At 60.4% G+C, this 56,788-nt stretch carries 51 protein-coding genes, 4 tRNA genes and 3 pseudogenes (2 of these 58 only partly in view); 41 read left to right on the top strand and 17 right to left on the bottom strand.

Translation table 11 applies throughout. The annotated features are described in order from the left end of the window. On the top strand, positions 1-500 hold the final stretch of the coding sequence (locus IAE38_RS11050; protein WP_201217580.1) for a PqiB family protein. 1,801 nt of this gene lie to the left of the window's left edge; 500 of the gene's 2,301 nt are visible here — the last part of the coding sequence; its start codon lies off the left edge, out of view; it ends in the stop codon at positions 498-500. A 108-nt stretch (positions 501-608) separates the two neighbouring features. On the opposite strand, the gene rpsT is transcribed toward IAE38_RS11050, so the two are convergent. Then, entirely contained in the window at positions 609-887 is a 279-nt protein-coding gene (rpsT, locus tag IAE38_RS11045) for a 30S ribosomal protein S20 (protein WP_028631791.1), read from the bottom strand. A gap of 250 nt (positions 888-1,137) precedes the next feature. Between rpsT and murJ the strand changes: the two genes are divergently transcribed. The 6 genes from murJ (at position 1,138) to ispH (ending at position 8,472) form a co-directional block, all read left to right on the top strand. Continuing rightward, positions 1,138-2,676 (top strand): murein biosynthesis integral membrane protein MurJ, encoded by a 1,539-nt coding sequence (gene murJ, locus IAE38_RS11040; RefSeq protein WP_028631790.1) that lies wholly within the window; start codon positions 1,138-1,140, stop codon positions 2,674-2,676. Between the two features lie 117 nt (positions 2,677-2,793). Next, positions 2,794-3,744 carry a bifunctional riboflavin kinase/FAD synthetase gene (gene ribF, locus IAE38_RS11035; RefSeq protein ID WP_028631789.1) on the top strand — a complete coding sequence of 317 codons (951 nt, stop codon included), beginning with the start codon at positions 2,794-2,796 and terminating at the stop codon, positions 3,742-3,744. After that, a complete protein-coding gene (gene ileS / locus IAE38_RS11030; protein WP_201163535.1) occupies positions 3,741-6,572 on the top strand; it encodes an isoleucine--tRNA ligase in 2,832 nt (943 codons plus the stop codon). The genes ribF and ileS overlap by 4 nt, the downstream gene beginning before the upstream one ends. After that, complete coding sequence (gene lspA, locus IAE38_RS11025) at positions 6,565-7,080, top strand: signal peptidase II (protein WP_060482371.1); 516 nt, start codon at positions 6,565-6,567, stop codon at positions 7,078-7,080. The genes ileS and lspA overlap by 8 nt, the downstream gene beginning before the upstream one ends. Continuing rightward, positions 7,073-7,510, top strand: coding sequence for an FKBP-type peptidyl-prolyl cis-trans isomerase (locus IAE38_RS11020; RefSeq protein WP_028631786.1), 438 nt, complete (start codon positions 7,073-7,075; stop codon positions 7,508-7,510). The genes lspA and IAE38_RS11020 overlap by 8 nt, the downstream gene beginning before the upstream one ends. Before the next feature lie 14 nt (positions 7,511-7,524). After that, a complete protein-coding gene (ispH, locus tag IAE38_RS11015; protein WP_201217579.1) occupies positions 7,525-8,472 on the top strand; it encodes a 4-hydroxy-3-methylbut-2-enyl diphosphate reductase in 948 nt (315 codons plus the stop codon). 25 nt (positions 8,473-8,497) lie between these two features. Here the strand turns inward: ispH and IAE38_RS11010 are convergent, their stop codons facing one another. Beyond that, entirely contained in the window at positions 8,498-8,989 is a 492-nt protein-coding gene (locus IAE38_RS11010) for a GspH/FimT family pseudopilin (protein WP_201217578.1), read from the bottom strand. Between the two features lie 109 nt (positions 8,990-9,098). On the opposite strand from IAE38_RS11010, the gene IAE38_RS11005 reads away from it, so the two are divergent. The 5 genes from IAE38_RS11005 to thiO are packed head-to-tail and all read left to right on the top strand — an operon-like array spanning position 9,099 to position 11,920. Beyond that, positions 9,099-9,281, top strand: coding sequence for a prepilin-type N-terminal cleavage/methylation domain-containing protein (locus IAE38_RS11005; RefSeq protein ID WP_201217577.1), 183 nt, complete (start codon positions 9,099-9,101; stop codon positions 9,279-9,281). Continuing rightward, positions 9,278-9,919 (top strand): PilW family protein, encoded by a 642-nt coding sequence (locus tag IAE38_RS11000; protein WP_201217576.1) that lies wholly within the window; start codon positions 9,278-9,280, stop codon positions 9,917-9,919. Before IAE38_RS11005 ends, IAE38_RS11000 begins: the two co-directional genes overlap by 4 nt. Beyond that, the gene (locus tag IAE38_RS10995) at positions 9,916-10,380 is read left to right on the top strand and encodes a pilus assembly PilX family protein (protein ID WP_201217575.1); all 465 of its coding nucleotides are present in this window, start codon (positions 9,916-9,918) and stop codon (positions 10,378-10,380) included. Before IAE38_RS11000 ends, IAE38_RS10995 begins: the two co-directional genes overlap by 4 nt. A 1-nt stretch (position 10,381) precedes the next feature. Then, positions 10,382-10,768, top strand: a complete 387-nt coding sequence (locus IAE38_RS10990) for a type IV pilin protein (RefSeq protein ID WP_201163540.1) — start codon at positions 10,382-10,384, stop codon at positions 10,766-10,768. Positions 10,769-10,822: 54 nt separating this feature from the next. After that, positions 10,823-11,920, top strand: a complete 1,098-nt coding sequence (gene thiO / locus IAE38_RS10985; protein ID WP_201217574.1) for a glycine oxidase ThiO — start codon at positions 10,823-10,825, stop codon at positions 11,918-11,920. Positions 11,921-11,936: 16 nt separating this feature from the next. Here the strand turns inward: thiO and IAE38_RS10980 are convergent, their stop codons facing one another. Further along, on the bottom strand, positions 11,937-12,167 hold the full coding sequence (locus tag IAE38_RS10980; protein WP_201163542.1) for a PP0621 family protein: 231 nt from the start codon (positions 12,165-12,167) through the stop codon (positions 11,937-11,939). A gap of 100 nt (positions 12,168-12,267) precedes the next feature. After that, positions 12,268-13,287: an outer membrane protein assembly factor BamD gene (locus tag IAE38_RS10975; protein WP_028631777.1), complete on the bottom strand. Its 1,020-nt coding sequence runs from the start codon at positions 13,285-13,287 to the stop codon at positions 12,268-12,270. 147 nt (positions 13,288-13,434) lie between these two features. Between IAE38_RS10975 and rluD the strand changes: the two genes are divergently transcribed. From rluD to IAE38_RS10935, 8 genes are all read left to right on the top strand, one after another. After that, on the top strand, positions 13,435-14,397 hold the full coding sequence (gene rluD / locus IAE38_RS10970; protein WP_028631776.1) for a 23S rRNA pseudouridine(1911/1915/1917) synthase RluD: 963 nt from the start codon (positions 13,435-13,437) through the stop codon (positions 14,395-14,397). After that, positions 14,394-15,134, top strand: a complete 741-nt coding sequence (gene pgeF, locus IAE38_RS10965; RefSeq protein ID WP_201163543.1) for a peptidoglycan editing factor PgeF — start codon at positions 14,394-14,396, stop codon at positions 15,132-15,134. Before rluD ends, pgeF begins: the two co-directional genes overlap by 4 nt. 166 nt (positions 15,135-15,300) lie before the next feature. Beyond that, a complete protein-coding gene (gene clpB, locus IAE38_RS10960) occupies positions 15,301-17,865 on the top strand; it encodes an ATP-dependent chaperone ClpB (RefSeq protein ID WP_028631774.1) in 2,565 nt (854 codons plus the stop codon). A 430-nt stretch (positions 17,866-18,295) separates the two neighbouring features. Beyond that, positions 18,296-18,371 (top strand) — tRNA-Asn (locus IAE38_RS10955). Positions 18,372-18,375: 4 nt separating this feature from the next. After that, positions 18,376-18,452: transfer RNA gene (locus tag IAE38_RS10950), tRNA-Pro, on the top strand. 6 nt (positions 18,453-18,458) lie between these two features. After that, a tRNA-Lys gene (locus IAE38_RS10945) sits at positions 18,459-18,534 on the top strand. Between the two features lie 123 nt (positions 18,535-18,657). Continuing rightward, complete coding sequence (locus tag IAE38_RS10940; RefSeq protein ID WP_201163544.1) at positions 18,658-19,704, top strand: NAD(P)/FAD-dependent oxidoreductase; 1,047 nt, start codon at positions 18,658-18,660, stop codon at positions 19,702-19,704. A 109-nt stretch (positions 19,705-19,813) separates the two neighbouring features. After that, complete coding sequence (locus tag IAE38_RS10935) at positions 19,814-21,025, top strand: MFS transporter (protein WP_201217572.1); 1,212 nt, start codon at positions 19,814-19,816, stop codon at positions 21,023-21,025. 30 nt (positions 21,026-21,055) lie between these two features. Here the strand turns inward: IAE38_RS10935 and IAE38_RS10930 are convergent, their stop codons facing one another. From IAE38_RS10930 to IAE38_RS10920, 3 genes are all read right to left on the bottom strand, one after another. Next, on the bottom strand, positions 21,056-22,351 hold the full coding sequence (locus IAE38_RS10930) for an NAD(P)/FAD-dependent oxidoreductase (RefSeq protein WP_028631772.1): 1,296 nt from the start codon (positions 22,349-22,351) through the stop codon (positions 21,056-21,058). Positions 22,352-22,435: 84 nt separating this feature from the next. Further along, positions 22,436-22,609: a DUF3094 family protein gene (locus IAE38_RS10925; RefSeq protein WP_033727895.1), complete on the bottom strand. Its 174-nt coding sequence runs from the start codon at positions 22,607-22,609 to the stop codon at positions 22,436-22,438. A 132-nt stretch (positions 22,610-22,741) separates the two neighbouring features. Continuing rightward, positions 22,742-23,371 (bottom strand): DUF1780 domain-containing protein, encoded by a 630-nt coding sequence (locus tag IAE38_RS10920; RefSeq protein WP_028631771.1) that lies wholly within the window; start codon positions 23,369-23,371, stop codon positions 22,742-22,744. A 142-nt stretch (positions 23,372-23,513) separates the two neighbouring features. Here IAE38_RS10920 and IAE38_RS10915 point away from each other — a divergent pair, with 142 nt between their 5' ends. Further along, entirely contained in the window at positions 23,514-24,197 is a 684-nt protein-coding gene (locus IAE38_RS10915; RefSeq protein ID WP_328822890.1) for an energy-coupling factor ABC transporter permease, read from the top strand. A 14-nt stretch (positions 24,198-24,211) separates the two neighbouring features. Here IAE38_RS10915 and yacG read toward each other — a convergent pair whose 3' ends face one another. From yacG to IAE38_RS10895, 4 genes are read right to left on the bottom strand one after another with little or no spacing between them, the layout of a single operon-like run. Then, on the bottom strand, positions 24,212-24,412 hold the full coding sequence (gene yacG, locus IAE38_RS10910; protein ID WP_028631769.1) for a DNA gyrase inhibitor YacG: 201 nt from the start codon (positions 24,410-24,412) through the stop codon (positions 24,212-24,214). Continuing rightward, entirely contained in the window at positions 24,409-25,032 is a 624-nt protein-coding gene (gene coaE / locus IAE38_RS10905) for a dephospho-CoA kinase (protein ID WP_028631768.1), read from the bottom strand. Before coaE ends, yacG begins: the two co-directional genes overlap by 4 nt. Further along, a complete protein-coding gene (locus IAE38_RS10900; protein WP_201217569.1) occupies positions 25,029-25,898 on the bottom strand; it encodes a prepilin peptidase in 870 nt (289 codons plus the stop codon). The genes coaE and IAE38_RS10900 overlap by 4 nt, the downstream gene beginning before the upstream one ends. A 2-nt stretch (positions 25,899-25,900) precedes the next feature. Then, positions 25,901-27,109 carry a type II secretion system F family protein gene (locus IAE38_RS10895; RefSeq protein WP_201217567.1) on the bottom strand — a complete coding sequence of 403 codons (1,209 nt, stop codon included), beginning with the start codon at positions 27,107-27,109 and terminating at the stop codon, positions 25,901-25,903. A gap of 211 nt (positions 27,110-27,320) precedes the next feature. Between IAE38_RS10895 and IAE38_RS10890 the strand changes: the two genes are divergently transcribed. The 6 genes and pseudogenes from IAE38_RS10890 (at position 27,321) to IAE38_RS10865 (ending at position 34,060) form a co-directional block, all read left to right on the top strand. Next, positions 27,321-27,731: a pilin gene (locus IAE38_RS10890; protein ID WP_201217566.1), complete on the top strand. Its 411-nt coding sequence runs from the start codon at positions 27,321-27,323 to the stop codon at positions 27,729-27,731. Between the two features lie 70 nt (positions 27,732-27,801). Further along, a tRNA-Thr gene (locus IAE38_RS10885) sits at positions 27,802-27,877 on the top strand. A 164-nt stretch (positions 27,878-28,041) separates the two neighbouring features. Then, positions 28,042-29,370, top strand: a pseudogene (locus IAE38_RS10880) (tyrosine-type recombinase/integrase). An 895-nt stretch (positions 29,371-30,265) separates the two neighbouring features. After that, positions 30,266-31,246 (top strand): integrase domain-containing protein, encoded by a 981-nt coding sequence (locus tag IAE38_RS10875; RefSeq protein WP_201217564.1) that lies wholly within the window; start codon positions 30,266-30,268, stop codon positions 31,244-31,246. Next, positions 31,243-31,527, top strand: coding sequence for a hypothetical protein (locus IAE38_RS10870; protein ID WP_201217562.1), 285 nt, complete (start codon positions 31,243-31,245; stop codon positions 31,525-31,527). Before IAE38_RS10875 ends, IAE38_RS10870 begins: the two co-directional genes overlap by 4 nt. A gap of 175 nt (positions 31,528-31,702) precedes the next feature. Further along, entirely contained in the window at positions 31,703-34,060 is a 2,358-nt protein-coding gene (locus IAE38_RS10865; protein ID WP_201217561.1) for an NACHT domain-containing protein, read from the top strand. A gap of 486 nt (positions 34,061-34,546) precedes the next feature. Here the strand turns inward: IAE38_RS10865 and tnpC are convergent. From tnpC to IAE38_RS10850, 3 genes and pseudogenes are all read right to left on the bottom strand, one after another. Next, positions 34,547-36,010 (bottom strand): annotated as a pseudogene (gene tnpC, locus IAE38_RS10860) (IS66 family transposase); the annotation flags it as partial. Positions 36,011-36,028: 18 nt separating this feature from the next. Next, complete coding sequence (tnpB, locus tag IAE38_RS10855) at positions 36,029-36,388, bottom strand: IS66 family insertion sequence element accessory protein TnpB (RefSeq protein ID WP_060483656.1); 360 nt, start codon at positions 36,386-36,388, stop codon at positions 36,029-36,031. 123 nt (positions 36,389-36,511) lie between these two features. Further along, positions 36,512-37,858 (bottom strand): phospholipase D family protein, encoded by a 1,347-nt coding sequence (locus tag IAE38_RS10850; RefSeq protein WP_201217559.1) that lies wholly within the window; start codon positions 37,856-37,858, stop codon positions 36,512-36,514. A gap of 623 nt (positions 37,859-38,481) precedes the next feature. Here IAE38_RS10850 and IAE38_RS10845 point away from each other — a divergent pair. From IAE38_RS10845 to IAE38_RS10825, 5 genes are all read left to right on the top strand, one after another. Then, positions 38,482-38,997, top strand: coding sequence for a sigma-70 family RNA polymerase sigma factor (locus tag IAE38_RS10845; protein ID WP_201217557.1), 516 nt, complete (start codon positions 38,482-38,484; stop codon positions 38,995-38,997). Then, the gene (locus IAE38_RS10840) at positions 38,994-39,959 is read left to right on the top strand and encodes a FecR domain-containing protein (RefSeq protein WP_201217555.1); all 966 of its coding nucleotides are present in this window, start codon (positions 38,994-38,996) and stop codon (positions 39,957-39,959) included. The genes IAE38_RS10845 and IAE38_RS10840 overlap by 4 nt, the downstream gene beginning before the upstream one ends. A gap of 78 nt (positions 39,960-40,037) precedes the next feature. Beyond that, positions 40,038-42,461, top strand: coding sequence for a TonB-dependent siderophore receptor (locus IAE38_RS10835; RefSeq protein ID WP_201217554.1), 2,424 nt, complete (start codon positions 40,038-40,040; stop codon positions 42,459-42,461). 234 nt (positions 42,462-42,695) lie between these two features. Beyond that, positions 42,696-44,420 (top strand): ubiquinone-dependent pyruvate dehydrogenase, encoded by a 1,725-nt coding sequence (poxB, locus tag IAE38_RS10830; protein ID WP_201212267.1) that lies wholly within the window; start codon positions 42,696-42,698, stop codon positions 44,418-44,420. A gap of 100 nt (positions 44,421-44,520) precedes the next feature. Continuing rightward, positions 44,521-44,982, top strand: a complete 462-nt coding sequence (locus IAE38_RS10825) for a GFA family protein (protein WP_201217552.1) — start codon at positions 44,521-44,523, stop codon at positions 44,980-44,982. 66 nt (positions 44,983-45,048) lie between these two features. On the opposite strand, the gene IAE38_RS10820 is transcribed toward IAE38_RS10825, so the two are convergent. Next, positions 45,049-45,279 (bottom strand): hypothetical protein, encoded by a 231-nt coding sequence (locus IAE38_RS10820; RefSeq protein ID WP_201163555.1) that lies wholly within the window; start codon positions 45,277-45,279, stop codon positions 45,049-45,051. Between the two features lie 397 nt (positions 45,280-45,676). Between IAE38_RS10820 and IAE38_RS10815 the strand changes: the two genes are divergently transcribed. From IAE38_RS10815 to IAE38_RS10800, 4 genes are all read left to right on the top strand, one after another. Next, positions 45,677-47,260 carry a hypothetical protein gene (locus tag IAE38_RS10815; RefSeq protein ID WP_201217550.1) on the top strand — a complete coding sequence of 528 codons (1,584 nt, stop codon included), beginning with the start codon at positions 45,677-45,679 and terminating at the stop codon, positions 47,258-47,260. 78 nt (positions 47,261-47,338) lie between these two features. Next, entirely contained in the window at positions 47,339-48,379 is a 1,041-nt protein-coding gene (locus tag IAE38_RS10810) for a DMT family transporter (protein WP_201217548.1), read from the top strand. A 428-nt stretch (positions 48,380-48,807) separates the two neighbouring features. Beyond that, a complete protein-coding gene (locus IAE38_RS10805; protein ID WP_201217547.1) occupies positions 48,808-49,332 on the top strand; it encodes an AAA family ATPase in 525 nt (174 codons plus the stop codon). Between the two features lie 180 nt (positions 49,333-49,512). After that, positions 49,513-50,043 (top strand): glyoxalase superfamily protein, encoded by a 531-nt coding sequence (locus IAE38_RS10800; RefSeq protein ID WP_201217545.1) that lies wholly within the window; start codon positions 49,513-49,515, stop codon positions 50,041-50,043. A gap of 41 nt (positions 50,044-50,084) precedes the next feature. Here IAE38_RS10800 and IAE38_RS10795 read toward each other — a convergent pair whose 3' ends face one another. Further along, on the bottom strand, positions 50,085-52,013 hold the full coding sequence (locus IAE38_RS10795; RefSeq protein ID WP_201217543.1) for an ATP-binding protein: 1,929 nt from the start codon (positions 52,011-52,013) through the stop codon (positions 50,085-50,087). A gap of 213 nt (positions 52,014-52,226) precedes the next feature. Between IAE38_RS10795 and IAE38_RS10790 the strand changes: the two genes are divergently transcribed. From IAE38_RS10790 to IAE38_RS10775, 5 genes and pseudogenes are all read left to right on the top strand, one after another. Further along, entirely contained in the window at positions 52,227-54,002 is a 1,776-nt protein-coding gene (locus tag IAE38_RS10790) for a bifunctional diguanylate cyclase/phosphodiesterase (RefSeq protein WP_201217542.1), read from the top strand. Further along, positions 53,896-54,855: pseudogene (locus IAE38_RS24300) on the top strand (PAS domain-containing protein); the annotation flags it as partial. The gene IAE38_RS10790 and the pseudogene IAE38_RS24300, both read left to right, overlap by 107 nt. Further along, on the top strand, positions 54,832-55,407 hold the full coding sequence (locus IAE38_RS24295; RefSeq protein ID WP_442968280.1) for a methyl-accepting chemotaxis protein: 576 nt from the start codon (positions 54,832-54,834) through the stop codon (positions 55,405-55,407). The pseudogene IAE38_RS24300 and the gene IAE38_RS24295, both read left to right, overlap by 24 nt. A 114-nt stretch (positions 55,408-55,521) precedes the next feature. After that, on the top strand, positions 55,522-56,004 hold the full coding sequence (locus IAE38_RS10780; RefSeq protein WP_060482397.1) for an ImmA/IrrE family metallo-endopeptidase: 483 nt from the start codon (positions 55,522-55,524) through the stop codon (positions 56,002-56,004). Beyond that, complete coding sequence (locus tag IAE38_RS10775; protein ID WP_201217538.1) at positions 56,001-56,417, top strand: hypothetical protein; 417 nt, start codon at positions 56,001-56,003, stop codon at positions 56,415-56,417. The genes IAE38_RS10780 and IAE38_RS10775 overlap by 4 nt, the downstream gene beginning before the upstream one ends. On the opposite strand, the gene IAE38_RS10770 is transcribed toward IAE38_RS10775, so the two are convergent. Next, positions 56,414-56,788, bottom strand: partial view of an amino acid ABC transporter permease gene (locus IAE38_RS10770; protein WP_201217536.1) — the end only. 435 nt of this gene lie beyond the right edge of the window; only the last 375 of its 810 coding nucleotides appear in the window; its start codon lies off the right edge, out of view; it ends in the stop codon at positions 56,414-56,416. The two genes, IAE38_RS10775 and IAE38_RS10770, sit on opposite strands and share 4 nt — an antisense overlap.

Raw genomic sequence — 56,788 nt, 5'->3', positions numbered from 1 at the left:
AGTACCTGGAAGTGCAGCCTGCCGCCAAGGACCGGGGGCCGCAGCGTGATTTCATCGCCCTGGCCGATGCGCCGGAGGTAGCGGACCCCGAAGTAGGCCTGCCGTTGACCCTCAGTGCGCCGCGCCGTGGCTCGATCAAGGCTGGTGTGCCGGTGACGTACCGCGAGGTCGCAGTGGGCAAGGTCACTGGCTTCGAGCTTGGTCAGAGCGCTGACCGCGTGCTGATCCACATCCTGATCGAGCCCCGTTATGCCAGCCTGGTGCGCAGCGGCAGCCGTTTCTGGAACAGCAGTGGCTTCGGTTTCGACTGGGGTCTGTTGAAAGGGGCGACCGTGCGTACCGAGTCGCTGGAAACCCTGATCGACGGCGGCATCGCCTTTGCCACGCCGGATGGAGAGCGCATGGGTAACCCTGCGCGGCCGCAGCAGACCTTCGCGTTGTTCGACAAGGCCGAGGATGACTGGCTGCAATGGGCACCGAAAATTCAGCTGGGCAAGTGACCCATCGAGGGGCCGTTGGCAGCGGCCCCTTGATGTAGAGGGCTCAAACTACAAACTGCAGGCAACAAAAAACCGACCCTAGGGTCGGTTTTTCGACTAGCACGTCGCTTAGGCAGCTGCAGTTTCTTTCAGCGCCTTGATGTGGCCATTCAGACGGCCTTTGTGACGAGCAGCTTTGTTCTTGTGGATGATACCCTTGTCGGCCATACGGTCGATTACAGGTACAGCCAGAACGTAAGCAGCTTGTGCTTTGTCGGCGTCTTTTGCGTCGATGGCCTTGACTACATTCTTGATGTAGGTGCGGACCATGGAACGCAGGCTGGCGTTGTGGCTGCGACGCTTCTCAGCCTGTTTTGCACGTTTCTTGGCGGAAGGTGTGTTGGCCACCGTCGAGCTCCTCGAAAGACTTTAGGTAAATAGCAAACAAAATAGGCCGCGAATCATGCCGATGAGTCGACCGGATGTCAAGGCCACTTGCAAGGTTCCGCCGAGCGGTGCACCAACAGGCGGGAAAGATTCCTTTCTGCTGCGCGACCTGTAAACTCGGGAATTTTTGGCTCCCCTGCGAAGGCGCGGGAGTATCGCACATTCGGACGCTGTCTGGCAGCGTCCTCTGCCATTGGCGTGAATCTTTTCGATGAACCTGCTCAAATCACTGGCTGCGGTCAGCTCAATCACCATGATTTCCCGGGTGCTGGGCTTTGTCCGCGACACCATCCTTGCGCGCATCTTTGGCGCCGGGGTGGCCACCGACGCCTTCTTCATTGCTTTCAAACTGCCCAACCTGCTGCGGCGCATTTTTGCCGAAGGCGCGTTTTCCCAGGCATTCGTGCCCATCCTGGCCGAATACAAGAGCCAGCAGGGCGAAGAGGCCACGCGCACGTTCGTGGCCTATATCAGCGGGCTGCTGACGCTGGTGCTGGCCGTGGTCACCGCCATCGGCATCCTGGCCGCACCCTGGGTGGTGTGGGCCACTGCCCCAGGGTTCGTCGACAGCGCCGAGAAATACCAGCTCACCACCGACCTGCTGCGGGTGACGTTTCCTTATATATTGCTGATCTCGTTGTCGTCCCTGGTGGGCGCCATCCTCAATACCTGGAACCGCTTCACGGTGCCGGCCTTCACGCCCACCCTGCTGAACGTGGCCATGATCGCCTTCGCCGTGTGGCTGACGCCGTACTTCAACCCGCCGATCATGGCCCTGGCCTGGGGTGTGCTGGCGGGCGGCCTGGCCCAGTTGCTGTATCAACTGCCGGCGCTGAAGAAGATCGGCATGCTGGTGCTGCCGCGGCTGAACCTGCGCGACGCCGGGGTGTGGCGAGTGCTCAAGCAGATGCTGCCCGCCATCCTCGGGGTGTCGGTGAGCCAGATCTCGCTGATCATCAACACGATATTCGCGTCGTTCCTGGTAGCCGGTTCGGTATCGTGGATGTACTACGCCGATCGCCTTATGGAACTGCCTTCGGGCGTGCTGGGCGTAGCGTTGGGGACCATTCTGCTGCCGACCCTGGCCAAGACGTACGCCAACCGGGACCGTGAGGAATACTCGCGGATTCTCGACTGGGGGCTGCGCCTGTGTTTCCTGCTGGTACTGCCCTGCACGCTGGGCCTGGCTTTGCTGGCGGAGCCACTGACGGTTGCGCTGTTCCAGTACGGCAAGTTCAGTGCGGTAGATGCGGCCATGACCCAGCGTGCCCTGGTCGCCTATTCGGTAGGGTTGCTGGCAATCATCCTGGTCAAGGTGCTGGCACCCGGCTTCTATGCCCAGCAGAATATCCGCACACCCGTGAAGATTGCCGTGTTCACCCTGGTGTGCACACAACTGTTCAACCTGGTACTGGTAGGCCCCCTGGCACACGCCGGGCTGGCCCTGGCGATCAGCCTGGGTGCCTGCCTGAATGCCGGCCTGCTGTTCTGGAAGCTGCGCAGCCATCAGCTGTTCCAGCCGCAACCCGGTTGGGTGTTGTTCCTGTGCAAGCTGGTGCTGGCGGTCAGCCTGATGTCGGCGGTGTTGCTGGCCGGCCTTCATTACCTGCCCGCCTGGGAGCAGGGCAACATGCTTGAGCGCCTGTTGCGGTTAGGGGCGCTGATCATGGCGGGGGTGGTGACCTATTTTGGCTGCCTGTACCTGTGCGGCTTCCGGCCCCGGCATTTCGCCCGCAAAGCCTTGCACTGAAGCACGGCCGGGCCAGGTGTCGGTTTTTCACATTCCATGCCGCCCTTGGGCGCTGTTGCCTGTTACCGGCGCCCGGGTGTGGTTATAATCGGCCACTTTATGAGCAAGAAGCGCGTTATGCAGCTGGTTCGAGGTCTTCACAACCTGCGCCCCGAACACCGGGGGTGTGTCGCCACCATTGGCAACTTCGACGGGGTTCACCGCGGCCACCAGGCCATCCTGGCGCGCCTGCGTGAGCGCGGCCAGGCACTGGGCCTGCCCACCTGCGTGGTCATCTTCGAACCGCAACCGCGCGAATATTTCGCCCCCGATACTGCACCGGCCCGCCTGGCCCGCCTGCGCGACAAGGTCGAGCTGCTGGCCGGCGAGGGCATCGACCGGGTGCTGTGCCTGGCGTTCAACCAGCGCCTGGGTGAACTCGGCGCCGATGACTTCGTCAAGGCCATCCTGGTCGATGGCCTGGGCGTGCGGCACCTGGAGGTGGGCGACGACTTCCGCTTTGGCTGCGACCGCGCAGGTGACTTCGCCTTTTTGGTCCAGGCCGGCCAGCAGTACGGTTTTACCGTCGAGGCCGCCAATACGGTGATCCAGGACGGCCTGCGGGTCAGCAGCACCGAAGTGCGCAAGGCCTTGGCCGATGGCAACTTCGAACTGGCCGAACACCTGCTGGGCCGCCCTTACAGCATCACTGGCCGCGTGTTGCACGGCCAGAAGCTGGCCCGCCAGCTCGGTACTCCCACTGCCAACATCCAGCTCAAGCGCCGCCGCGTGCCGCTGTCCGGGGTCTACCTGGCCAGCATCGAGATCGACGGCAAGGCTTGGCCGGGTGTCGGTAATATCGGCGTGCGCCCCACCGTTGCCGGTGATGGGCGCCCGCACCTGGAAATTCATCTTCTGGATTATGCCGGCGACCTGTATGGCCGGCGCCTGACGGTGGTGTTCCACCACAAGCTGCGTGAAGAGCAGCGATTCGCCTCCCTGGAGGCGCTGAAGTCGGCGATCGATGCGGATATCGCCGCCGCACGTGCACATTGGCACGCTCAACCGCTAACCAAGAGCCTGAAATGACCGACTACAAAGCCACGCTAAACCTTCCGGACACCGCCTTCCCCATGAAGGCCGGCCTGCCTCAGCGCGAACCGCAGATCCTGCAGCGCTGGGACAGCATTGGCCTGTACCAGAAGCTGCGCGAAATTGGCAAGGATCGTCCCAAGTTCGTGCTGCACGACGGCCCGCCCTATGCCAACGGCAAGATCCACATCGGTCACGCGCTGAACAAGATTCTCAAGGACATGATCGTCCGCTCCAAGACCCTGTCCGGCTTCGATGCGCCGTACGTGCCGGGCTGGGACTGCCACGGCCTGCCGATCGAGCACAAGGTCGAGGTTACCCACGGCAAGCACCTGTCTGCCGACCGCACCCGCGAGCTGTGCCGCGAGTACGCTGCCGAGCAGATCGAAGGGCAGAAAACCGAGTTCATCCGCCTGGGCGTGCTGGGTGACTGGGGCAACCCGTACAAAACCATGAACTTCGCCAACGAGGCCGGTGAAATCCGCGCCCTGGCCGAGATGGTCAAGCAAGGCTTCGTGTTCAAGGGCCTCAAGCCCGTGAACTGGTGCTTCGACTGCGGTTCAGCCCTGGCCGAGGCCGAGGTGGAATACGCCGACAAGAAGTCCCAGACCATCGATGTGGCATTCCCGGTCGCCGACGAAGCCAAGCTGGCAGCTGCCTTCGGCCTGCCGGCACTGGGCAAGCCCGCTGCCATCGTGATCTGGACCACCACCCCGTGGACCATCCCGGCCAACCAGGCGCTGAACATCCACCCGGACTTCACCTACGCCCTGGTCGACACCGGCGAGCGTCTGCTGGTGCTGGCTGAAGAACTGGTCGAGCCGTGCCTCGCCCGCTACGGTCTGGAAGGCGCAGTCATCGCCACTGCCAAGGGCCAGGCGCTGGAACTGATCAACTTCCGCCACCCGTTCTACGACCGCCTGTCGCCCATCTACCTGGCCGAGTACGTCGAGCTGGGTGCCGGTACCGGCGTGGTTCACTCCTCGCCAGCCTACGGTGAAGACGACTTCGTTACCTGCAAGCGCTATGGCATGGTCAACGACGACATCCTCACCCCCGTGCAGAGCAACGGCGTGTATGCCGAGTCGCTGCCGTTCTTCGGCGGCCAGTTCATCTGGAAGGCCAACCCGGCCATCGTCGAGAAACTGAGCGAAGTCGGTGCGCTGATGCACACCGAAACCATCAGCCACAGCTACATGCATTGCTGGCGCCACAAGTCGCCGCTGATCTACCGCGCCACAGCGCAGTGGTTCGTTGGCATGGACAAGCAGCCAAGCACCGGTGAGCCGCTGCGCGAGCGCGCCCTCAAGGCCATCGAAGACACCAAGTTCGTCCCTGCCTGGGGCCAGGCACGCCTGCACTCGATGATCGCCAACCGCCCTGACTGGTGCATCTCGCGTCAGCGCAACTGGGGCGTACCGATTCCATTCTTCCTCAACAAGCAGACCGGCGAGTTGCACCCGCGCACCGTCGAGCTGATGGAAGAGGTGGCCAAGCGTGTGGAGCAGGAAGGTATCGAGGCCTGGTTCAAGCTCGATGGCAGCGAACTGCTGGGCGCTGAAGCCGACCAGTACGAGAAGATCGCCGACACCTTGGATGTGTGGTTCGATTCCGGTACCACCCACTGGCACGTGCTGCGCGGCTCCCACAGCATCGGCCACGCCACCGGCCCGCGCGCCGACCTGTACCTGGAAGGTTCCGACCAGCACCGTGGCTGGTTCCACTCGTCGTTGCTGACCGGTTGCGCCATCGACGGCCACGCGCCGTACCGCGAGCTGCTGACCCACGGTTTCACCGTGGACGAGAACGGCCGCAAGATGTCCAAGTCGCTGGGTAACACCATCGAGCCAGAGAAGGTCAACAACACCCTGGGTGCCGACATCCTGCGCCTGTGGGTTGCTGCTACCGACTACTCCGGTGAAATGGCGGTTTCCGAGCAGATTCTGCAGCGCAGCGCCGATGCCTACCGCCGCATCCGCAACACCGCCCGCTTCCTGCTTTCCAACCTGTCTGGCTTCGACCCTGCGCGCGACCTGCTGGCGCCGCAAGACATGCTGGCACTGGACCGCTGGGCGGTTGACCGTACCTTGCTGCTGCAGCGTGAGCTGGAAGAGCACTACGGCGAGTACCGTTTCTGGAACGTCTACTCCAAGGTGCACAACTTCTGTGTGCAGGAGCTGGGCGGCTTCTACCTCGACATCATCAAGGACCGCCAGTACACCACCGGCGCCAACAGCGTGGCGCGTCGCTCCTGCCAGACCGCGCTGTACCACATCAGTGAAGCACTGGTGCGTTGGATTGCACCGATCCTGGCCTTTACCGCCGACGAAATCTGGCAATACCTGCCGGGCGAGCGTAACGAGTCGGTCATGCTCAACGGCTGGTACGAGGGCCTGAGCGAGCTGCCTGAAGGCACCGAGCTGGACCGCGCCTACTGGGACCGCGTGATGGCGGTCAAGGCGTCGGTCAACAAGGAGCTGGAAAACCAGCGCACCGCCAAGGTCATCGGTGGCAACCTGCAAGCCGAAGTCACCCTGTACGCCGACGAAGGCCTGAGCACCGACCTGGCCAAGCTGGGTGACGAGCTGCGCTTCGTGCTGATCACCTCAGCCGCCAGTGTGGTGCCGTTCGCTCAGGCGCCGGCCGAAGCCGTGGCCACCGAAGTGGAAGGCCTGAAGCTGAAAGTGGTGAAGTCAGGCTACATCAAGTGCGGCCGTTGCTGGCACTTCCGTGCCGACGTTGGCAGCCACCCGGAGCATCCGGAAATCTGCGGCCGTTGCGTCGAGAACCTGACCGGCCAGGGCGAGGTGCGCCACTATGCCTAACCCTGCAGCGGGGCGCTTCGGGCGCCTTGCATGGCTGTGGCTGAGCTTGCTGGTGCTGGTTCTGGACCAGGCCACCAAGCTGTATTTCGACAACGCCCTGACCATGTACCAGCAAATCGTGGTAATCCCTGATTACTTCAGCTGGACGTTGGCCTACAACACCGGCGCTGCCTTCAGCTTCCTGGCAGACGGGGCAGGCTGGCAGCGCTGGCTGTTCGCCCTCATCGCCGTGGTGGTCAGTGCCGTGCTGGTGGTGTGGCTCAAGCGCCTTGGGCGTGACGAAACCTGGCTGGCCGTGGCGCTGGCGCTGGTGCTGGGGGGCGCTATCGGCAACCTGTGGGACCGCGTCGTGCTGGGCCATGTGGTCGATTTCATCCTGGTGCACTGGCAGAACCGGCATTACTTCCCGGCCTTCAACCTGGCCGACAGTGCAATCACGGTCGGTGCGGTGATGCTGGCGCTGGACATGTTCAAGAGCAAGAAGACCGAGGAGCCGGCCCATGACTGACATTCGTATCGGCCAGAACACCGAAGTCACGCTGCACTTCGCCCTGCGCCTGGAAAACGGCGACACCGTCGACAGCACCTTCGACAAGGCCCCGGCCACCTTCAAGGTGGGCGATGGCAACCTGCTGCCCGGTTTCGAAACCGCACTGTTCGGTTTCAAGGCCGGTGACAAGCGTACGGTGGTGGTTGCCCCGGAGAACGCCTTCGGCCAGCCCAATTCGCAGAACGTGCAAGTCATGCCGCGGTCCCAGTTCGAGGGCATGGAGCTGTCCGAAGGGCTGCTGATCATTTTCAAGGATGCCGCCAACGCCGAATTGCCCGGTGTGGTCAAAGCGTTCGATGATGACCAGGTGACCATCGACTTCAATCACCCACTGGCTGGCAAGACCTTGACGTTCGAGGTGGAGATCCTCGAAGTGAAGGCCCTGTAAGCCTGGAGCCGAGCATGCAAATCAAACTCGCCAACCCCCGCGGATTCTGCGCGGGGGTCGACCGGGCGATCGAAATCGTCAACCGTGCCCTGGAAGTCTTCGGCCCACCGATCTATGTGCGTCACGAAGTGGTGCACAACAAGTTCGTGGTAGAAGACCTGCGCAACCGTGGCGCCATTTTCGTCGAAGAGCTGGACCAGGTGCCGGATGACTTCATCGTCATCTTCAGCGCCCACGGGGTTTCCCAGGCCGTACGCCAGGAAGCAGCAGGCCGTGGCCTGAAGGTGTTCGACGCTACCTGCCCGCTGGTGACCAAGGTGCACATCGAGGTGGCCAAGTACAGCCGTGACGGCCGCGAATGCATCCTGATCGGCCACGAAGGGCACCCGGAAGTGGAAGGCACCATGGGGCAGTACGATGCCAGCAATGGCGGTGCCATCTACCTGGTCGAAGACGAGAGCGATGTCGCCAGCTTGCAGGTCAGAGACCCTGACCACCTTGCCTTCGTGACCCAGACCACGTTGTCCATGGACGACACCAGCCGGGTGATCGACGCCCTGCGTGCACGCTTCCCGAACATTGGCGGGCCGCGCAAGGATGACATCTGCTACGCCACGCAGAACCGTCAGGACGCTGTGAAGCAACTGGCCGACGAGTGTGACGTGTTGCTGGTGGTGGGCAGCCCCAACAGTTCCAATTCCAACCGCCTGCGCGAGTTGGCCGAGCGCATGGGTACACCGGCCTATCTCATCGATGGTGCCGAGGACCTGCAACAGGGCTGGTTCACCGAGGCTGCGCGGGTTGGCATCACGGCAGGTGCGTCGGCCCCCGAGGTACTGGTACGGGGTGTGATCGAACAGCTCAAGGCCTGGGGCGCAACCGGTGCCGAGGAGCTGGACGGGCGTGCGGAGAACATCACCTTCTCCATGCCCAAAGAGCTGCGCGTGCGCTCGCTGCTTTAAGGCGGGCCTCAACTGCCGCCTTTGGTCAGGTGCCCCGGCACTGTGGCGTCTCATTCACTTCGGTCGCCACCCTGACCCTGCCGCTCGAAGCCAGCACCACCTGATGCCGGCTTAGCGCGGTGTCCCGCTCGCAAATGTCCAGCGTGCCCCCCAGCCAGCCACCGCCAGGCCTCATGGGGATGCCCACCGCGCTGAACTTCAGGGTTGCGCCAACGTTGCCCGCAATGCGCAGTGGCCGTGGCAGGCGGTGTTCGCGCAGCACCTGCCCATTGTGCTCGAGCATCACCACCCAGCCATTGCCCCAGGCGTTGTCCAGTGCCTGCACCCGTACCGGCTGGCCCTGCAGCATGGCGTGCCCGCGAGCGCTTCGCAGGGCTTGTGCCAGGTCCCGCGCGGCAGCGGCCCGATGTAGGTCGTCGCTGAACGTGGCGTAGGCCGGCATGCCCAGCTGTGCCAGCAGCATCGCGATGGCCAGTGCCGACAACATTTGTATCAGTGTTACGCCACGTTGCTTCACCGTGCATTCCTCCCGGGAAGTGCTTGGCTGTAGCTTCACGGGCGTTGAGCAACCCTGCCAGTCGCAGGTGTACACCACACCTGCGCGAAAAGTCACAGGAGGTGCAAGGATGCACGCAAGGCAACATGGCATGACCCTGCTGGAAGTGCTGCTGGCAGTGCTGGTACTGGGCGCCGGCCTGTTCGCGGCAGCGGCGCTCCAGGTAAAGGCGCTGCAGGCCACCGACAGGGCCAGGGTCGACGTGCAGGCGGCGCTGGCGGCTCACAGTGATCGTGAGCGAGCGCAACCATGAGGCGCGTCGAACGGGGCTTCGGCTTACTGGAGCTGCTGCTGGCGCTGGCGATTGGGCTGATGTTGCTCACAACTGCCAGCCAACTGTTCGCTTCTGCCCATCAGGTGTGGCGGTTGCAGGGCGTTGCCTTGCGCATGCAGGAGGACGCACGCCTGGCGTTGCTGCGCATGGCCCAGGATATTCGCATGGCCGGCATGTTCGGTTGCCTGCGCTTGCTGCCTGGCGACTTTCCCGACAGTGCCACCCGCCTGGCTTTCACCCGGCCAGTGGAGGTAGGCCCGTCGAGCCTGAACCTGGTCGTGGCGGATGTGGCCGGCCACGTTCTGCACCCGGACTGGACCCTGCTTACCAATTGCCGGGACCACGCCCAGGTTGCCGTGGGGCAGGTGCAGGGCAGCGGTGAACTGGCTATTCCCATCAGCCGGCACCGTTATGAGCTAAGGGGCAGCACGTTGTATTTCACTCGCAGTAACAGCACCCAGCCGCTGCTGGAGCACGTGCAGTCGTTGGATATCGCCTACCTCACAAGCGCTGGCAGCCAGCGTATCGACCTGGACCTTGCGCTGCATGACCCCGCCTTGCAGCTGCAGCAGCGGCACCGCTTGAGTGTTGCCCTGCGCAACCCTGTTTTGCCATGACGCGTCAGCGCGGGGTGGTGCTGATGCTGGCACTGGTCATCAGCCTGTTGCTGGGTGTACTCGCAGCCTCGGCCTTGCGTGCCGCGCTGGTTGAGACGCAAATGGCCGGGGTGCTGCGTGATGGCTTGCTGGCGTTTGAGCAGGCCGAGGCAACGTTGCTGGCAGGGCAGGGGGCTTTGCATCACCAGGCGCCTGCACCGTGCCAACCGTGCGCCCCGCCTGAACGCCCCCACGCACTTGAGGGCCACTGGCACAAAGCGGCGCAAGGGTTCTATCAGATACAGCAGCTGGGTATCAGCACGCGTGCCGCGCATGTGCCGGAGGGGCTGCCTGTCACGTTGTTCAGAGTCACGGCCGTAAGCCTGCAGGCGCGTCCGCGACAGGTGCTGGAGGCGGTCTACGCCACCAACGGCGATCAAACCCGCCGCATCGCATGGCGGCAAAGAGTGCAGGGAGACTGACATGCAGCAAGGCTTGAGCTTGATCGAGCTGTTGATTGTGCTGGCCGTGACCGGCATTCTGGCAGCCATTGCCTACCCCGCCTACAGCGACCACCTTCGGCAGGCCGCCCGTAGCGAAGTGGCCGGCCTGCTGCATGACGCTGCGCTACGGCTTGAGCGGCATCGTGTGCTCACCGGCCAGTATGCCGAGGGCGAGCTGTACCTGCCCGCCGGTAACCGTGACTACAGCCTGCAGGCCCTGCGTGGCAGCGATACCTTCACGCTGCGCGCCCTGCGGCTGCCGCAGGGGCGCATGGCCGACGACCGTTGTGGCGACTTCCAGCTCGACCATGCTGGGGTACGCGGCAACCCAGGTGCCATCGACAGCACGCATTGCTGGGGAAGCTGAAGGTTCAATGATGCCCGGTGCATTGCAGTTTAACTTCAGGTGTTGGATCTACACATGAGCAAGCAAGTAGTGGTGGTCGGGGGCGGGGTGATCGGCCTGCTGACCGCATACAACCTGGCGGCGAGCGTCGGGCAGGTAGTGGTGTGCGATCAGGGCGAAGTTGGCCGTGAGTCGTCCTGGGCTGGCGGTGGCATCGTGTCGCCGCTGTACCCGTGGCGGTACAGCCCTGCCGTCACCGCGTTGGCGCACTGGTCGCAGGATTTCTATCCACAGCTGGGCCAGCACCTGTTCGCCACCACCGGCGTTGACCCGCAAGTGCACACCACCGGCCTGTACTGGCTGGACCTGGACGACGAGGCCGAGGCACTGGCCTGGGCGGCGCGTCAGCAGCGGCCCTTGAGTGCCGTGGATATTGCAGCGGTTTACGCTGCAGTGCCGGTGTTGGGGCCGGGGTTTGGCCGGGCCATCTACATGGCCGGCGTAGCCAATGTGCGCAACCCGCGCCTAGTGAAATCGCTTAAGGCAGCGCTACTGGCATTGCCCAACGTCACCCTGCGTGAACACTGCCAGATCTCCGGCTTCGTCCAGCAAGGCGGGCGGGTTACCGGTGTGCAACTGGCCGACGAGGTGCTGGCAGCGGATGATGTGGTGCTCAGTGCTGGTGCCTGGAGTGGCGACCTGTTGCGCACCTTGGGCCTGGCATTGCCGGTGGAGCCGGTGAAGGGGCAGATGATCCTGTTCAAATGCGACGAGCATTTTCTGCCGAGCATGGTGCTGGCCAAAGGGCGATATGCAATCCCCCGGCGAGACGGCCACATTCTGGTGGGCAGCACGCTCGAACACGCCGGCTACGACAAAACCCCGACGGACGAAGCGCTGGCCAGCCTGAAGGCGTCGGCGGTGGAGTTGCTGCCCGAGCTGGAAGGGGCGCGCGTGGTGGCGCATTGGGCGGGGCTACGGCCCGGTTCGCCTGAAGGCATTCCGTACATCGGGCCAGTGCCCGGCCATGATGGGTTGTGGCTGAACTGTGGGCATTACCGCAACGGGCTGGTACTGGCGCCTGCGTCCTGCCAGCTGCTTGCAAACCTGCTGACCGGGGCCGAGCCCATCATCGACCCGGCACCGTATGCCCCGCAGGGGCGCTTGGGTTAGCAGCCCGGGCGCAGTTTCAGCCCTGACGGCCAGGCCCCTGTTGCAGGTGGGCCTGGCTGCAATACCACTCGTTGCCTTGGGTGAGCGCACGGTCGGTGGGCAAGTGCACGCCGCAATGGGCGCACCGCACCATTTTCAGGGGCGCATCCAGCTTCGTTTCGGGGCGGGATTGCTGGCTGACTTTGAACTTGCGCCACAGCCAGAACGCGGCGGCGATCAGGACGATCCAGAAGAGTAGGCGAACCATGGTGTTCAGCTTGTCGAATGATGAAGCCGACAGTCTAGGACGGCGCCAGAGAAAAAGGGAGGCCTAATTCGGGGTCACCCCAGGCCTCCCTCTCGGCAGATCAGTCAAACATGCCGAAGGTCATGTAGCTGAACCACGAACGATCCTTCTCGGCTTCCTTCGGCCCTTGCGGCTCGATCGGGTCGCCGTTCTCGTCCTTGGGCAACAGCTCTTTCGGGATTTCGTCGCGCGCGTCCTGGAACTGCTTGACCACGTCCTGGTTGGCGCGGGTTTCGCCTGGCGGCAGCGGCGTGTCGGTTTCGATCAGGCCCAACGTGGCCTTGGACAGCCAGCCGCGGCCGTCAGACTCGGTCTGCTTGGGCTGGAACTCGCCATCGGCCAGGCTCGGGTGGTCGGGGTAGTTGAGCTTGAGGGTTTCCAGGCTGGTGGCGGCCAGGTCGTCCAGGTGCATCTTCTGGTACGACTCCACCATCACTGCCAGGCCATCGCCAACCGAAGGGGTTTCCTGGAAGTTCTCGACCACGTAACGGCCACGGTTGGCCGCTGCCACGTAAGCCTGGCGGCTCAGGTAGTAGTCAGCCACATGGATTTCGTACGAGGCCAGCAGGTTGCGCAGGTAGATCATGCGCTGCTTGGCGTCCGGCGCGTAGCGGCTGTTGGGGAAGCGGCTGGTCAGCTGGGCGAACTCGTTGTACGAGTCGCGGGCGGCACCCGGGTCACGCTTGGTCATGTCCAGCGGCAGGAAGCGCGCCAGCAGGCCGCGGTCCTGGTCGAACGAGGTCAGGCCCTTGAGGTAGTAGGCGTAGTCCACGTTCGGGTGCTGCGGGTGCAGGCGAATGAACCGCTCTGCAGCCGACTTGGCAGCCTCCGGCTCGGCGTTCTTGTAGTTGGCGTAGATCAGCTCGAGCTGCGCCTGGTCGGCATAACGGCCGAACGGGTAGCGCGACTCCAGGGCCTTGAGCTTGTTCACGGCGCTGGTGTAGCTGGAATTGTCGAGGTCAGCCTGGGCCTGCTGATACAGCTCGGCCTCGCTGAGGTTCTCGTCGATGACTTCCTTGTTAGAGGAACAGGCCGCGGTGAGCCCGAGGATGGCGATCAGCAGCAGGTGTTTCACTTGCATGGCGGCTTGCGTCCCTTTGACGGCCGCTGTCTTGGGCGGGGCCGTCCTGTTATGATGAGCGCCCCGGCCAACCCCGGGACAAAAGAAGCCGTATTTAACCACAAGCTCGCAGCCGAAACCAAAGGCTGTGCGCCCGCCGAATCGAGCATGTCCGAGATCATTCAACTTAGCGCAGAGGTACCGTCCGAACTGGGCGGTCAACGCCTCGACCAGGTCGCCGCCCAATTGTTCGACGAGTATTCGCGCTCGCGGCTGACTTCGTGGATCAAAGAAGGCCGTCTGACGGTCGATGGCGCTGTCCTGCGCCCGCGTGACACCGTCCATGGTGGCGCCGTTCTGGCCCTTGAGGCCGAACAGGAAGCCCAGGGCGAGTGGGAAGCCGAGGACATCGCACTCGACATCGTCTATGAAGACGACCAGATCATGGTCATCAACAAACCCGCCGGTCTGGTAGTGCACCCGGCTGCCGGGCATGCCAGCGGTACCTTGCTCAATGCCCTGCTGCACCATGTGCCAGACATCATCAACGTGCCCCGTGCCGGTATCGTTCACCGCCTGGACAAAGACACCACGGGGCTGATGGTGGTGGCCAAGACCCTGCAGGCGCAGACCAACCTGGTCGACCAGCTGCAAAAGCGCTCGGTCAGCCGGATCTACGAATGCATCGTGGTCGGTGTGGTAACCGCAGGTGGCAAGATCGATGCCCCCATCGGCCGCCACGGCGGCATGCGCCAGCGCATGGCAGTAACCGACGGCGGCAAGCCTGCGGTCAGCCATTACCGGGTGCTCAAGCGCTTCCGCTCGCACACCCATGTGCGGGTGAAGCTGGAAACCGGGCGTACCCACCAGATCCGTGTGCACATGGCCCACGTCGGGTTCCCCCTGGTGGGTGACCAGACCTACGGCGGGCGCTTCCGCATTCCGCCGGCTGCCAGCCCGACCATGGTCGAGGCCGTGAAAACCTTCCCGCGCCAGGCGCTGCATGCACGCTTTTTGGCGCTGCACCACCCGACCACCGGTGAACGCATGGAGTGGGAATCGCCGCTGCCGGACGACTTTGTGTGGTTGCTGTCCTTGCTGAACCAGGACCGCGAGAGCTTCATCGGATGAGCGAGCTGACGCAGACGCTGCTGATACCTGACTGGCCCGCGCCAGCCTCGGTTCGCGCCTGCGTCACCACTCGTCGGGGCGGTATCAGCCTGCCGCCTTACGACACGCTCAACCTGGGCGACCACGTGGGGGATGACCCTGTTGCGGTCGCCGAGAACCGTCGTCGCCTGAGCTGTGAGTTCGCCATTCAGCCAGCCTGGCTCAAACAGGTGCACGGGCTGGTGGTCGCCGACGCCGACCCCACTGCGGTAGCCGAAGCGGACGCCAGCTGGACACACCAGCCCGGTATCGCTTGCACGGTCATGACCGCCGATTGCCTGCCTGCGCTGTTTTGCGACCGCGCCGGTACCCGTGTGGCCGCAGCCCATGCCGGCTGGCGCGGGCTGGCAGGTGGCGTGCTGGAAGCCACGCTGCAACGCCTGGCCCTGGCGCCTGAAGAGGTGCTGGTGTGGTTGGGCCCGGCTATCGGCCCGCAAGCGTTCGAAGTGGGGCTGGAAGTGCGCGATGCTTTCACCGCCGTGCACCCCGAAGCAGCGCGTGCCTTCGTCGAGGGCGCGCGGCCTGGCAAGTTGATGGCCGACATCTATGAGCTGGCGCGTATTCGCCTGGCAGCCAGCGGTGTAACGGCTGTTTATGGCGGCGGGCTGTGTACCGTCAGTGATGAGCGGTTCTTCTCTTACCGCCGTACACCGCAAGGTGGGCGTTTTGCATCGCTGGTCTGGCTCGGTCAGCGCTAACCGCTCTGGCTTCATCGCCTGCACTAATCCATCCCAATGACTTCGGTCAACCCCGCTAAGCTTGAATCTTCCAGAATCAGCCTTATCTATAAGGCATCTCAGGCAGGTTTCTTCATAACAGGCGCTGTCCATCGCTCCGACCTGCCCTTTTAAAGGAAGGTAACCCATGCGAATAGACCGTTTGACCAGCAAGCTGCAGCTTGCAATATCCGATGCGCAATCCCTCGCCGTTGGCATGGACCACCCGGCCATCGAGCCCGTGCACCTGTTGCAGGCACTGCTCGAGCAGCAGGGCGGCTCCATCAAGCCACTGCTGATGCAGGTGGGCTTCGATATCCACAGCCTGCGCCAGGCGCTGGTAAAAGAACTCGACCAGCTGCCGAAAATCCAGAACCCCACTGGCGACGTGAACATGTCCCAGGACCTGGCGCGCCTGCTCAACCAGGCCGACCGCCTGGCCCAGCAGAAAGGCGACCAGTTCATCTCCAGCGAGCTGGTGGTGCTGGCGGCCATGGATGAGAACAGCAAGCTCGGCAAGCTGCTGCTGAGCCAGGGCGTGAGCAAGAAAGCCCTGGAAAACGCCATCAATAACCTGCGCGGCGGCGCTGCCGTCAACGACGCCAATGCCGAAGAGTCCCGCCAGGCCCTGGACAAATACACCGTCGACCTGACCAAGCGTGCCGAAGAGGGCAAGCTGGACCCGGTGATCGGCCGTGACGACGAAATCCGACGCACGGTACAGGTGCTGCAGCGTCGCACCAAGAACAACCCTGTGCTGATTGGTGAGCCCGGCGTGGGCAAAACGGCCATCGCCGAGGGCCTGGCCCAGCGCATCATCAACGGCGAAGTGCCCGATGGCCTGAAAGGCAAGCGCCTGCTGGCGCTGGACATGGGCGCGTTGATCGCCGGTGCCAAATACCGGGGCGAGTTCGAAGAGCGCCTGAAAGGCCTGCTGAACGAGCTGTCCAAACAGGAAGGGCAGGTAATCCTGTTCATCGATGAGCTGCACACCATGGTCGGTGCCGGTAAAGGCGAGGGCGCCATGGACGCCGGCAATATGCTGAAACCCGCATTGGCCCGTGGTGAACTGCACTGCGTGGGCGCTACCACGCTGAACGAGTACCGCCAGTTCATCGAGAAAGACGCAGCCCTGGAGCGCCGCTTCCAGAAAGTACTGGTGGAAGAGCCCAGCGAGGAAGACACCATTGCGATTCTGCGTGGCCTTAAAGAGCGCTATGAAGTGCACCACAAGGTCGCCATCACTGACGGTGCAATCATCGCCGCCGCCAAGCTCAGCCACCGCTACATCACCGACCGCCAGTTGCCCGACAAGGCCATCGACCTGATCGACGAGGCGGCCAGCCGCATCCGTATGGAAATCGACTCCAAGCCGGAAGTGCTCGACCGCCTGGACCGTCGCCTTATTCAGCTGAAGGTTGAATCCCAGGCGCTGAAGAAGGAAGAAGACGAGGCTGCGAAGAAGCGCCTGGAAAAGCTGACCGAAGAAATCGAGCGGCTTGAGCGCGAATATTCCGACCTGGAAGAGATCTGGGCATCGGAAAAAGCCGAAGTGCAGGGTTCGGCGCAGATTCAGCAAAAGATCGAGCAGGCCCGCCAGGAGCTGGAAGCCGCACGCCGCAAAGGTGACCTCAGCCGCATGGCCGAGCTGCAGTACGGGGTAATCCCGGACCTGGAGCGCAGCCTGCAGATGGTCGACCAGCACGGCAAAACCGATAACCAGTTGCTGCGTAACAAGGTCACCGAGGAAGAAATTGCTGAAGTTGTTTCCAAGTGGACCGGCATTCCTGTGTCGAAGATGCTGGAGGGCGAGCGCGAGAAGCTGCTGAAGATGGAAGACTTGCTCCACCAGCGTGTGATTGGGCAAGGCGAGGCGGTTACCGCGGTGGCCAACGCCGTGCGCCGTTCCCGCGCAGGGTTGTCCGACCCCAACCGGCCAAGTGGTTCATTCCTGTTCCTTGGCCCTACCGGTGTGGGCAAGACCGAGCTGTGCAAGGCCTTGGCCGAGTTCCTTTTCGACACCGAAGAGGCCATGGTGCGCATCGACATGTCCGAGTTCATGGAGAAACACTCCGTGGCTCGCCTGATCGGCGCCCCACCAGGCTATGTGGGCTATGAAGAGGGCGGCTACCTGACCGAAGCCGTACGGCGCAAGCCTTACTCGGTGGTGCTGCTGGACGAAGTGGAGAAGGCGCACCCTGATGTGTTCAACGTGCTGTTGCAGGTGCTGGAAGATGGCCGCCTGACGGACAGCCATGGCCGCACCGTGGACTTCCGCAACACGGTCATTGTAATGACCTCCAACCTGGGCTCTGCACAGATCCAGGAACTGGTCGGCGACCGTGAAGCCCAGCGTGCGGCGGTGATGGATGCAGTAGGGGCGCACTTCCGCCCCGAGTTCATCAACCGTATCGACGAGGTGGTGGTGTTCGAACCGCTGGGCCGCGAGCAGATCGCCGGCATTACCGAGATCCAGCTGGGCCGCCTGCGCAGCCGCCTGCTGGAGCGCGAGCTGTCGCTGAGCCTGAGCCCAGAGGCGTTGGACAAGTTGATTGCGGTCGGTTACGACCCGGTGTATGGCGCACGGCCGTTGAAGCGTGCGATTCAGCGCTGGATCGAAAACCCCTTGGCGCAGCTGATCCTGGCCGGCAAGTTCATCCCCGGGACGGCGATTACCGCCAAGGTGGAAGGCGACGAGATCGTCTTCAGCTGATTACCCCGTTTGAAAGCCCCGCTTCGGCGGGGTTTTTTTTGGGTGATAGTGCCATCTCCCCGAGCTGTGCAGTACCTGTGGGGGCGGGTTTGCCCGCGATGCCGCCGGCACAACCCCAGTAAAATCGGGCATTTCCGGGCGGGTTTGTTAACTTGCTGAAAATTTTGAAATTTTTGCTTGCATCAATTTTAGAGTGCCCCTAATATACGCCGCGTTGTCAGGCACTAAGCGAATCACCAGCAACACCGGTGACCGCAAAACAACTTACAAATCAGTAAGTTGAATGAAAAAAAGTGGTTGACAAGCAAAACGAAGACTGTAGAATAGCCGGCCTCAGCAGCGACAACGCGAAAGCGGATAGCCAAAGAGACCGAAGCTAACACAAGCTTCGAAGTAGCAAAAAAGTTGTAAAGTTGTACCGAAGTTCAGTTCCGCGATAGCTCAGTCGGTAGAGCAAATGACTGTTAATCATTGGGTCCCTGGTTCGAGTCCAGGTCGCGGAGCCAATCTCGGGGTGTAGCGCAGTCCGGTAGCGCGCCTGCTTTGGGAGCAGGATGTCAGGAGTTCGAATCCCCTCACCCCGACCATTTTCAGGGTCGTTAGCTCAGTTGGTAGAGCAGTTGGCTTTTAACCAATTGGTCGTAGGTTCGAATCCTACACGACCCACCATGTAAAAAGGGCATCTCAAATGAGATGCCCTTTTTCTTTTGTCTCGATTTTTCCAAACCCTTGGTTGTGCCGTAAATCCGCTATCCTGCCTCGTGTCACTGGGCGGTATAAGGACGATTTGGCATGGTAGCCAATACATCAAGCGTCGTGGTTGTAGGCGCGGGCATCATGGGGGCCTCCGTTGCCTGGCACCTGGCCAGGCTGGGGGCCAGGGTCACGGTGTTGGAGCAGGGGGCCAGGCCCGCAGCAGGTGTTACCCGGTGGTCGTATGGCTGGGTGGGTACTGCCAGCGCCTCTGCCTCTGAAAACCCGGTTGCGCTTAACGCAACGCTGCAGGCCATCGCCGACTTCCGCCGCCTGGCACTCGACCTCGGGCCTTTGCCTGTCGCTGCCCGTGGGGCGCTGGTATGGCTAGACAACGACGAGCAAACCGCTTGCCTGATCGACCAGCAGCAGGCCGCGGGTGTGCGGCTGCACCCCTTGGATGCCCAGCAGGCCAGTGCCCTGGAGCCCTGCCTGGTAACCCCACCCAGGCTGGCCGCCTGGGCCCCAGACGATTTTGCGGTCGAGCCCGTCGCGCTGACCCGCCAGTTGCTCCATGGCGCCAAGCAAGCGGGTGCGCAGGTGCTGTATGGCCGTTGCGTTGATGGGCTGGAGATGAACAACGGGCGTGTCACGGCAGCACTGTGTGCAGGTGAACGCTTCGCCGCACACACCGTGGTATTGGCCAATGCCGATGCGGCCATTGGCCTGGCCGGGCAGCAGGCATTTCAATTGCCCATCCTCACCAAGCCTGCAGTGTTGATGCGCTTCTCGGCGCCTGCGGGTGTGGTGAGGCACCTGGTCTACGGCAATGGCCTGGAACTGCGCCCGGCGCTGGAAGGTGGTGTGGCCTGCGCGGAAGATGCCCCTGCAGAAGGCGAGGCAGGCTTGCCGGCCCTTGCCGAACACACCGCCGAGGCGATCAAGCGCATGTTCATCGGCACCTCTGGGCTGTCGCTGCGTGCCGTCAGCATCTGCCGGCGGCCAATGACCCAAGGGGGCGAACCCGTGCGGGGTTACTTGCCGGGCGCGCATGGGGTGTATGCGCTGATAGCCCACCCCGGGGTCATCCTGGCGCCGTACCTGGGCCGCCTGGCTGCCGAGGAAATTGTTCAGGCCGGGTGCTAGGCCGTGTTTTTAACTGGACGTGGCTGATGCGCAACTGCTGCAATGGGTGTTGAGGGTTTCCATGCCCTCTTGAGGCTGCTTCCCCAACACCCTTCGCAGGAGCGCAGTAATGCAGTGGCAACGTAACTTGGCAATCTGTTTTTTTGGATCGTTCGTCAATATCGTTGCCATGACCGTGCTGCTACCGTTTCTGCCGGTGTACGTGGAACATCTAGGTGCCACGGGCGATGCAGATATTGCCCGCTGGTCAGGCATCGCCTATGCCGCGACCTTTTTTAGCGCCGCGTTGGTAGCGCCGTTGTGGGGGCACCTGGCAGACCGCTACGGCAGCCGGCAAAACCTGATCCGGGCCAGTTTCGGCATGGTTGTCAGCATGGCGCTGATTGGCATGGCGCAGACTGTGGAGCAGTTGGTGGTATTGCGCTTGCTGGTCGGCCTTGCCGGTGGTTATACCTCGGGGTCGTACGTGCTGGTGGCGGCGCAAACGCCGAAAGAGCGCTCCGGCTGGGCGCTTGGCATGCTCTCGTCGGGCATCATGGCCGGTGGGTTGGTGGGGCCGCTGCTCGGCGGCATTCTGCCGACCGTCATGGATATCCGCACCATCTTCCTGGGCGCCAGCGGGCTGATCTTCTTCAACTTCCTGGCGACGTGCCTGTTCATTACCTCGCCACCCCGTCAGAGCAAAGCCGACAAGGCCCGGGCCGACAGCGCGCCTGCGCCCCGGCCAGACATGTCTGTCGTCTTCACCATGCTGTTCGTTGCCATGATCCTGATGATGGCCAACATGTCGATCGAGCCGATCGTCACGCTGTATATCCGCAGCCTGGACGTGGGCGCGCAGTCTGTCACCTGGCTGGCGGGGTTGTGCATGGCAGCCTCGGCGCTGGGCAGCATCATCTCGGCACCCAGGCTGGGCAAGCTGGCCGACCGCGTCGGGGCGTTGAAGGTGGTGGTGGTATGCCTGGGCATCGCCGGGTTGCTGTTGATTCCCCAGGCGCTGGTCACCCAGGCCTGGCAACTGATCCTGTTGCGCCTGGCCATGGGCTTGGCATTGGGCGGGTTGATCCCCTGTGTGTCGGCTGTCATCCGGCAGAACGTCGGCGCCAACAGGGTGGGCAAGATGCTGGGCTATTCCACCTCGGCCCAATACCTGGGCCAGGTCGCCGGCCCGGTGCTGGGCGGCTTTGCGGCTGGCTCACTGGGCCTGCGGTTTGTGTTCGGCGTTACCAGCGTGGTGCTGCTGGCAACGGCTGGTTGGTGCCTGTTGTTACTGCTGCGTGGCCCGGCGGCTGCCAACAACGCATCGCTTAACGACGGCTGAATGGGCACCACCGGGCAGGTGCAGCTGGGGTCAGTGCAGCTTCAACCGCGGCTCTGTACCCCGGCCAATCTTGCTGCCCAGCATCATCAGTGCCGTGCGGAAAAACCCGTACAGGGCCATCTGGTGCATGCGGTACAGCGACACATAGAACATGCGCGCCAGCCAGCCTTCCAGCTTCACACTGCCCATCAGGTTACCCATGAGGTTGCCCACTGCCGAAAAGCGTGACAGCGAGACCAGCGAGCCGTAGTCCTTGTATGCATAGGTCGGCAGCGGTTTGTTCTCCAGCCTTGCCTTGATGCTTTGCGCCAGCATCGACGCCTGCTGGTGCGCGGCCTGTGCACGTGGCGGCACATTGCGGTCGGTGCCAGGCTGCGGGCAGGCGGCGCAGTCGCCGAAGGCAAAGATATCGTCGTCGCGGGTAGTCTGCAGGGTAGGGCGCACCACCAGCTGGTTGATGCGGTTGGTCTCCAGCCCGTCGATGTCCTTGAGGAAGCCCGGTGCACGAATGCCCGCCGCCCATACCTTCAGGCTGGCCTGGATCACTTCGCCGTCCTTAGTCTTCAGGCAGTCGCCCGTCACCTCGCTCACCGCCGCATTGGTCATCACCTTGACCCCCAGTTTTTCCAGGGTCTGGTGCACCGGCACGCTGATGCGCTCGGGCAGCGCCGGCAGCACGCGCGGGCCGGCCTCGATCAGGGTGATGTGCATGTCCTTGGGCTGGATGCGGTCCAGGCCATAGGCTGCCAGCTCGTGGGCGGCATGGTGCAGTTCGGCGGCCAGTTCCACACCCGTGGCGCCGGCCCCGACGATAGCAACGCTGATTTTTTCGCTGGCCACATCCCCGGCGTGAGCGCGCAGGTAGTGGTTGAGCAGTTGCTGGTGGAAGCGCTCGGCCTGCTTGCGGGTATCCAGGAACAGGCAGTGCTGCGCCGCGCCCAGGGTGCCGAAGTCGTTGGTGTTGGACCCCACGGCAATCACCAGAGTGTCGTAGCCCAGCGTACGGGCCGGCAGCAGTTCACGGCCCTCTTCATCGAGGGTAGCGGCCAGCTGGATCTGCTTGCCCTCACGGTCCAAGCCGCTCATGCGGCCCAGCTGGAAATTGAAGTGGTTCCACTTGGCCTGGGCCACGTAGTTCAGCTCGTCTTCCGAGGAGTTCAGCGAGCCGGCCGCCACTTCGTGCAGCAGGGGCTTCCAGATGTGCGTGAGGTTGGCGTCCACCAGGGTGATGTAGGCCTGCTTGCGCTTGCCCAGGGTTTTACCCAAGCGGGTCGCCAGTTCCAGGCCGCCGGCGCCGCCGCCGACAATCACGATGCGATGAGTCATGGGGGTATCTCATAAGGTTTACGGAATTCTTGGCCCAATGGGCCGGCCGCACCGTGCACGAGGGGAGGGCGAGCGCCAGGCAGCTCATAGCACCAGTCCACTCAGCAGGCGGCTGACAAGGCCCAACCCGATGGTCACTGCCAGCACCACCACCAGCAGCAACCATGGCCGAAAAGGCCGGCGCTGCACCTGGTGTTGCGGGGCTTGCAGGTATTCATCGACGCGACGCTGATCTTCAGGGTTCAGGCGGCTGGTCATGGTGGGCCTCGTCAGATAGACGTTTGTGACTGCGCAAACGCTACAGTGTTCGTGCAGGCGCATGAAACAAATGATAATGCTTTCTATCTTGGCCGCCGAGTGTACGGCATCCTGATCAGCGGCGGCACAGGATCAAAGGCTGATACCCACATCGAACACGATGCTGCGGCCCAGGTTGCCGCGCAGAAAATCCGGTGCATCGGGGTGGGCGAACAGCACCCGGGCAAAGGTCGGCCCCACCAGCGACAGCGAGCGCCAGCCCTGGCGCAGGTATTCGGTGGGGGGCGGAAAGTGCGTGTTCAGGTCCAGCACTTCCCGCTTGAGGCTGGCGAAGGCAATGATGTCCAACTCGTTCAGCTCAAGCCCGCGCTCGCGGTAGTTGTGCGCCTTCTTGCGCAACGTGGGCGCCAGCCGCCCCAACAGCTCGGTGGCACTGATACGCCGGGGCCTGGCTTCGCGGCGTACCAGTTGCGCCAGGGAAAATGCACTGCGCCGGCGTTGCAGCTCTTCACGCCATTCATCGTTCAGCCGGCGCCCCTCGTCCAGTACGAAAAACACCTCGAACGCCGCATCACGGAACAATACGTCAGGTGGCTCCTGCCCGGCGGGGGTGAAGTCGTCAGTGCGGTAGGGGATGTTCAGGCCCTGCAAAAGGCGCTGGCACACCCAACGCTCACGCTCCCATTTGCGTGCATTGGAAAGAAAGGCGTTGGCTTGTTCGGCCTGGATGGTAAGCAGGCGCAGGTAGTCTGAGTCATCCATGTAGCTAGCTTAGCTGCTATTCGATGACGATAAGATGCTGTTTGTGCGCAGAAATCGGTTTGGCCGGGGCCGGTCGCCTGGGCAGGCGTGGAATGGGTGTAGACTCAGGTTTGTCCATAATTTTTTCAGGGGTATTTGGCAGGTGATCAGCGCACACGTTTTGTCCGGTACCACCCTGACACTGGGTTGGCTCGGTTATGTGCCATTGCTGGTGTGGGCTGCGAGCCGGGTGTACTGGGTAGAGCTGGTAACCGACCGGCGCCGCCAGCACCTGCTGTTTGGCACAGTGGTCTGCCTGTTTGCCTTGTGGTTGGTGCGGCGTGATTTCGATACCGGCGTGTCGTACCACTTCATTGGCATGACGGCCGTGACACTGATACTGGACTGGCCGCTGGCGGTGGTGGGCGGGTTCATGGCCCAGCTAGGCCTGCTGGCGCTGGGGCGGCAGGACCTGGCGGCGCTAGGGGTAAACGGCCTGCTGCTGGTGGGCCTGCCGGTGTTGATTACCGAGGCCTGCGCCCTGTGGGTAGAGCGCGCCCAACCCAAGAACCTGTTCGTGTATATCTTCTGTTCCGGGTTTTTCCCGGCAGCCTTGACGGTGGTCGCCTGCCTGGCCGCTGCGTTGGGTGTGTTGTGGCTGGACGGGATTTTCGCCATGCCCGAGTGGCTCAGCGACTTTGCCGGCTTCTTGTGGTTGATGATGTTCCCAGAGGCATTTATCAACGGCACCATTATCAGTGCGCTGGTGGTGTTCTGCCCGGAGTGGTTGGAAACCTTCAACCGCACCCGCTATTTGCAGGCGCCGTGGAAGGAAGAGGACCGCTGAGTATCAGGATGGGGTTAGTGGCGTGGCTCCAGGTCGCCGGAATACAGCTCATCTTCCGACTCTTCTGCCCCCGGGATCTTGTGTTCCTCCGAAGCCCAGGCCCCCAGGTCGATCAGTTTGCATCGGTCCGAGCAAAACGGCCTAAAGGCGCTTTTCTCATTCCATTCCACAGGTGCGCCACAGGTTGGGCAATCCACGGTCATTGGCTGGCTCATGGCTGGCCTCCTCGTAAAGTCAGGTAAAAATGGTGCAGGCGGTCAATCTGCTCGTGCAGCGCGGCCAGGTCGCCGTCGTTCACCACCACATCGTCGGCATGGCGCAGGCGATCCTCCCGGCTCAGTTGCGCCTTGAGAATGGCCTGCACCTGCTCGGCGCTGGTGTTGTCGCGGGCCAGGGTGCGGGACACCTGCAGGTGGTGCGGTGCATCGATCACCAACACCCGCTGGGTTTTCTGATACTGCCCCGACTCGATCAGCAAAGGTGATACGTACACCGCATAGGGCGATTGCCCCTTGGCCAGGTAACTGAAAATCTCCTGCCCGATCAGCGGGTGCAGCAGCTGCTCCAGCCATTTGCGCTGTACCGGGTCGGCAAAAATCAGCTGCCGCAGCGCGGCGCGGTCCAGTTGCCCGTCTGCCTGCAACACGCCGGGCCCGAAGTGCTCGACGATGCTGGCCAGGGCAGGGCGGCCGGGCTCCACCACCCAGCGCGCCGCCTGGTCGGCATCAACCAGGTGCACCCCCAGCTCGACAAAGCGTTCGGCAGCCGCGCTCTTGCCGCTGCCAATACCGCCGGTAAGGCCAAGAATCCAGGGGGTGAAGGCCGCAGTGGTCATCGGTATCCAAGCAGTTGCATGTAGGAGAGGTGTATTTCATCACCCCAGAGCACAGCAATCCACCCCGCGATGGCCAGATAAGGCCCAAAGGGGATGGGCGTACCCAGTGCATGCCTGCGCAAACCCACCAGGCACAGGCCAACCACCGCACCCACCACCGACGACAACAGCAACGTCAACGGCAGTACCTGCCACCCGCCCCAGGCCCCAATCAGCGCCATCAGCTTGAAGTCGCCAAAGCCCATGCCCTCTTTGTTGGTGAGCAACTTGAACGCCCAGTACACGGCCCACAGGCTCAAGTACCCCGCCACCGCACCCCACAGCGCATCGGAGAGCGGCACATAGAGCCCGGCGCAGTTCACGATCAGCCCCAGCCACAACATTGGCAGCACCAGCACATCCGGTAGCAGCTGGTGCCTGGCGTCGATCAGGCTCAGCGCCAGCAGGCACCAGGTCAGCAGCAATGCCATCAAAGCCTGGGCCGAGGGCCCAAAGCGCCACGCCACCGCCAGCGACAACAACGCGCAGGCCGCTTCAACCAACGGGTAGCGCAGGCTGATGCTGGCCTTGCAGGCCCCGCAGCGCCCACCCAATGCCAGGTAACTGAGCAGCGGAATATTCTGCCACGCCCGAATACGCTGCCCGCACCCCGGGCAGTGCGAGGCCGGCAGGCACAGGTCGAAACGCTGGTAAAGCGTAACCGGCAGGTTCAACACCACTTGCGCTTCACGCCGCCACTGCCGCTCCAGCATGATCGGCAGGCGGTGCACCAGAACGTTCAGGAAGCTACCCGCCAACAAGCCAAGCAGGGCCACCAGGGTAATGAAGTACGCCGGCTGCATCGCCAGCAAGTTCCACACAGTCATCGTCAGATCAAACTACCCAGCTGAAAAATCGGCAGGTACATGGCCACCACCAGGCCACCGACCAGCACCCCCAGCACCAGCACGATGGCGGGTTCCAGCAGGCTGGTCATCTGGTCCAGCGTCTGGCTGACCTGTTCTTCATAATGGCTGGCGGCCTTGTCCAGCATCTGGTCCAGCGTGCCGCTGGATTCGCCGATAGCCGTCAACTGCACCAGCAACGGCGGGAACAACACCTCCCCAGCCATCGCCCGATGCAGCCCCAGCCCATTTGCCATATCCTGACGCAGCCGTAGCACCGCCCGCTCGTGCAGCTCACCGCCGCACACTCTGGCCACCGTGCCCAGCGCATCCAGCAACGGCACGCCCGCCGTGTACGATGTCGCCAGGCTGCGCGCAAACCGCGCCAGGGCCGCCTGCCCCAGCAGCGCCCCGAATACAGGCACCTGCAGCGCCCTCTGCGCCCACCACAAGCGCACCGGCAGATGCCGCCTATACAGCTGCCGCAAAGCCACACCCAGCCCCACTGCCACCAACAGCAGCCAGGGTGCATGCCGCCCAAACCCCGCCGCCAGGTCGATCACAAATTGCGTGAACGCAGGTAACGCTGTATTCATGCCTGCGAACAAAGACTCGAACTGCGGAATCACCTCCAGCAACAACACCGCCGACACCCCCAGCCCCGTCAGCAACAACAACAACGGGTAGATCATCGCCTTACGCACCTTCTTCTGCAGCGCCCGCCGCTGCTCCAGCATGCCGGCAAGCTGTTCCAGTTGCCGGTCGAGCGTGCCGGACTGCTCACCCACCCGCACCAAGTTGCAGTACAGCGCATCGAACCATCCCGGGTGACGCTGCAGTGCATCCGCCAGCCCAAGCCCCGCGTGCAAATCCTGTTTCAATTTACCCAGCAACTGCGCCTGCCCCGCATCGCAACCACTGCGGCCCATCACCTCCAGTGCCTGCAGCAGCGGCACGCCGGCCTTGAGCAACGTCGCCAGTTGCCGGCTGAAACCCGCCGGGTCCGCCTTCGCCTGCCGCTTGGGCAACCCCAGCACCAGCCCGCCAGCAGGCCGCAGACTCACCACATTGATGCCTTGGCGGATAAGCCCCGCCCGCACATAGGCAGGGCTGCGCCCCGCCGTTTGCCCAGTGACCGGCGTGCCGTGGGCATCCGTGCCACGCCAGGTATAGCGCTGTGTTGTTGCGTTCATAAAAAGGCCTTTTCTGCCCGTGGGACAAGCCTGGAAACAGCTTGCCCCGTCCATGGAAGGGCGCGCGTCCGTGATGCTCACTAGAGTAGATCAGCGATGGCGAAGCCCACGCAGGCAGGGGTGACAAAAGGTGTCTGTTCAGGCCTACTGCGCCGCTGCCGGTGGGGCGCGCCGGCTTTCTAGTGCATGCGTATCGAAAAGGAAACTGTTCATGAAAGGGCAACGCGGTATCACCCTGATCGAACTGATGATCGTTGTCGCGATCATCGGCATTCTGGCGACCATCGCCTTACCGATGTACACCAACCACCAAGCCCGCTCCAAGGCCGCCGCCGGCCTGCTGGAAATCAGCGCGCTCAAAACCCCGATGGACCTGCGGCTGAACGACGGCCGCGACGTCACCGACGTCGCCAGCCTGGGCGGCCAACCCACCACCGCACACTGCGCCATTACCGCCAGCGGCAAGGCCGCAGACGCCAGCGCCAGCATCGTCTGCACCCTGGTCGATGCCCCGGCCAATGTGCTGGGCAAGGCCCTGACGCTGACCCGTTCTGCCAGTGGTTGGGCGTGCAGTACCGACATCGAAGAAGAGCTGGCGCCCAAAGGGTGCAAGGCGCCGTAAGGGCAGGGGAATAAGCCAGCGGAAACAGAGGTTTGCGTAACGGGTGCGGCGGTGGTACGTTGCGCTACACGCCGGTGTAGCTCAGTCGGTAGAGCAGCGCACTCGTAACGCGAAGGTCGCAGGTTCGATTCCTGTCTCCGGCACCACATCCAGCTCCACTGCATTCCGCTGAATGCTTTGGAAGCCCTCTAAACCGGCCTTCTGGCCGGTTTTTTGTTTCCACGACCCTCCGTCGGGAACCAACAAAAGCCCCAATAACCGGGGGTATTTTTGGGGTACAGCGTCTTTCCTGCATGGAGAACGTACCCCTATGCCACGCCTAGCCACTTCGCTCAGCGACCTCAAATTCCGCACGGCCAAGCCGTATGATCGCGCTTACAAACTGTTCGACGGCGGGGGCATGTAGCTGTACGTCACGCCCTGTGGCTCGAAGACTTGGCGGCTGCGGTATTTCAAACCCAACGGCAAGGAGGGCACGCTGATCATCGGCAAGTACCCCATCGTTTCGTTGGCCGTTGCGAGGGCCAAGCGCGATGAGGCCAAGGCCCTGTTGCTCGACAACCTTGATCCGATGGAAGAAAAGCAGAAGGCCAAGATCGCAGCCCAGCGGGCGAGCCTTCTCTTTGAAACCGTTGCCCTGGAGTGGCACGTCGAAATGTCCCGGCGCTGGACCGAGGGCCACGCCAAGACGGTGCTGAGCAGGTTGCGCACCCATGTGTTTCCACTGATTGGTCAGCGGCCTATCGCTGAACTCGACACCCATGATCTGCTTGAGGTCACCCAGCGGATCAAGGATCGCGGCACCATGGATGTAGCGCTGCGTGTGCAGAACTATCTCTCCACGATCATGCGGGGCGCGAAGCGGGCGCGGCAGATCACTCAAAATCCGGCGCTCGATCTGGCGGGCTCGATTCAAGCGCCGCGCACCGTGCATCGTCCTTCACTCTCGCTGAACCGTCTTCCTGAGTTTTTGAGCCGAATCGACAACTACACCGGTCGCGAGCTGACTCGACTCGCAGTGCTGCTGGCGCTGCATAAGTTCGTGCGCTCCAGCGAACTGCGCTTTGCACGATGGGATGACTTCGACCTGCAACGTGCAATGTGGGAGATCCCCGATACTCGCAAGCCGATTGAAGGCGTCCGCTATTCCACGCGTGGGACCAAGATGAGTGGGGACATCCAGATAGTGCCGCTGTCGCCTCAAGTCATCGAAATCCTTGAACAGCTACGCAGCTTGAATCGGTTCTCTGAACTGGTGTTGCCCGGTGACCACAGGTACTGGAAACCCTTGTCGGAGAATACGGTTAACCAGGTGCTGCGCAATATGGGGTACGACACCACGAGGGACATGTGCGGGCATGGCTTCAGGACCATGGCTTGTAGTGCCTTGCTTGAATCGGGGCTGTGGACGGACGCGGCGATTGAGCGGCAGATGAGCCATCAGGAGCGTAACCGCGTGCGTGCTGCATACATCCACAAGGCCCAATTTCTGGAGCAACGTCGGTTGATCATGGCGTGGTGGAGTCACTACATCGATGCCAACAGATCGGGCCATGTCACCCCGCATGAGTTTGCCCACCCGGTAGGCGATAACGTCACCGCCTTGCCAAATGGCCATGGCGCATTCAATCGCGGGTGAGCCTGCAAGATTGGCGCTGGCTGCTCTTTCAGGCGGGTCCATCCAAACAGGGCTGCAAAGCCGCCCTGTTTGGATGGACCTCACTTTGAAGAGCTAAAAGCCACGACGTTGTCCGGGATTTACCACGGAATTCCACCCGTGGATAACCGCTTTTCAGGTCCCAAGTAGCGCTGAATTGGGGCCCTTGACCGGGTTTATCCACAGGCGTAGAACTGGCCGTGCAAGCGCTGTCGATGACAGCATCCCAGGTGACCCGAACCTTCAAGGTCACGCCGCTCACGCGGTGGTTCTTCCCAAGGGCGATTAGCATTCGGCAGCTCGCCCGGTCACTGCCCATGTGATGAATGCTCTTTCACACATAGCGCTCGTGCGCCAGATACTCCGTACCTCGCTGCCCTGCAGCAACCTATCCGCTTGGCCAAATTTTTGCGCCAACCTGTGCCCGTCTCTTTCTTCTGGAAAGAGACGGGCACTTCTAACGCTGCTGCAGCCCTGATCGCACAAGGCTCTGCGGCAATCCCCATCGTGACAATCGGCGTGACAAACGCCGATGTCACCAGCAACAGCGCTGTAGATGATGGTGCCGCAGACCACGGAATGGACTGCACCTGACTGACAGTCAGGCATGCCCCGGTCATCGCATTGCTGCGTTCAACCGGCTCAGGATCTTCAGGCGCTTGTTTAGTCAGCCAGCACTGCCTCTACCCGCCCATCGGCAACGGTGTTCAGGAGGCCAGATCATGAGATGCCCTTGCTCCGGGTTGTAAGGAGCCGCCAGTCCCGCGTACAGGACATTCCCCACAGGTCGCAGGGGCCTTGATCCCTGATAACACTCAGCATTCTTGGCGGGATGACGTGGGGCGAGGGTCGGAGAACAGGCGATGAGGTGATCGACATGGCATTGGTAGGTAGGCGGGATGGCCGCAATTTCGGCTACGGCAGGCAACTGAGCTATGCAGGGCCGCAGGCGTTGAAAGACATGTTCGGCGGCGGCCACTACGGCACGGTGAAGGCACACTGTGATCGGTGGCAGGCATTCGTCAGATGGTGCCGCTCCGAACAAGGGGCCGGTATCAATGATGCGCGGCAGATTGATCGGAAGGTATTGGCGGACTATGCGGCGTACCTGCGTGACGTGGTAAGGCGCGGTGACCTTGCTGTCAGCACCGCACAAAACCGCCTATCCAGCGTTAACAGGACAATGGCGGCGCTGCGCGGTGATCAGTGTGTGAAATTGCCCAGTCCGAGCAAGGCGTTGGGAATGCAGCGCACCGGAGTCCGCCAATCGGCTCCGCAAGGCCAAGACCGCGATCAGGTTAATGAGATCGTCAATGCGCTTTGCCGCAATCATCAGCAACGGGCCGCTGCAATCGCTCTGTTGGCGCGAGCCACCGGCATGCGCTTGCGTGAGGCGATCCGAGCCGACTTGCCACGGCTGAGCCGTGAAGCTGAAGTCTTCGACAAGATCAATATCCAAGACGGCTCTAAAGGCGGCCGCGCCGGCGCCTCGGCGCCACGTTGGATTGCGGTGGACGAGCATGTTCGAGGTGCCATTGAGTTTGCAAGGCAAGTGTCGCCTGTGGGTAGCCGCAACCTGATCGCACCCCACCAAGCCTACCTGAATGTCCTGCAAGAAATCATCCGCCCTGCGCGAGACATCCTGCATGCACACAACCTGAAAGGCTTCCATGAGCTACGAGCGGCATACGCATGTGAGCGATATGAGCAAATCACCCAACATAGCGCGCCTATCAACGGCGGCCAATGTTGCCAGGTAAACAGGAACCTTGATCGTGAGGCCCGGGAGCAAATCAACTACGAGCTGGGGCACGGTCGGATCAATGTGGTCGCTGCCTACGTCGGAGGGCGGACATGAGTAAGCAATTCGACATGGAACTGTTCTTGACTGGAGTGCTGACGGGGTCGCACGCAACCCAGCAACGTCATGTACGACAGGCGAAAATCATCCAGGCTGAGATTACAAAGCGCTGGCAGCTTGAAACTCCTTGGGGTTGGCAGAGAAAGCATGTGGCTTGGTTTCTCGATCATCGCCTCGGTAACCGCAGCGAGGCAACGCGTTACTACTACTTGCTGACCGTGCGGTTGCTGGTTAGCCGATTGCAAAAAACATGGGTATTCGGATCGCCAATTGACTGAGTGATCGCGCTGAGTCAGCAACCCTGCTGTTTACTCGTTAAGTGCGCGCTCCCCAGCATTTAGTTTGGGGCGCGACTAAAATTAAGCCGGGAGAGGTTGGAATGTTTTTTGGCTGTACATATATACAGTCATGGTTAAGTGCGGAGAGCCTTTCAAGCTGCTACGGAGTTGCGATATGATTGCATATGGCCACCAATGCGCCATCACGGTAAAAGGCATTTTCATTAAAAAAGGCCCCCTTCGCATGGACGTACAAAAATTAAATCGGCTCAAAAAGCTTGAGCGAGAAGTGCAAGATTTTCATCCGCTGCTACGGGTATTATTGCATAGGTTGCCATACATCAGGAATTTAGAATATAACCAAGGGCCTGGTGAAAAGGGGGCGGATTTTGTATTGGAAAAAGTCGATGATGTTGTAGATATCACTACCTACGTCGGCGTCATTGTTAAGATTGGAAAAATCAAACTTGATTTTCAAGATATAGAGCGACAAATTGATGAGTGCGGCATGGAGCGCACATTCGATAATGGTAAGAAAAAGATATTTCTAAGCGAGATATGGATAATCACAAATGACGCCATTACCGAGCATGCTCAGCAAAAGATTCATCATAAATTTAAGCAGACCAAAATTATTTTCTTCGATGGAGAGAAAATTGCGGGGCTTATTGATAGGTTTTACGCTGAGTACTGGACTGATATCAGCATCAGTCTTGGGGAATACATAAGGAAGCTTCGCAGTTTTTCTGAAGGGCTAACTAGAAACTCGGCAATTTTGGAATTTCAGGAAGATATTAATATTGAGCAGCGAGTTGTTCGCGTCGGAAGAAAAGTAAGGCCTGATCAGGGAAGAAAAAGTAAAGACCTCCAATCTACAATTCATGATGCTATTAAAAACGAAAAAGCTATTTTCCTCGAAGGATTTATGGGGGCGGGGAAGTCCAATCTTGTAAAGCGGGCAATTGAGCGCATGACTGAGCCTGCCATAATCAATAACGAGAAAGTTATTCCAGTGGGTATGACTTTCAAAGATTATCTGGAAGCTTATCACGGCGATGTTGATAAAATAATTGCCAAGGTTGTTGATGAGTCTCAAACTGATCCTGAAAAGCATACTTACGTTATCTTTATCGATGGGCTTGATGAAGTTCCGCTTAGCGAGGAAGCTCGCCAAGATCGCCTTCGCGCTATTAGTTCAAATGTTAGGTCAAAAAACAATGTTAAAGTAGTAGTTACCAGTCGTCCAATCGAAGACCTGAAAGAAAAAAATGAAATTGACAGATTTTTTTCTCGATTCCAGCTTATTCCTCTAACCACAAAGCAACTTTTAACCTTTATTGAGAAGGCTTGCGATAATCCGGTCGCTCTCGAACGGCTTACTGCCGGCATGGAAAGGTCCGCCTTGTTCAGGCATTTGCCCAAAACGCCAATCTCTGCGATTTTACTGGCGAGGATAGTTAAGGAGGACCCTGCAGAGCTTCCATCTACTATGACTGAACTCTACTCTAAGTATTGTGAATTGGTTTTAGGGCGATGGGATATGAGTAAAGGACTACAATCCCAAAAAGAGTACGAGGTGATTGATAGCGTTTGTATGGATCTTGGAGCATATGTAATCGAGAACGGGCTCAGCGATGTTTCATCTCGTGAAGTTCTTGGGTTCTTTGAGCGCTACATAGCAGAGAGAAACCTGAAAATGGATCCTGCTATTATATTTGATAAGTTTCTGGCTAAGAGGGAGGTTTTTAAATATAACAACAGAAATCTAGCGCTATCATTTAAGCATAGGACATTTGCCGAATATTTCTCAGCCAAAAAAATGCTGCGTGAGAATGCGGCTCTGGTTCATGACAGGGTCTTTGATCCATATTGGTGTACGGTTTACTTTTTCTTGGTTGGTCTGAAACGGGACTGTCCAGACTTGATGCGGGAAATTTTTGGGGTAGCTAATCTTACTCCGCAGCAAGAAATTGTTAAAGTCTTTCAAACCGGGCAATATCTTTTGGCTGGGCACCTGACTCCCTATAAAGTCATCCAAGAAGGGTTGAGCGGCAGCTTTAGACTTGCAGCTAGAATTCTGGACGATGCACTTCAAGGGAAGAATCCGCTGTCAAGTCTACCTCCGGTCCAGCTCATATATCTCTTGGCGCATGGGATGAGCCATACCTATGGCTATAACTATTTTGAAGATGCTATTGGTGAGGGGGTGTTGGAAGTGGTGGAAGTATCTGGTGATGACCGGAGTCTTTATGAGTTGTTTTTCCTAGCAACCACAAATGCCTATCTTGGAAAAAACTCCGCGTTTGAGTCGTTGATCAAGCAGCACGGAAAAAATCTTCCAGAGTTGCTGAAGCTGGGGATTTCTCATTTCAACGATGATTTTTCGCTGAAGTCTGATGTCACCGCGAAGTATGTCAAAAAGCTTCATAAAAGCCTACAGTCGCGTGGTAATTTTCACGAAATTATCGCTAGCTTTTACGATATTTCTATTGCGGAAACTTTGGGTAAGCAAGAGATTATGCCTGCGGGTTAAAATTGTAAGGACGTTTGCTGTTGTCCGCTCGGATTGTTGTTAGGTGGCGTCAATCATAGTTTTCAGCCTATGTCCAACCATTACGGGAGCGAATACAGTGCGGAAGGTATTGCCGATCATCCATATTTTAAGTTTTCCCTGACAAGGGAGCACCCACTTAGCGGATCCCTCTTGACCGCTTCCTGATGGGGTAGTGGTATCGGGAGGGATGTGGGTAATTTAAATACTTGGGTGATACTTAATTTTTTTGCGATTTTCGAATAAGAATATAGGCGGCTGGATGCAAAGCGGCTCAGTAGTTAAATAAGTGAGCGCACAGTCAACGTGAGCACCCTGGAGATACCTAAGAGTGCAAGAAGACAGAAAAAGAAAGTAAGCGCTCCATGAACCCCACCTAACCAATAATGGGCAGAGCACCTAGCTGTGTATTTGAGGAGTGCAATTCCACGGTAGCAGCGCTTCGTAGTTTTCCACTGAGCACGCCTACGGCAGGCGTTCCAGTGCGTGGCGCAGCCACGCATAGGGCTCTTGGCCGTTGGCTTTTGCCGTCTCTACCAGGCTGTAGAGTTGTGCGCTGGCAGTGGCACCTTTGGGCGTGTCACTGAACAACCAGTTCTTTCTCCCGATGACAAACGGGCGGATCGCACGCTCGGCTGCGTTGTTGTCGATCGGTAAGCAGCCGTGCTCGACGTAGCGTTCCAACTTGCTCCAGTTGCTGGCCAAGTAGCCGATGGCCTTGCCCAAGGCATTCTGCGTCGTGACTTGAGGTTGCGTTTTTTCTACCCAGCTTTTCAGCTGAGCCAGCAATGGCAGGCTGCGCTCCATGCGGGCAGCCTTACGATCTTCATCGCTGCCGTCCTTAAGGTCGCGCTCGATGCCATACAGCTTGTTGATCAAATTCAGGGCGATGTCTGCGCGCCCGGTTTTACCCTTGGGCTGCACTTTCTGCGCTTCGACGAACTTGCGGCGTGCGTGCGCCCAGCAGCCCAACCGCTCCACGCCGTCCTGTGCAGCCAGCGCGTTGTAACCGGCGTAGTCGTCGGTCATGACATAGCCGCGGTAGCCATCCAGCAGGCGCGTCGGCACCTCCTGCGCTCGGCTGGTGGCGTAGTCGAAAAGGATCACTGGCCGATCAGGTGGGCCGCCGGTTTGTACCCACATCCAGGATTGGCTACTGGGCTCACGGCCAGGCTCCTTCAACACCTGCACACGTGTTTCATCACAGTGGATGATCCGACCGCTCAACAGGCTTTCGCGCATCAGATTCAGCAGCGGTTGGAAGTGCTCGCTGCATTGAATCACCCAGCGCGCCAGGGTTTGGCGCGGGATATCGATACCGTGGCGCCCCAACACTTTTTCGAAGCGATGAAGCGGTAGGCCGTCTACGTATTTGATGGTCAGCAGCATGGCCAGCACACTAGGGCTAACCATACTTTTCTCAATCACTTGGGCAGGCTTGTCCGCCGTTACGGGCGCTGACTCGCAGTCGCGGCAGCCATACACCTTGCGAACATGTTTGATGACGCGAATCTGCATCGGGACGATTTCAAGCTGTTCGCTGACTTCTTCACCAATGGCATGCTTGCGGCAGCCACAAGCGCACGTCAGCTCATGCTCGGGCAGTTCGTGGACAACTTCGATACGCGGCAAATCAGCCGGCAGTGGCTTACGTTTGCCACGGCGCTTGGTGGGTGCAACGACTTCTTCGTCGCCGGCCTCATCCAAGGGCTCAGCCAGGCTTTCCGCTTCGTCGAAGAGCGGCAACTGTGGCGTCGCCGCATCGCCTGTCTGCTCGCTCTTGCGCCCGAACAGGCGCTGGCGCAACAGCGCAACTTCCTCTTCGAGATGAACGATCTTACCCTTGTCCGATGCGCGCTCGTTGATCATCTGTTCAAGCAGTTGCTTGAGCAGAATAGGATCGTCAGGAAGGTCTTCGGGCATGGAAATCATGCCGCGGATTATACCGAATCAGGCGACGTATCGAGGCGTCAAAACCTGATGCGGACGGTTACGCCAGAGGTCGAAGCCGTCGAGCAGCCAGTTCAGCTCCTGGACGGTCAGGATAATGACTTCGTCAGTGACATCGGGCGAGGTTTTGAACCGCTCTGACTCCAAGCGCTTGAGCCATAGGCAAAAGCCGTTGCGCTCCCAATACAGGATCTTCACCCGGTTGCGCGGCTTGTTGAGGAAGACGAAAAGCACCGGATCGAACACCGCCACTTTGATATCGAGCTCGACCAGCGCGGCTAGGCCATCGATGGACTTTCGGAAGTCGACGGGCTTGGGGTAGAGGTACACTTTTTCGACTTTGGCGTCGGGTCGCATCATGGTGAGCGAGCTCCAGAATGAAATCGGGAGCACAGCATCGGGGATCAGGTAAGCGCTTTGAATGTGGGGTTCATGGAGCGCTTACGATTGTTTAGCTATACCATACGCAGCATACTGAAACCTTTAGTATATGTGAACGTCGTAGCCTAGCGCCCTTAACCCCTTACTGGTTCTGCCGTTACGTGGCGGGCACAACTCGGGACGGGCCCATCCTGCAAGTTCTGCGATTTGATTGTTCCCAAAATGAGGGAATCTTCTTGCTGAGTTATGCACCACCTCAAACAGCCTTGCCGGAATGTCACTTGGAGAACCGCCATCAAGCACAAAGGCTAAGATGTCTAAGACTGTTTCACCCCTTTCATTTTGCTGTCTAAATAGTGTTTTGGCGAATGCCTTAACACGGTGCGCCTCAGTAACGTCCTGCACTTCCCTCAGACCTAACTCCTCAAGCCTCATACGACGCACGTGGTCTACGGTCGAGTGGTTGGCCTGCAGAACCTCAGAGAACTCCTCTAGTGAAAGAAACCTTACCTTGTTTTTTTCTAGATAACGACGTATGACAGGGGCTCGGACGTGACAATTCACGTCTTCACTGGATGGAGGCGCGTCCAGTCCAGACCACCACTTCAGCGCAGCCAGCATGCTTGCGGTTGGATCTCTCCTATTTTTCTGATAGTGCTCATCAAATGGGTGACGAACTCCATCAACCACTTTATTGTAGTAGAAGGCGTGTAGAAATTGGTCCGCTTGCCAAGCCGCAGGCACATCTTGACTGAGCCACCTTGGACGATAATCCGGGGCTTTATGCGCAATATCTCGCAAAACGGAGAGCCCGTTGCGCCATTCCTTAATGAAAGATTCCTTGCGAATATCAAAAGCTTTATCGGAGCTCGTAAACGCCGGGCCTTCCCACCTCTTGATGCTCCTCAAACTCTCCGACCCGCGCTCAATTTTTTGCAGGTCTTTTTCTCTGAGTCTAAGAATCCTCTCTTGTTCCTGGATTATTTCCTCCGTCAACTGTTGTGCCGCATCGCAGGAAATCAAGGATTCAAAGAACCCCTCTATATCAGTTATTTGTCCATTGGCCTCTAGGTCCTGCTCTGGGATAAATACGCCGAACTCAATATTAGTGACCCAGGCACGGTCAGTGAGATTTGCGGAGCCAACATATACGCCATAGTTCTTCCACCAAATTACCTTAGCGTGAAGGACATCCGGAATAAGAATGCAGAATATATTGTTCTCGCTGTTTCGAAGCAAGAATCTAAGGAGACGAGGATCTACCGGAACCGTATGGTCGTATCGCATCCATATGTCAAGTCTACGGCCGTGCTCCACACAATTTTCCACGAGAGTAGTTTCATCACTCCCGTAAGCAATAGCTGCGCGAACCCAATCAATTTGAACACTTTCGTCGGGAAGCGCATTTCTGAGAAAGTTTCCATTCAGTTTGTTTGCGTAGAACTTCATTTTTCCCTCCGTGGCAAAATGCTGGTGTCTGCCGGGTGATCAAGCTAAATGAGCAAAACCGACGCACCAGCCCTGAGGGTACGAAGTAGTCGGCAGTGTGTCTACGTTCAGTTGAGGTTTAGCGTTTCCGTCCTGAATGACAGCTTATGGCCGATCGTCGCCCTCCACCAAGAGCCGCTTTGGGTCGTTTCTGCCGTTCCTTACGTACCACTTGAAGTGGGTGGGAGGAGCCTCCGCAGTTCCGATTCGATTCCACTGAAAGCCATAACTAACTGATTTGTCTACAGATACCTTATGAGGTACATCAAAAAATCCACCAAATTCCAGCCCCGCGAAAACCGGGCGATCACGGCCAACAACCGTCCGTCTGTCTCTGCACCAGTCCAGGTTCCAGCGAAGGCCACCAAAATCTCTGGAACCCCGTAAAACCCACCTTTTGGCGGTTTTTTCATTATGGCATTCCGTCGGACCCCATTCTTCCAACCAACTGCCAAACCTCCCCGCTCACCTATTTCTGCGACACGACGTGCCACGGGCCGCCGTCTCTCCTCCTTTCCTCCACTTGCCCGATAATACCCCGCCAATTACAATTGCTAACAATTCCCATTAACAAGCATCCTCCCATGCCCCCAGCCAGCCCGCTAGAAACCCTCTATCGCGACCATCACAGCTGGGTGCGTCACTGGCTCCAACGCAAACTCGGCAACGCCCACGAGGCCGCAGACCTGGCTCATGATGTATTCGTGCGGGTACTCACCCGCCCGAAAGCCTTCACCGATGCCACCCACGCCCGAGCCTACCTCGGCCGGGTATCGCGCAATCTGTACCTCGATCTCTGGCGCCGGCGCAAAGTCGAGCAGGCTTACCTCGAAGTGCTGGCCGGCCAGCCCGAGTCCTACCAGCCATCGTTGGAGCACCAGGCCATCATCCTGGAGACCCTCACCCAACTGCAGGCGATGCTCGACCGCATGCCTGCACGGGTAGCCCAGGCTTTTTTGCTGGCACAACTCCAGGGCCTGACCCAACGGGAGATCGCCGTGCAGTTGGGCGTGACCGAACGCAGTGTCAGTACCTACCTGGCCAAAGCCATGTACCGCTGTTTGCTGCTCGAAGCCGAACTCGACGGCGCGTTGCCATGAGCCACAGCGCCGACCATGCCGCACTGCAAGCTGCCGCCCACTGGTTTGCTCGCTTGCATGGCGCCCCGGCGGATGCCGAGCTACAGCAGCGCTGGGCCAGCTGGCTGGCCGAAACGCCCAGCCACCGTGTCGCCTGGGGTTACGTGGAGAGCATCAACGCACGCTTTGGCCTCGTGCAAGGCGACAGCGCGCAGCAGGTATTCGGCGCGCTGCAGCAACGCCGGCAAAGCCGCCGTCAACTGCTTGGCAGCCTTGGTTTGTTGGGCGCTGGTACTTGGTTGGGGTGGCAAAGTTGGCAGCAGGGTTGGGTGAGTACGCCCGCCGCTTGGCTGGCCAGCTACCGCACAGGCTTTGCTGAAATCCGCGCATTCACGCTCGAAGAAGGCACGCAGGTATGGCTCAACAGCAACAGCGCGCTCAGTGCCAGTTTCAGCGGCCAGCAGCGAAGCTTGGAGTTGTATGCAGGCGAAGTGCTAGTGCACACCGCTCGTGACCCACGCCCGCTCTACCTGCACACGCGTGCCGGCCACCTGCAAACACAGGACGCGCGCTTCAGTGCCTGTGTGCAGGGGGGGAATGCTCTGCTCACCGTGTTCGAGGGGGCGGTGCAAGCCACCTGCGCTGATAGCCACGCCACACGCCAGGTGTTGGCTGGCGAGGCACTGCGCTTCGATGCGCAGCAGTTGCACGCCAACCAAACCGCGCAAGCGCAGCGGCACCACTGGCAGCGCGGTGTGCTGGTCGCCGACAACACTCCGTTGCGCCAGGTGCTCACCGAGCTGGGCCAGTACCGTCGCGGTCATCTGGGCATGGCGCCGGCGCTTGAGCCGCTGCGAGTGGTGGGCACCTTCCCCTTGCTCGACAGCGACCGTGCCCTGGCCATGCTGGAGCGCGTGCTGCCAGTGCGCCGCGAACAACTGCTGCCCTGGTGGGTCACGCTTGAGCCACAAGCGAAAAGTTAAAAAATATTTTCTGCTTTTGCAGCGCTCGTTCGCTTGGTGGGTTGAAGCCACCCATTGAGCACATCGCAAGGACTCAGCATGCACCCGAACTATCGCGCCCCATTGGCCATGGCCATGATGCTGGCCATCAGCGCCCCCCAGGCTGTCGGCGCCAACCAACAGCAAAAGCGCTTCAACCTGCCCGCCGGCCCCTTGGCGCAGCAATTGAACGTGTTGGCCCGCCAGGCCGGGGTGCTGTTTAGCGGCGATGCAGCGCTCACCGCCGACCGCCGGAGCCAGCCGGTGGTGAACGCGCAGGGTGTCGAGCAAGCGCTGGCCCAGATGTTGGCCGGCACCGGCCTCACCGCCTTGCCCAGCGGTAAAGGCGAATTCCAGCTGGCCGAACAGCCTGATGGCGACGCTGTGCAATTGGGTGTGAGCTATGTCGACAGTAGCGGCCTGGGTGAAACCACAGAAGGTACCGGTGCTTACGCCACGCATGCAGTCACCCTCGGCAAGGGCACGCAAGCGCTGAAAGACATCCCGCAATCGGTGAGCGTGATTACCCAGCAGCGCATGCAGGATCAAAGCCTGACCACCCTCGATGAGGCCCTTGCTCAAGCGCCCGGGGTATCGGTGTACCAGACCTCGGCACACTCCACGCGCTACATTTCCCGCGGCTCGGAGATCACCAGCTTCCGTGTCGACGGCGCCCCGCCTACAGAGGCCTGGACCTACGGCGGGAGCAAAGAACTCGATATGGCGATGTTCGACCGTATTGAAATTCTGCGAGGCACCGACGGGCTGTTTTCCGGCGCAGGCGAGCCCGGTGGCTCGGTGAATCTGGTGCGCAAGCGCCCTACGGTGGCGCCGCAGGTGCTGGTCGAAAGCTCAGTGGCGAGCTGGAACAACTACCGCGAAATGCTCGATGTCGGCGGCCCACTGGGTTTTGACGGCGCACTGCGCGGGCGCTCAGTGCTGGTGAGCAATACAAGCGACCAGTTTTACGACCGCGCCCGCCTGAACACCAAGTTCTTTTATGGGGGACTGGAGGCGGACCTTGGCAGCAGTACGCAGCTGCTGCTGGGCACCACGTACAACGACTACTACAAAAGCGACCAGGTGTACGGCCTGGTGCGCAGCATCAACGGCGCCGATCTGCACCTGCCGCGCAGCACTTACCTGAGCGGCGCTAACGACCGCACCGACGGTTTTACCAACAGCGCGTTCCTGCACCTTGACCAGCAACTTGGCGACCACTGGGCTGCCGCGCTGGATACAACCTACACCGTGGATAAAAACAGCTCTGGCAGCTACAACTTCTCCGGTGCAGTGATGGATGACGGCTCCGGCGTCAGCGCACAATACGGCTATCAAAATCCGGTAGCCACCAGCAAAACTTTCGACCTCAACCTCAAGGGCAGCGAGCGGTTGCTGGGCTTCGACAACGACTTTTTACTCGGATGGGACTGGACTGACACCGATACCCACGGCAACTACTACACCGGTGGCGATAACCGCGAGATCCCCAACATCTTTACGTTCAACCCACGGGAATACCTGCCGGCTGACCGTCTCGACTGGAACGGCGAGGACGATTCCCGCACGCGCCAGTCGGGCGTGTATGGTTCATGGCGCCTGCACCTCACCGACGCCCTGAGCACTACACTGGGCGGGCGCTACAGCAACTACAGCAACCGCTACGCGTTCTATGACGGCGACACCTACGACATTACGCCCTACAATGATCGCCGTGTATTCACACCTTTTGCCGGGGTGAGCTACAACCTCAACGAACAGTGGACCTGGTACGCCAGCGGCAGCGAAACGTATAAATCTCAGGCCAATTACATTACCCCGGCACGCGCCGCGCTGGACCCTGTCACCGGCACTACCTACGAAACCGGTATCAAAGGAGAGCTGCTCGATGGCAGGGTAAATACCTCCCTCGCACTGTATTACACCAAGCGCGACGGCCAGGCCTCACAACTGTATCGCGCCAGCGGCAACTGCTGTTACGCCGCTGCCGGCGAGATGGTCAGCAAGGGCATAGACTTTGAAATCACGGGCGAACTGCTCGAACGTCTGCAAGCCACAATTGCCTATAACTATAATCAGGTCACCAATAGCGACAGCATTACTCGCAACCTCGACAGCAACTTATTGCAGCCCAAGCACCAGGCCAAGTTGTTCGCCGCATACCAACTCAGTGGGCCCTTGGCCAAGCTCAAGATCGGCGGCGGGGTTACCGCCCAATCGCCTACCGCAGTCAAAGGTGCGGTGTACCAGCGCAACAACACGGGCGACTACGTGCTGGTGAGCAGCGATTTTGCCTTCAGCCAGGCCGGCTACAGCGTATGGAATGCGTTCGCCAGTTACCAGGTCAACTCAAACTTTGACGTCGCCTTGAACCTGAACAACCTGTTCGACAAACGCTATTACAGCACGGTGGGTCGGTCGGGCTATGGCAACTTCTATGGGGAGCCGAAGAACTACGTGGTGACCTTGCGAGCGAAGTTCTAACCGTTCCCGGAAGTGGGAACGGGACGGGGCTCGGTACGTTGAGTACCCGATGGCTGGCAATGCGGCACCGCTCATGGCGCGTGTCTACCACCGCACGCGCATGGCCTTTGCGGCAGGCCTGCAGGCACGCCCGACCACATGACGATTCCTTCACAGATCTAACCGAACACCCCCCACCCCACGCCTGTCTCTATTCCCATCGATCACTTCTTCCCGTTCGCACCAGGAGCTCTCATGGCAAAGATCAACATGGCCCAGCAACTGGCCTCGACCCTCGAGCAGGCCGGTATCAAAAGGATCTGGGGCCTCACCGGCGACAGCCTCAACGGCCTGACCGACGCGCTGCGCAGCATGGACAGCATCGAGTGGATGCACGTGCGCCATGAGGAAGTCGCAGCCTTCGCCGCCGGTGCAGAGGCGGCGGTCACCGGCGAGTTGACGGTATGCGCAGGCAGTTGCGGGCCGGGTAACCTGCACTTGATCAATGGCCTGTTCGACTGCCACCGCAACCGGGTGCCGGTGCTGGCCATCGCTGCGCAAATCCCGTCCTCGGAGATTGGCCTGAACTACTTCCAGGAAACCCACCCGCAGGAGCTGTTCAAGGAATGCAGCCATTTCATCGAGTTGGTCAGCAACCCGGCGCAGATGCCGCAGGTGCTGCACCGGGCAATGCGCTCGGCCATTCTCAATCGCGGTGTCGCAGTGGTGGTGATACCCGGTGACGTATCGCTGTTGGAGGTGGAGGAGAAGCCGGCAGCCTGGCCTGCGTTGCAGCAGCCGCGCATCCTGCCAGCGGAAGCCGACTTGCAGCGCCTGGCCGAGTTGCTGGAAGACAGCCATAAGGTGACCCTGCTGTGCGGCAGCGGCTGCGCGGGGGCTCATGACCAGGTGGTAGCCCTGGCCGACGCGCTTGGCGCGCCGGTGGTCCATGCGTTGCGGGGCAAGGAGCACGTGGAGTGGGACAACCCCTTCGACGTTGGCATGACGGGGTTGATTGGCTTCAGCTCCGGTTACCACGCGATGCTGGGCTGCGACACGCTGGTGATGCTGGGCACCGACTTCCCTTACCGGCAGTTCTACCCGAGCGATGCCAAGATCGTACAGGTTGACCGTGACCCGCAAGCGCTGGGGCGCCGTGCCACCCTGTCGCTTGGCATCGCTGCCGATGTCGGCGAAACCCTCAACGCGCTGCTGCCGCGCCTGACGCGCAAAACTGATCGCCGTTTCCTGGACGACTCACTGAAAGCCTACGGCAAGGCGCGCCAGGGCCTGGACGACTTGGCGGAGCCATCCAAAGGCGATCGGCCGATCCATCCGCAATACGTCACGCGTCTGCTCAGCGAACTGGCCACCGAAGACGCGATATTTACCGCTGACGTGGGGTCGCCTACCGTCTGGGCAGCGCGTTACCTGAAGATGAATGGGCAGCGTCGCCTGGTTGGCTCGTTCAACCATGGCTCGATGGCCAATGCCATGCCTCAGGCCATGGGCGCGCAGGCAGCCTTCCCGGGTCGCCAGGTCATCTCGATGAGCGGCGACGGTGGGTTCAGCATGTTGATGGGGGACTTCATCTCGCTCTCGCAGCTGAAATTGCCTGTGAAGGTAGTGGTGTTCAATAACGCCTCACTGGGTTTTGTCGCCATGGAAATGAAAGCGGCTGGCTATCTCGACACCGGCACCGACCTGCACAACCCCGATTTTGCCGCCATGTCCAATGCCATGGGCATCCTGGGGATCCGCGTAGAGCGCTCGGAAGACCTGGAAGACGCCCTGCGCCGTGCACTGGCGCACGATGGCCCGGTGCTGGTCGACGTGGTCACCGCTACTCAGGAGTTGGTCATGCCGCCGGCGATCAAATTGGAGCAGGCCAAGGGCTTTAGTCTGTACATGCTCAAAGCGGTAATGAGCGGGCGCGGTGACGAGGTGCTGGACTTGGCGAAGACTAACCTGCTGCGCTAGCGGCTGCGCGTGGGAGGCAATCACGGTTCAGGCCGATGGGTATACATTCAGAGCCTGTGCCGTGAGTCTTCAAGTTAGTTTCCTATACTAGAGAAACGCCATGACTGATGAAAAAAGCGATGATCGCCCTGTTTACCAAGCAGCCTGCCATTGCGGGACAGTGCGGTTTTCGCTGCGCTTGACCGACGGCCTGCGAACCGCACGCAGGTGCAACTGCTCACTCTGCCGTATGCGAGGTGCTGTGGCGGTATCGGCCAGTCTGGGGGATATCACTGTCACCCAGGGGCAAGAGGCGCTGACCCTTTATCAGTTCAACACTCGCGAAGCCAAGCACTACTTCTGCTCGAAGTGCGGTATCTATACCTTCCACCAGCGCCGCTCTTCGCCCGACCAGTACGGGGTCAATGTTGCGTGCATTGAGGGCATGAGCCCGTTTGATTTTGCAGAGGTGCCTGTTAATGAAGGGCGTGTTCATCCCAAGGATCGCGCAGGGGGAGGCTCCAGTATCGCGGGATGGTTGCGGTACGAAAGCAATCCAGATTCTGTTCAGGAGAAGGGCTAGAAGGGTAGGGCCATGTCTGGTCAAATCCTTCCAGACATGGACCATGGTGACGAATCCGCCGCTGCTTCAAAATTTCTGACGTTCCTGAACGAGCGGCTGTTTGCGATCTGTCATGGCATCTGCGTCGACGCCAATCCCGTCGAACCAAGCGTCCCATGTCCCGTTACCGATGGCTGTAATCTGGTCTCGATCAGCGTTGATCCCACCATCCAGCCCTAAATCATCAATCAGCGAAACCACATCGGACTGGTTCAGTGCTTGGTCCTCGCAACTCGCCATTACTTTTGACTTTTCCATGGTGCACCTCGCATAAGTCCTCAGCCCCCGCACCCCCGTCGCCACACGGTTAAGGTGGCCGCTGTACGCAGGTTGGCGAACCGAGGAAAAGGAACCCGGCAGACCCTAAGGTCTCCCACGCACAGCCGCCATTACTCGAAACAGCACCCCTAAAAAAGCGCCTGCAGTCGTGGTTGTAATGCTGTCGCGCCTTCTCGTTCAGGTCGCCGAGAGCGATCAAGCAATGTACGTCGACTAAAACAACGTATCGCTGGCTGTGGCTGTTCGCAAGTCGCGCTCCTGTAAGGCTTCTCGCTGGATCACGTAGGGGCAATCTGCACAAGCTCAGTCGTTCCCCTAATGAAACATGATGGCCTGCCGATATCATTGCAACACCCACGCCCGGCAGGACGCCCCCATGGTTTCGATAACAGCAACCTATCGCCTGGACCAAAGCGCCACCCTTTCGCATTCATCTCCAGCGATCGCGAGCAAGCAGGCCGCTACTCCAATCGCCGATTCGCCATCCTCGCCGAGCAGCCACGTCGTTCTCGGCCAGACCCCTACTGGCAATGATCCAGACATCTATTCCCGCCATAGCCTGCTCTCAGTCCGCACCCGCTATGCCTGGGAAAGTGACAGCCAGAATACGTTATCCACAACCCTGCAAACTGCGTTCGAGTCGTCCAGAACCGCCAGCCGCTTCAAGGGCATTGGCGGCGCGCTTATGCAGCAGCTGGCGCTGAATGGCGGCAACAGCATTTCCCAGTCGCTATTCACCTACACAGATAACGCGCCGCTAACTGCGGATGAACTCAAGCTCCAGCAACAGAACCTGCGCAATCACCCGGACAACGGCGTTACGTTCAACCTCACCACCGCTTCCGGGGCTACTGTAAAGCTGTTGTTGGCCAGCAGCGAAAAGGGCTTGGCTGTCAGCGCCGAAGTTGAAGGTGCTGAACTCACTGCTGATGAGCTGAAGGGGCTAGGCGAACTGGCTGATTCATTCCAGTCCGCTATCGATGGCTTGTATGAAGTACCGCCGCAACTGAAATTGGGCAGCCTGGTAAAGCTTGATCCAGCGGTGTTCACGTCACTGCAAATGACGGCAAAGCTGGAAACCCCCAGCGGCGAGCAGGCATTTGATCTGGCACTCAATGACAAGGCGCGAAGCCTCAGCCTCGAGGGCCCATCCGGCCAGGTGAAACTTAGCCTGGACACACAGGATGCCGAGTTACTGGGTAACCGCGCCCAACGCAAAACCGCAATCGACAATTACCTGAACCAGTTCGACGCGGCGCAAAGTCGTGGGCATGGCGACAGGCACCTGGTGGGCCTGCTCAAGGATGCATTCAGCGCGCTCAACAGCATGGATGACAACCGCCAGCCGGTTACTCAGCGGCCGTTGCCGCTGACCGATAAGGACCGTGCCCTGTTGAGTGGCTTGGCAGACTTCAAAGCATCCATCAGCGAGGCCGCACGCAGTTCAAACCCGATGCGGCCAGATGAAGTGGACGGTTTCAGCTTCAACTTGTCGCAGACCACGTCTATCAAAGGGCGGGCCTTGCAGAACTTGTCCGTTGAGCAGCATCAGCAGAGCAAGCTGCAGGCTTCGTTCCATCGCGCCACTGGCCAGCAGGGAGCCCTCAATCTGGATAACGACCGCAAGTCGCAGAACTACACCTATCACCTGATCGATGACCAGGCGAGCAGCAGTACGCGCTTGGCCTACGATGAGGGGATTCTGGTAGAGGCCAGCGCCACTCAGCAGGCAAGCCAGAAAGAGCGAGTGCTTACTTACATCCAGGGCGATCTCAAGGACGATGTGACCACGCCCAAAGCTGTTACTCAGTCGCGTAACTTGCTGAAGGTTCTGAACGATACATTTGAGCAGAGCCGCGATGCCCAGAACGGGTGGGAAGCCTCGGTGCTTGAAGAGGCGCTTCAGTCCCAGCGGAGCCGCTGGATGCTACAGGTGGATCCCGCGAAGATTGCTCCCTGATGAGGCTGGCTTGTGCGTGCGGGCAGGGCACGGGAGGGGTATCGTTCATACAAAACCCACTGCACTACGGACCGTACCATGACCAACAGCATCGTCTACGCGCTGGGCGCCGCATTACTGTTCGGTGCAAGTACCCCACTGGCCAAGTTCCTGGGGCTGGGCATGTCTCCGGTTCTGCTGGCCGGCTTGCTCTACCTGGGTAGCGGCGTAGGGCTGACCATCACCCGGCTAGTTCGCGACCGTGGCTGGACGCCTACCGGCCTGGCAGCAGCAGAGTGGCCATGGTTTTTGGGCGCAATCGCCTTTGGTGGAGTGCTGGGGCCGGTCGCATTGATGTTTGGCTTGGCGCTCACTTCAGGGACTACCGCGTCGCTGCTGCTCAACCTTGAGGCCGTGCTGACGGCGGTACTGGCCTGGATCGTGTTCAAGGAAAACGCTGACCGCCGGATTGTCGCTGGCATGGTGGCCATTGTCGCGGGGGGCGTGCTGCTGGCCTGGCCGCAGGGCCCCACTGGCGTCCAGGGCTGGTTGGGGCCATTTGCAGTGGCGAGCGCGTGCATGTGCTGGGCTGTGGATAACAACCTGACGCGCAAGATCTCGGCGTCCGACGCGTTGTTCATTGCGGGCACCAAAGGCGTGGTAGCGGGTGTGGTGAACACAGTGCTGGCCATTGCGCTTGGCGCGCATCTACCAGAGCTGGCGCGGCTTGGGCCGATCCTGATCGTGGGCTTTTTGGGCTATGGCTTCAGCCTGGTGCTGTTTGTGCTGGCATTGAGAGGGCTGGGGACTGCACGTACGGGGGCGTACTTCTCGATTGCGCCGTTCCTTGGGGCTGCCATCTCGATTCTGTTCATGGGCGAGGCTGTGAGCGGGTTGTTCTGGGTAGCTGCTGCGCTGATGGCGCTCGGCGTGTGGATACACCTGACCGAAAGCCATGCCCACGAACATCAGCACCTGCGCCAGCTACATGATCACCGGCATGTGCATGATGAACACCATCAGCACGACCATTACTTCGAATGGGATAGGGCGGAGCCTCACAGCCATCGGCATGAGCACCTGCCGATGCGCCACAGCCATGCGCACTTTCCGGATATTCATCATCGGCATCAGCATTGATGAGGCAATGAGTTCTTGCACTGCATTCTTGGCTCCTACGCCAAGACGAGCTTTATCCGACCTTTGGGATGTTGCCCCCACAGCCGCGCACCAATAAAGTCTTCAGTCGCCATCGCAGGCGCTCCTGTGTGCAGGTTGTCACTTTAATGGCGGCTGTGTGTGGGCAGGCCTCGGCTTGGCCGGGTTTCCAAGCTTCCCGGTATTCCTACCCTGCACACAGCTGTCACCCAATCTCGTAGGAAGGATCGTGGCAGTTCCAACCTGAACTTGGGGCCTCATGGATGCTTGTTTCAAGTGCACACACGATGCTCATCAGCCAGAGCGTCAGCGGACATTGCGGCAAGCTCATGTGCGGGCGAAGCGTAGCAACGAAGGGTTGCCGTTCCCGCACCGACATCAACAACACCCCCCATAGAAAAGGAGTTCACGTGCAAAGGGTCATGATCGTCGGCCAACCCGGCGCCGGCAAAAGCACATTGGCCCGCCAACTGGGCGAGCGCACGGGCCTGCCGGTTATCCACATCGATACCATCCATTGGCAACCTGGCTGGGTAGAACGCAGCCGGGACGAGAAAACCCGCCTGTGCCATGAAGTAGAAGCCGGTGAGCGATGGATCTTCGAAGGCGGTCACTCGCAAACCTGGGATACCCGTCTGGCCCGTGCCGACGTTCTCATCTGGGTCGACCGCTCCCTCGCGCTCAGGTGCTGGCGCGTGGTTTTCAGAACCTTGTCGAACCGGGGGCGCACGCGCCCAGACCTGCCGGAGAATTGCCCGGAATTGCTCGGCAACCTTCCCGAGTTCTTCAAGTACATCTGGTCATCGAGAAACACTGCGCGTGCCAAGATGGAACAGTTGGCGGCCACCGCGCCTGCGGAGTGCCAGGTGGTGCGCCTGCGTTCCAACCGGGAAACCACAGAGTTTCTAGCGTCAGTAGGGCCAGTGCTCACTTAACACCGCCCCGCCTTCCGGCCCACCCTCACACCCTGTACTATCGCCCCCAGGCCAATGCTGCCTGCCGCTCGCTCCGTCCCGGAAAGGTGAAAGCATTTCAACACCTCATTTGTGTACATCCTCTGTTCAGCCGAGGTTTGGCAATGCGAGCACCGGTCTGCTTCGGCTTCAGGAGGCAAGATGTCGACTATTGATACCGCCAAGCGCATGGCCAAGGCATTGCGTGCATCCCTGGCAACCCGGGACCAGAATCTGCCCCATTCCGCGGCGCTGGAAATCGTGGCGCAGCAGTTGGGTTACAAGGACTGGAACACCGCTTCGGCAATGCTCCCCACGGCACCCGACCCTTCAGCAATCCGGTTCGAAACCGCCATCCCCATTCTGCGCATGTTCGATGAAGCGAAAGCCCGGGAGTTTTACCTGGAGTTCCTCGGCTTCACGGTCGAGTTCGAACATCGCTTTGAAGCGGACCTGCCGTTGTATATGGGTATTCAGCGCGACGGGCTGAAAGTGCATCTGTCCGAGCACCATGGGGATGCCAGCCCGGGGAGCACGCTGTTTATACCCATGGTGAACATCGAACGCCTGCGCGATGAGTTGGCCGCCAAGCGGTATGGGTATGGGCGGCCGGATATTGTCGAGCAAGGGTGGGGCAAGGTGCTGGAGGTTTACGACCCGTTTGGCAACCGTATTCGGTTTTGCCAGGGGTAGGCCGCGCAGCCTGCAAGTGATCGAGCGATGGCGCCCTGCGGTCACGGTTGGGTTGTGGTGTTTGCCTCTGTAAACATGCCTTCCACACAGGCCTTGAACTGCTGCAGGGTAAAGGGCTTGGGCAGTAGCCGGGTGCGGTCCTGGCGCTCTGCCAGTTCGGCGGCACCGTCGATCAACCCGGAAATGAACAGCACCCGCAGCCCCGGCACCCGTGCCCGGGCGCCTTCGGCAATGTGGTCACCGGCCAGGCTGCCAGGCAGCACCAGGTCGGTCACCACCAGTTGCAGGTCTGGGCGCTGGTCGATCTGCTGCAAGGCCTCAGCAGGGGCGGTCACCTCGATCACCTCGAAGCCGAGTTCCTTCAGGGACTCGGCAACCAGTTCACGGATCGCTGCCTCGTCCTCGATCACCATGGCACACCCACGCTGGCTGGCGGGTTCACCTGCTGATTCGTCTACAGGCGCCGCAACAGCGGCAGGTGCGGGGTCACGGTAAATCGGCAGCAGCAAGCTGACGGACGTCCCTTCGCCCATCACCGAGTCAATCAGTGCCGTGCCCGACGCCTGGCGGGCGAAGTCCTTGACCATCGACAGCCCCAGCCCGGTACCCGAGCCGAGCGGCTTGGTGGTGAAGAAGGGCTCGAACGCCCGCTCCGCCACGCTGGCCGGCATGCCCATGCCCGTGTCGGTCACACAGATTTCCACGTATTCGCCGGCTGCCAGCTCGGCATGGCCCGCCCCGATCGCCACCTTGCTCACCCGCACCTGCAAGCGGCCCCCCTGTGGCATGGCGTCGCGGGCGTTAATGCACAGGTTCAGCAGGGCGTTCTCCAGCTGATGCGCATCGCAGTAGCACAGCGCCGAGCCCTGCGAGGGCTCGAACTGGAATTCGATGCGCGGTGTAAGGGTTCTGGACAGCAGGTCTTTCATGTCCTCGATCAACAGCACCGCGTCCACCGTCGCGCTGGCCAGCGGCTGCCTGCGGGCGAACGCCAGCAACCGGTGGGTAAGGGTGCTGGCCTTGCGCGTGGCTGTTCTGGCCAGCGCCAGGTAGCGGTCCAGCTCGCCGTGGCGGCCTTGGGCCAGGCGCTGCTCGATCATGTCGTGGCTGCCGCTGATCACGGTGAGCAGGTTGTTGAAGTCATGGGCCAGGCCACCGGTCAGTTGCCCCAGCGACTCCATCTTCTGGCTTTGCTGCAGTTGCGAACTCACCCGCTCGAAGGCCTGTTGGCGCTCGCGGTACTGGGTAACGTCCCGGGCTACGGCGCAATACATACCGGCAAGGCTGGTGATGCGCCAGTTCAGCAGCAAAGGCTGGCCGTTGCTGCGCACGCTTTGCGTGTCCAGTTCGGCGATGGGCTTGCCGTTGAGTTCGCGCAATGCATCTGCCAGCTGCGCTGGCGAGATAAAACTGTAGAATGCGCCGGCTTTGAGCTGCTCCTCGCTCCAGCCTGTCGCCAGCTGCCACGTCGGGTTCATGGCCAGTAGCTGGCCGCTGTCGGACAGGGTGCAGATCAGGTCCGGGGATACGTTCCAGATACTGTCCCGTTCATCGGTACGGCGTTCCACTTCATCTTCCAGGGTTCTGTTCAAGTGGTCCACGGCGTTGAGGTTGCTGCGCAGCAGCGAGCAGATCGTCGCCATGCCCAGCGTCACCAAACCGAAACTCAGGCTGTTGGCCCAAGCTGTCCAGTCTGCGGCGAACCCTAGTGGGCCGATGAAAAAGTACTGTGCAGCCAGCACCGCCAGGGTGCAACCCAGTACAGAAGGCCCGGTGCCAAACCAGAAGCCGATGAGCATCAGGCCGGGTATGAAGAACAGATAGGGGAGTGCGGCAGGCGACATCTGCGCACGGGCGGCGCAACACAAGGCCACTACCAGCACGGCGCCGAGGTAACGGCTGGCAACACTCAGCTGCACCCGTTCCAGGCGCTGCAAAAGGGCGACGATTACACGTTTCAACCAGGTCAAGAATCACTCCGGAATAGTCTGGAATTCATCAGTACGAACCTGCAACACAACAGCAGAGCCTCAGGGACTCATAGGCGAGATAACAGGCACCGTCCAATAGATTTTTTTGGCCGCAGCCCCCTTGGGCTTTCATTGTCCTTAACAATAAATGCCAGATAAGCTGGCATTGTGCCTTATAGGCTACGATTCAAAGGTACTTCAACCGGAGTTTTCATGGACAATTTAACGATCCTGCAAGACGAGCGCTTGCGCCTGGTTGAAGTGGACCGCCTGACTTCCGAGCTGGCGGGCGGCTCCGACCCGGTACTCAACAGCATAGTCAACATGCTGTGTGCCTACTTCGACGTGCCCACCGTACTGGTCAGCGTGGTAGACCGCGACTATCAGGTGTTCAAGGCCAAGATTGGCCTGGCGGATGACCGCACCCCCCGGGAAGTGTCGATCTGTGCTCACGGGCTTTGGCAAGAGTCGGTGCTGGAAATCTGCGACACCTTGCAGGACGCCCGCACTGTGGATAACCCGCTGGTACAGGCCAGCCCGCATATTCGTTATTACGCGGGTGCCCCCTTGGTGATTCGCCCCGGGGTGAGCCTGGGTGGCCTTTGCATCATTGATCACGAGGCCCGGCCGGCCTTGTGCGAGCGGGACCGCAACCTGCTCAGCAACGCCGCCAGGGTTGTGGTCGAGCGCCTGCAGTCGATCCACCAGCAGAACTTCTATGACCCCATGACCGGCCTGCCCAACCGCCGCCGTTTCGAAGCCGACTTCAAGGATGCGGCGGCGCTGACAGGCCAGGTGGCTATCTTCATCGAGCCGATATCGGCCGCCGGCATGGACAGCCTGTTCAAGGCACTCGGTATCGAGTTCTTTACCAATTTCATGCTGGCGGTGAAAGAGATACTGATGGCGGCGCTACCGGAGGGTTGCCGCCTGTACCGGCCCAGCACCCTGGGCTTCATGACCGTGGTGGGTGCCTGTGACGCGTCCGTGTTGGGCGCCCGGCTGGGTGAACTGGTGCGTTCCCTGAGCGGTCCGCTACACAGCGGTAACGTGCCCGTTGTGCCGGACGTGGGCATCAGCGTGCTTGCACTGGGCGTGGATGTCGACCCGTCGCTGGACATTCTGCGGTTGATGGCGAGCATGACGGACGCCGCGCGCAAGGCCGACCAGCGCTGGCTTGCCTACGACCCGGTGGTGGATGCCAGCCTGCGGCGCAACACCGCCATTCTCAACGCCCTGGAAGCGGCACTTGCCGCGCCAGACCAGCTCAGCCTGGTGTACCAGCCGCGCATGGACCTCAACAGCAACCGCTGCGTGGCGGTGGAGGCGCTGTTGCGCTGGGTGCACCCAACCCTGGGCCAGATCAGCCCGGCAGAGTTCATTCCGCTGGCAGAAACCACGGCGTCCATCCGCGGCATCACGCGCTGGGTCATCAGGCAGGTGTGCCAACAGATCGCTGACTGGCGGGCCCACCAGATCACCCTGCAGGTGTCGCTCAACATCTCGGCGCTCGACCTCGGTGACGGGCAACTGTATGACGACCTGAACAAGGCACTGGCTGAATATGACGTCAGCCCTGCGCAGGTCGAGTTGGAGTTCACCGAAAGCGCACTGGTCACGGACTTCGACACGGTGCATGAGCAGCTTCAGCGTTTCCGCGCCCTGGGCGTCGCGATCGGCATCGATGACTTCGGCAGCGGTTACAGCAACTGGATCTACCTGCGCAAAATCCCTGCCACCAGCGTAAAGCTCGACCGCTCCCTGCTGGTGGAGCTGCAACCGGGCGGCAACGACTGGCACATCGTACGTGGCCTGGTCAGCCTGTTGCGTGACCTGCGCCTGACCGTGGTTGCCGAAGGCGTGGAGACCGACCTGCATCACCATGTGTTGCGTGGATGGGGCTGCGATCAGGGGCAGGGCTATTATTACGCCAGGCCCATGCCGGCAACGGACCTTGCCGTGTGGTTACAGCAAGGGCGGCAAACCTGAGGCTTGTTTCCAGTGTCCTACCATTACCGGGGCTGTGCAGGCCCGCGAGTTGCTGCCCAACCATGCGAGGTGTTCCATGTTCAACCAACGGCTTAAGGAAGAGGTCGAGGCGCTCAGGCAGGAACTGTCCAGGCTGCGCGCTGCAGAACAGAGCAGGTCCGACGAGATGCTTGAAATCACCGTCGACCGGGGCATGCAGATCACCGCAGTCAATGAACGCTTCGCACAGTTCATCGGCATCGACGCCTCGCGGCTGGTAGGCAGTTCTCTGGGTACGCTGGCGCCCAGCTACGTCAAGGAGCTGCCGTGTTACAAGAACTTCCAGGCGGCGATTGCCAAAGGTACCGGTGTAAGCGACGCCTACCGTTACTTTGCCGCCGATGGCCGCATGGTGTGGATGCGTGCAGCCTGGTGCCCTGTGAAGTCGCCCACAGGTGAAGTCACGCACATGTCTGCCTACGCCATTGACGTCACGGCTGGCATCGACCAGGCCCGCGAGAATGAAGAGCTGATCAAGGCGCTGTCCCGCTCGACGGCGGTGATCGAATTCAAGCTCGACGGCACCATTCTTACGGCCAACGAGAACTTCCTCAACACCGTGCATTACACCCTGGCGGAAATCGTCGGCAAGCACCACAGCCTGTTCTGCGACCCGGTGTACACCAGGTCTGCGGAGTATCAGCAGTTGTGGGCCAGCCTCAATGACGGCCGCTTCGTTGCCGAGCGGTTCAAGCGGCTCGACAAGCACGGGCGTGAGCTGTGGCTGGAGGCGTCGTACAACCCGGTGCGCGATACCCGTGGGCAGCTGTACAAGATCGTGAAGTTTGCCGTGGATATCACCGAGCAGGTGGAACACGAGCAGCAGGTCAACTCGGCGGCAGACGTTGCCTACGAAATTTCCCGGCAAACCGACAGCTCCGCCCAGCGCGGTGCCGAGGCTGTGCGCGATACGGTCGACACCATGAACCGCATCGTCACCCAGGTTACCAGCGTGTCCACGGGCGTCGAGGCGCTGGGGCACCAGTCGCACCTGATCACATCCATTGTTTCCACCATCGGTGGCATTGCCCAGCAAACCAACCTGCTGGCGCTTAACGCCGCGATCGAAGCGGCACGTGCCGGCGACCAGGGCCGTGGGTTCGCGGTGGTGGCGGACGAAGTGCGCAAGCTGGCTGGCCGCACCAGCGCCGCTACCCAGGAAATCGTCGAAGTGGTGCAGAAGAACAACGCCTTGGTGGAAGAGGCGGTGGTCAGCATGGGGGAGAGCCGAAAACAGGCCGAAATTGGCCTTAGCCTGGCCCAGCAGGCTGGCAGCGTGATCAGCGAGATCCAGTCCGGGGCGCAGCAGGTGGTGACGGCTGTGGGGCAGTTTTCTTCGAAGCTGGTGGCGGACGGGGGGCGTTGAGGATTTGAGGGCAGGCGACACATCGTGTGTCAGTGCGCATTTGACCCAGTCTGCTTGACTTGTGCAGAATCCAGCCTCATTTTCAAAACACCACCATCTTCGACAGGAGGCCGTATGGAGTACCGCACTGCAAACGACGTCCTGCATGCCCACTGGGACGGGCGGTTGCCTGTTAACCCCCTCGCTATTGCTCACGCGATGGGCATCGAGGTTAAACCGTTGAATCCTTTTGACCAGGCCAACTGGCGGCCCAACGAGAGTGGTCATTACTCCTACCGCGACGGCAATCCTCTCATCACTTACAACCTCGGCGACGCGCCAGTTCGCCAGCGCTTCACCATTGCTCACGAAATCGGTCATCACGTTCACGGTGATCTGGATGCCCCTCGTGATACCACCGAGCAATTCAGTGCCAGGGCGCGTGACCCGAGGGAGGTTGCCGCCAACAGGTTTGCTGCCGCCTTGTTAATGCCGGCAGCGTTGGTCAAGCACATGATCCTCGAGCAGCGAGTGACCGACCTCGCCCGGTTGGCCAAAGCCTTTGGGGTGTCCACCGCAGCAATGGAATTCAGGCTGAAGGCCATCGGGTTTCTATGACCAGCACCAGTGACGATCTGTCCCTTGGCGAAGCGGACAATGCAGGGCTTGTCAGTGACTACCTGAGGCGAGAGTCTTGGCGTTTTAGATGGGAGAAGCGCCTGACCACCGTGACGGTGGTACTGGTGATCATTTTCTACGTAGCGCTGCTTGGCTTTGTGTTTCTGGGCAACATTCGCATTAGCCTGGGCAGTTGGTATCTATTCACTTCGATACGGCCCCACGCCACAGGTGATGTCCCTATCATCGTGGCGCTGTCGACCGTCCCCACCTTGCTTTTGATCGCCCTGCTTCGTTATTTCCATCATCGACCCAAGCCCGAGCAGGATGATGCCCAGGCTCCGCTGCCAATCAGCGTCGAAGCAGCCAGAGAGATCATCAAGGCTACCACCGATGCCATGAAGGCTCCTTAACGCTGATACGCCTTCCCGTAATGCCCCTCCAACCGCGCCTGCACCAGTTCCAGCACAATCGACAGCACCCAGTAGATCACCGCCGCCGTGGTCAGCATTTCCAGGTAGCGGTAGCTGGAGCGGCCGTAGGACTGGGCAAGGAACATGACTTCCCATACCCCCATCACCGAGATCAGCGACGAATCCTTTAGCATCGAGATGAACTGGTTGGCCGTGGGCGGGATGATCACGCGCATGGCCTGGGGCAGCACGATGCTGCTGAAGATTTGCGGCGGGCGCATGCCCAGAGCCAGTGCGGCCTCACGCTGGCCCCGGGCCACGCCCAGAATGCCGGCGCGGAAGATTTCGCTGAGGTAGGCGCCGTAGTTCAG

The organism is Pseudomonas sp. S32 (genome assembly GCF_016648095.1).
Lineage (GTDB): Bacteria > Pseudomonadota > Gammaproteobacteria > Pseudomonadales > Pseudomonadaceae > Aquipseudomonas > Aquipseudomonas parafulva.
The sequence above is the reverse complement of the archived record's forward strand: the minus strand, read 5'-3'. Positions and strand labels throughout refer to the sequence as shown.

Excerpts from the sequence above, each read along its gene's own strand:
- poxB (WP_201212267.1), top strand. The coding sequence starts at position 42,696 with ATGGCAAAGATCAACATGGCCCAGCAACTGGCCTCGACCCTCGAGCAG.
- IAE38_RS10825 (WP_201217552.1), top strand. The coding sequence starts at position 44,521 with ATGACTGATGAAAAAAGCGATGATCGCCCTGTTTACCAAGCAGCCTGC.
- rluD (WP_028631776.1), top strand. The coding sequence starts at position 13,435 with ATGTCCGAGATCATTCAACTTAGCGCAGAGGTACCGTCCGAACTGGGC.
- IAE38_RS10975 (WP_028631777.1), bottom strand. The coding sequence starts at position 13,287 with ATGCAAGTGAAACACCTGCTGCTGATCGCCATCCTCGGGCTCACCGCG.
- IAE38_RS10850 (WP_201217559.1), bottom strand. The coding sequence starts at position 37,858 with ATGAAGTTCTACGCAAACAAACTGAATGGAAACTTTCTCAGAAATGCG.
- IAE38_RS10800 (WP_201217545.1), top strand. The coding sequence starts at position 49,513 with ATGTCGACTATTGATACCGCCAAGCGCATGGCCAAGGCATTGCGTGCA.
- tnpB (WP_060483656.1), bottom strand. The coding sequence starts at position 36,388 with ATGATGCGACCCGACGCCAAAGTCGAAAAAGTGTACCTCTACCCCAAG.
- murJ (WP_028631790.1), top strand. The coding sequence starts at position 1,138 with ATGAACCTGCTCAAATCACTGGCTGCGGTCAGCTCAATCACCATGATT.
- IAE38_RS10810 (WP_201217548.1), top strand. The coding sequence starts at position 47,339 with ATGACCAACAGCATCGTCTACGCGCTGGGCGCCGCATTACTGTTCGGT.
- IAE38_RS10940 (WP_201163544.1), top strand. The coding sequence starts at position 18,658 with ATGGTAGCCAATACATCAAGCGTCGTGGTTGTAGGCGCGGGCATCATG.
- IAE38_RS10890 (WP_201217566.1), top strand. The coding sequence starts at position 27,321 with ATGAAAGGGCAACGCGGTATCACCCTGATCGAACTGATGATCGTTGTC.
- IAE38_RS10980 (WP_201163542.1), bottom strand. The coding sequence starts at position 12,167 with ATGGTTCGCCTACTCTTCTGGATCGTCCTGATCGCCGCCGCGTTCTGG.
- IAE38_RS10775 (WP_201217538.1), top strand. The coding sequence starts at position 56,001 with ATGACCAGCACCAGTGACGATCTGTCCCTTGGCGAAGCGGACAATGCA.
- thiO (WP_201217574.1), top strand. The coding sequence starts at position 10,823 with ATGAGCAAGCAAGTAGTGGTGGTCGGGGGCGGGGTGATCGGCCTGCTG.
- clpB (WP_028631774.1), top strand. The coding sequence starts at position 15,301 with ATGCGAATAGACCGTTTGACCAGCAAGCTGCAGCTTGCAATATCCGAT.
- ribF (WP_028631789.1), top strand. The coding sequence starts at position 2,794 with ATGCAGCTGGTTCGAGGTCTTCACAACCTGCGCCCCGAACACCGGGGG.
- IAE38_RS10780 (WP_060482397.1), top strand. The coding sequence starts at position 55,522 with ATGGAGTACCGCACTGCAAACGACGTCCTGCATGCCCACTGGGACGGG.
- IAE38_RS11000 (WP_201217576.1), top strand. The coding sequence starts at position 9,278 with ATGAGGCGCGTCGAACGGGGCTTCGGCTTACTGGAGCTGCTGCTGGCG.
- IAE38_RS10870 (WP_201217562.1), top strand. The coding sequence starts at position 31,243 with ATGAGTAAGCAATTCGACATGGAACTGTTCTTGACTGGAGTGCTGACG.
- IAE38_RS10815 (WP_201217550.1), top strand. The coding sequence starts at position 45,677 with ATGGTTTCGATAACAGCAACCTATCGCCTGGACCAAAGCGCCACCCTT.
- coaE (WP_028631768.1), bottom strand. The coding sequence starts at position 25,032 with ATGACCACTGCGGCCTTCACCCCCTGGATTCTTGGCCTTACCGGCGGT.
- IAE38_RS10900 (WP_201217569.1), bottom strand. The coding sequence starts at position 25,898 with ATGACTGTGTGGAACTTGCTGGCGATGCAGCCGGCGTACTTCATTACC.
- IAE38_RS10875 (WP_201217564.1), top strand. The coding sequence starts at position 30,266 with ATGGCATTGGTAGGTAGGCGGGATGGCCGCAATTTCGGCTACGGCAGG.
- yacG (WP_028631769.1), bottom strand. The coding sequence starts at position 24,412 with ATGAGCCAGCCAATGACCGTGGATTGCCCAACCTGTGGCGCACCTGTG.
- IAE38_RS10865 (WP_201217561.1), top strand. The coding sequence starts at position 31,703 with ATGATTGCATATGGCCACCAATGCGCCATCACGGTAAAAGGCATTTTC.
- IAE38_RS10835 (WP_201217554.1), top strand. The coding sequence starts at position 40,038 with ATGCACCCGAACTATCGCGCCCCATTGGCCATGGCCATGATGCTGGCC.
- IAE38_RS11020 (WP_028631786.1), top strand. The coding sequence starts at position 7,073 with ATGACTGACATTCGTATCGGCCAGAACACCGAAGTCACGCTGCACTTC.
- IAE38_RS10840 (WP_201217555.1), top strand. The coding sequence starts at position 38,994 with ATGAGCCACAGCGCCGACCATGCCGCACTGCAAGCTGCCGCCCACTGG.
- IAE38_RS10820 (WP_201163555.1), bottom strand. The coding sequence starts at position 45,279 with ATGGAAAAGTCAAAAGTAATGGCGAGTTGCGAGGACCAAGCACTGAAC.
- ileS (WP_201163535.1), top strand. The coding sequence starts at position 3,741 with ATGACCGACTACAAAGCCACGCTAAACCTTCCGGACACCGCCTTCCCC.
- IAE38_RS10935 (WP_201217572.1), top strand. The coding sequence starts at position 19,814 with ATGCAGTGGCAACGTAACTTGGCAATCTGTTTTTTTGGATCGTTCGTC.
- ispH (WP_201217579.1), top strand. The coding sequence starts at position 7,525 with ATGCAAATCAAACTCGCCAACCCCCGCGGATTCTGCGCGGGGGTCGAC.
- IAE38_RS10920 (WP_028631771.1), bottom strand. The coding sequence starts at position 23,371 with ATGGATGACTCAGACTACCTGCGCCTGCTTACCATCCAGGCCGAACAA.
- pgeF (WP_201163543.1), top strand. The coding sequence starts at position 14,394 with ATGAGCGAGCTGACGCAGACGCTGCTGATACCTGACTGGCCCGCGCCA.
- lspA (WP_060482371.1), top strand. The coding sequence starts at position 6,565 with ATGCCTAACCCTGCAGCGGGGCGCTTCGGGCGCCTTGCATGGCTGTGG.
- IAE38_RS10995 (WP_201217575.1), top strand. The coding sequence starts at position 9,916 with ATGACGCGTCAGCGCGGGGTGGTGCTGATGCTGGCACTGGTCATCAGC.
- IAE38_RS10925 (WP_033727895.1), bottom strand. The coding sequence starts at position 22,609 with ATGACCAGCCGCCTGAACCCTGAAGATCAGCGTCGCGTCGATGAATAC.
- IAE38_RS10990 (WP_201163540.1), top strand. The coding sequence starts at position 10,382 with ATGCAGCAAGGCTTGAGCTTGATCGAGCTGTTGATTGTGCTGGCCGTG.
- IAE38_RS10845 (WP_201217557.1), top strand. The coding sequence starts at position 38,482 with ATGCCCCCAGCCAGCCCGCTAGAAACCCTCTATCGCGACCATCACAGC.
- IAE38_RS10790 (WP_201217542.1), top strand. The coding sequence starts at position 52,227 with ATGGACAATTTAACGATCCTGCAAGACGAGCGCTTGCGCCTGGTTGAA.
- IAE38_RS10895 (WP_201217567.1), bottom strand. The coding sequence starts at position 27,109 with ATGAACGCAACAACACAGCGCTATACCTGGCGTGGCACGGATGCCCAC.
- IAE38_RS11005 (WP_201217577.1), top strand. The coding sequence starts at position 9,099 with ATGCACGCAAGGCAACATGGCATGACCCTGCTGGAAGTGCTGCTGGCA.
- IAE38_RS10930 (WP_028631772.1), bottom strand. The coding sequence starts at position 22,351 with ATGACTCATCGCATCGTGATTGTCGGCGGCGGCGCCGGCGGCCTGGAA.